We start from the raw sequence: 56,962 nt of genomic DNA, 5'->3' as shown, positions 1-56,962 counted from the left end.
AGCCTCTCCGGCAAGACGATCGCCTATCTCTGCGGCCGCGTGCGTTTTGCCACCTTCGAGGAGCGGCTTGAGGCGGCCGCGGTGCATGTCCGCGCCGTCGAGACTTACGACACCCTCGCACTGGACTATTCCGACGGCGATATCATCGACCGACTCGTCGGCCAACCGGTCGAGACGGTCCTGCTTTATTCGGCCAAGGCAGCGGTGGCGATGCAGACCATGATCGAGCGACCAAAGCTGCATGATCTTTTTGACAATACTCGGTTTCTTGCCCTCTCGGGGCGTATCGCCGCAGCGCTTGGGGGTATTTCCAGCGAAAGAATGCAGATTGCGAAAGAACCCAGTGAAGAGGCGCTGTTGGCGCTTTTGCAGGAGTGGCGCTGAGCCGCGTCATCACACCGCCCCTTTTCACCGCTTGGTGATGTGCTAGACCCATCCTGAACCATCCCGAAGCGGATTTTGCGGAGCCCAAGCATGGTCAAGACGCCGAAGATGCGACATTCGAAAAGCCGTCGCGAGCCGGTGACCATCGAACTCGAGCCTGGCTCCGTCTCGCGCATCGTCGAGGAGGATGCGGCCAAAGCTCTGGAGGATGCGGCGCAGACCGACGAGGCGAAGGTGGAGGAGGCGGCGAATGCGTCGCAACCGGAAATGCCCGAAGAGCCGGTGCATGCCGACCAGACCGATCTCGAGCCGTGGGAGCACACCGACGCGGCGCAGGCCGGGCAGGAGGCTGCCGGCACAAAGAGTTCCGCAGAAGCGGAGCTTCCTTATCCGGCTGGCTCGGACGCGCCACCGAACCGCGCCTTCGACTACGGTTTCGATGATGCGACCGGCAAAGCCAGTGAGGCCGGGGCCAGTGGAACAGGCGCCGGCAGCGCCGAAGACGCGCCGAAAACAACCCAGACGAGGAACGCGGACATGGCAGCGCAGCCGAAGCGTGGCGGCATCAACGGCATTGCCGCAGGCATCATCGGCGGCGTCATTGCGCTGGCCGGGGCGGGCGGACTGCAGTTTGCCGGCCTGCTCGGAGGAGCGGAATCCGGCACTGTATCGCTCGACGGCGTCAACGGCGAAATCGCTTCGCTGAGGAGCGAGATCGTAGGCTTGAAGGAAGCCGGCGACAACAGTGATGCATCGGCCAAGGTGGACGGGCTGGCGTCGGCGCTGGACCAGGTCAAGACGGATGTCGCGGCGCTCAAATCGACGGTCGGGCAGGGCGGCGCAGGCGACACTGCCGGGCTTGCGGCGCTCGGCGACAAGGTCAAGCAGATCGAGACGGCGGTCGCGGCACTTGGCCAGGCCGGCAATGCGGCGCCGGTCGACCTCGGCCCGCTGAACGAGAAGCTGGCCGGGCTCGATGCGGCGCTGAAATCCGCCGGCGAGGCGGCGACGGCGCAGGACAGCCGGCTTACCGCGCTGGAACAATCGGTGGCGCAGCTCTCCGGCAAGGTAGAGGCGCAGGCCTCGCAGCCGAAGATCGCGCTCGCCATCGCGGCGTCAGCGCTGAAGGCGGCGCTCGACCGTGGCGCGCCGTTCGCCGCCGAGCTCGAGACCTTCGCGGCGATCTCGCCGGATGCACCGGAGTTAGCCGCGCTGCGGCCCTACGCCGAAAAGGGCGTTGCAAAGCGCGCCGATATCGCGGCCGAAATGGAGGCAGCGGCCAATGCCATGGTCACTGCCGCGGCACCTGTCGACCAGAATGCCGGCTTCCTGCAGAACCTTTTGACCAGCGCCGAATCGCTGGTCAAGGTCAGGCCGATCGGTGCGGTCGAAGGCGCTGGCGCGCCGGAAACCGTGGCGCGCATGGAGGTGGCGGTCAACCAGGGTGACTACGCCAAGGCGCTCAGCGAATACGCTACGCTGCCCGAAGCCGTAAAGGCCGCCGGCGCTGACTTTGCCGGCAAACTGAAGGCGCGCATCGAGGTCGAGACGCAGATCGATTCGCTTATCGCCGGGGCGATGAAGGCGTGAGATGAGGAAAACAAGATGATCCGCATTCTCTTTTTCCTCGCCGTCGTCTTCGCGCTCGGGCTGGGCTTCGCCTGGCTGGCCGACCGGCCGGGCGAGATGGTCGTCACCTTCAGCGGCTATCAGTACCAAGTCAGCCTGATGGTGGCGGCGGTGGCGGTGGTGGCCGTGGTCGCCGCGGTCATGATCGCCTGGTGGCTGATCAAATCGCTGTGGAACAGCCCCTACACCATCTCGCGTTACTTCCGCGTGCGCCGCCGCGACCGTGGCTATCAGGCGCTGTCGACCGGCATGATCGCCGCCGGCGCCGGCGACGGGGCGCTGGCCCGCAAGAAGACCAAGGAAGCGGCAAAGCTGATCCGCTCCGACCAGGAGCCGCTGATCCATCTGCTCGAAGCGCAGGCCTCGCTGCTCGAGGGCGACCATGAGGGCGCGCGCGAGAAGTTCGAGACCATGCTCGACGATCCCGAAATGCGGCTGCTCGGCTTGCGCGGGCTTTATCTGGAGGCCGAACGCCTCGGCGACCGCAACGCGGCAAGGCACTATGCCGGGCGCGCCGCCGTCATGGCGCCGCAACTGGCCTGGGCGGCCGAATCGACGCTGGAGGACCTGACCGGTCGTGGCGACTGGGACGGCGCGCTGAAGCTGGTCGAGGCGCAGAAATCGACGCGCCAGATCGAGCGCGACGCCGCCAACCGCCGTCGCGCCGTGCTGCTCACCGCCAAGGCGCAGGCGCTGGCCGACAGCGATCCCGACGCCGCCAGGACGGCTGCGCTCGAGGCCAACCGGCTGCGGCCCGATTTCGCGCCGGCGGCGGTGGCCGCCGCCAAGGCGCTGTTTAGGCAGAACGACATGCGCAAGGGCTCGAAGATCCTCGAAGCGGCATGGAAGGCCGAGCCGCATCCCGAGATCGCCGAGCTCTACACGCACGCCCGGCCCGCCGACGCCGTGCTCGATCGGCTGAACCGGGCGAAGAAGCTGCAGGAGATGAAGAAGAACCATGCCGAATCCTCGCTGACGGTGGCGCGCGCCGCGCTCGACGCGCAGGATTACAAGACCGCCCGCCAGGAGGCGGAGGCGGCCATACGCATGGATCGCCGCGAAGGTGCCTACCTGCTGCTGGCCGATATCGAGGAAGCCGAGACTGGCGATCAGGGCAAGGTGCGCCAGCTTTTGTCCAAGGCGGTGCGCGCGCCGCGCGATCCGGCCTGGGTCGCTGATGGCGTCGTCTCCGAACGCTGGGCGCCGGTATCGCCGGTCACCGGCAAGCTCGACGCCTTCGAATGGCGCGCGCCGATGGAGCGGCTCGGCCAGTTGATCGACAGCGATGAGGACAGGCCGGAGGCGCCAAGCATTGCGGCGCCAGAGAAGCCGGCGAAGGAAAAGATGATCGAGCTGACGCCTGCTGTCGCTGCCGAAGAGCCAACCGTCGCCACCACGACGGCCTCGGAACGAAACGAGGATCAGGTCGCGCCGATCACGGCAGCGGCCTTTGCCGCCGTGCCGGAGGATGCCGAAGCTGTCGAGCCGGCCGAGGAACTGGCCCGGCTTCCTGACGATCCCGGTGTCGATCCGGACGACAAAGAAAAATCGCCACGCCGGTTCCGTTTGTTTTGATCTGGCCTGAAATTGATCATTCCGGCCTGTTGGGAATAGCCATATGTTCGAACGTGTTCTGTCATTTCTGAGGGATCTGCCGGCTGGCGGCGGCGCTCGCAGCAACGGTGATGACCCGCGCATTGCCGCGTCGGCCCTGCTCTTCCATGTGATGAGCGCCGACGGCGTCCGCCAGGACGTCGAATGGGAGCGGTTCAAGGCGGTGCTGGCGGAGGCCTATTCGATCAGCGGCGACGAACTCGAGGCGCTGGCCGCGGCCGGCGAGCGCGCCGACAATGAGGCGATCGACCTCTACGCCTTCACCAGCGTGCTGAAGCGTCATCTCGATGCGGACGCGCGCAAGGCCTTCATCGGCCTGATGTGGGAGATCGTCTATGCCGACGGCGAGCTGCATGAGCTCGAGGACAACACCGTCTGGCGCGTCGCCGAGCTGATCGGCGTCGATCGCCGCGACCGCGTCGAGGCGCGCCGCAAGGCGGCGGCGCAAGCGCCGGGCGCCACCGGAACGTCGAGCGACGAATAGACAGGACGAGCCCGAGCATGCCGCGAAGTCCAAGGCCAAAGATCCTGATCGTGCTGCATCAGGAGAATTCGAGCCCCGGACGCGTTGGCCATATGCTGATCGAGGAAGGTTTCGACCTCGACATGCGCCGCCCGCCGCTCGGCGATACCTTGCCGGAAACGCTGGACGGCCATGCCGGCGCGGTGGTGTTCGGCGGACCGATGAGCGCCAATGACGAGGACGAGTTCGTCCGCCGCGAGACCGACTGGCTGAACGTTCCGCTGAGGGAGAACCGGCCTTTCCTCGGCATCTGCCTCGGCGCCCAGATGCTGGTCAATCATCTCGGCGGCAAGGTCGAGGGCCATGGCGAGGGGCTGGTCGAGATCGGCTGGTATCCGCTGAAGGCGACCGAAGCGGGCCGCAAGCTGATGCACTGGCCCGAGATGGTCTACCAGTTCCATCGCGAGGGCTTTTCGCTGCCGAAGGATGCGACGCTGCTGGCAACGGCCGAGACCTATCCCAACCAGGCCTTCCGCTATGGCGACAATGCCTGGGGCATCCAGTTCCATGGCGAATTGACCAGGGCGATGATGCAGCGCTGGGTGGTGCGCGGCGCGCATCGTTTCGAACTGCCCGGCGCCCAGCCCGGCCGCGACCATCTCGGCGGCCGGCTGATCTGGGACATGCATCTCAAGCGCTGGCTCGGCGAATTCCTGCAGACGATCTTCGGCAAGCCGGCAGCGCGATAAGGAGGTCCGCGTCAGTTTCGCCCGTCGAGGTGGCGCACCTTGCGCAATTGCGGGAACAGCACCGCCCACAAGCCGGCGACGATCACGGCGCCGACACCGCCGATCACCACCGCCGGCACCGTGCCGATCAACGCCGCCATGGTGCCGGCGCGAAATTCGCCGACCTCGTTGGAGGCGCCGACAAAGACCTGGTTGACGGCGTTGACGCGGCCGCGCACCTCGTCCGGCGTCCACAACTGGATCAGCGTCTCCCTGATATAGACGCTGAACATGTCGGTGGCGCCGAGGAAGGCGAGTGCGACAATCGACAGCCAGGTGAGGGTCGAGAGGCCGAACAGCACGGTGAAGGCGCCGAACGCCGCGACGAAGCCGAGCATGATCACGCCCGCATGGTTGCGGATCGGGTGTCCGGCCAGCCAGACCGCGACGCAGATGGCGCCAATGCCCGGCGCCGAGCGCAGCAGTCCGAGGCCCCAAGGGCCGAGCTGGAGGATGTCTCGGGCATAGACCGGCAGCAGCGCCGAGGCGCCGGACAGTAGCACGGCGAAGAGGTCGAGCGAGATGGCGCCGAGCACGATCTTCTCGCCCCAGATGTAGCGGAAGCCGGCAAACAGCGTCTCCATCGTCGGCTTGTCGGTGGCGGTCTGCTGGGCCGGCTTCGGAATCGTGTAGATCAGCAGGGCGGCCACCGCCATCAGGACGGCGGCCGTGGCGTATGCGACTTCGGCCGAGAGGCCATAGAGCAGGCCGCCGGCGACCGGGCCGACAATGGTCGCCGTTTGCCAGGCGGATGAGTTCCAGGCAATGGCGTTGCCGAAATCCTGCGGCGGCACCAGATTGGCGAACAGCGAGGACGAGGCCGGTCCGTAAAAGGCGCGCGCCACGCCAAACAAAGCGAGCACCACGAAGATCGGCAGCGGACTGACGAGACCGCGCAGCGTCAAATACAGGAGGATGAGCGCGCAGGCGGCCTCGATCAGCGTCGACAGCGCCATGATCAGACGGCGGCCGAAGCGGTCGGCGACGACACCGGTGACCAGCACCAGAAGCAGCGACGGCAGGAACTGGACGATGCCGACAATGCCGAGATCGAAAGGATCGCGCGTCAGGTCATAGACCTGCCAGCCGACCGCGACGGAGACGATCATGGTCGCGAAAGTGGTGAGGAAGCGAGCCGCCCAATAGCTCAGGAAGGCTCTGTGCCGGAAGGCGGCATAGCGCTGGTCGGGTGAGGTTTGTTCGGCTGTCATGGAGTATGGGCCCCGTTGCGATGTCGGCGGGGCACTTCCACGATGGGCGCTGGTCCGACCAATGGAACTTGAGAAGTTCGCGGGGGATGTGCGCCAAAATCGACGCCGGATCAAGGATTTTCGGCTCGCCTGGCCGATCGCATGAGGAAATTACTGCCGCAGCGCGGCGGAAATGGCTTCGAGGCCGCCCCTTAATTCGGCCTCCTGCGGCCAACCGAAGCCAATGCGGAAGAAGCGCTTCGGCATGTCGAACCAGTGGCCGGGTCCGACATAGGTGCCATGGTTCTCCAGCAGGTTCACATAGAAGCGGTCGAGATCGAAACCGGCATCGACATTGAGGCGTGGGAAGCCGACAACGCCGCCTTGCGGCCGCACCCAGTCGACCAGCGGCTCGCGGTCGATCCAGGCCTGGACGATGTCGCGCCGCTTCGCCATCTGCGGCAGCAGCGCCGCCAGGAAATCGTCCCGGCGCTGGAGCATGTTGCGTGCGATGGCCTCATCGATGACGCTGCCGCAGATGCCGATCTGTTCCTTGGCGGCGAGGAATTTTTCCTGAAGCTCCGTGTCCCTGGTGACCAGCCAGCCGATGCGGATGCCGGGAATGCCGAAGGCCTTGGATAGCGACGAGACACTGATCGCCCGTGCGCTCAGCGACGCCGCCGAAGGCAGGCGCCGTCCATAGGAGAGGTCGCGATAGGTCTCGTCGACCAGCAGATGGCAGTTGCGGCTTTCAGCGAGGCCCACCAGCGCATCGAGGTCGGCCTGGCTCATCATCGTGCCGGTCGGGTTGTGCGGGCAGGTAACGCTGATCAGACGGGTATCTGGTCGCATCTGGGCCGCGACGCGTCCGACATCGATGGCGAAGCCCGCGTCGAAGTTCAGATCGACATAGGAGATGGCGCAGCCGATCGCCTTGGGCGTCTCGATGTTGGTGGCGTAATTGGGCCTGACGACGACGAGGTGATCGCGCTCGGACAAAAGTGCTGTCGAGATGATGAACAGCGCGCCCGCGGCACCGGCGGTGACCAGCACGTCGTCGGGCGAAAGTCCCTCGTCCTGCGCCGCTATCAGCGCCCGCAGATCCTTGTCGCCCCGGTGCTCGCCGTAGAAGAGCGTGAGGTCGGGCAGCGACAGGCCGATATCGGAAAGCTTCTGGTCGGCGATCGAGCTTTCGGAGAGATTGTAGCGGATACGGTCATAGCCGTATTCCTCCGGCGCCTCTTTCTCGATCACCATCCTGGTGTAGTTCATGGCCGCGCTCCCCCCGTCTGCCGGCGCGAGATCGTCGGCAGAACGACCAAATCCGCTCTCGCTGTGGTCAGGCCGTGGCCTTGGACTTCCTCGCCTTTTTCACGGGCGCCGGCGGCGGGGCGGCCTTGCGGCCAAGGCCGATCGCCTTCGCCAGCTGCGAGCGCGAGGCCGCATAGTTGGGGGCGACCATCGGATAGTCCGACGGCAAGCCCCATTTGGCGCGATAGGCGTCCGGCGTCAGCCCGAAATGAACACCAATATGGCGCTTCAGCGATTTGAACTTCTTGCCGTCTTCGAGACAGATGATGAAATCCGGCGTCACGGACTTCTTGGGATTGACCGCCGGCGTCAACGGTACCGGAGCCGGAACGGCGGGTTGTCCGAGCCCGCCTATGGAGGCGCTGACGCTGGCGATGAGATCGCCGAGGCCGGAAACGGGCAAGCGGTTCTTTTCGACGTAGGCGGACACGATGTGGGCGGTCAGTTCGAGAAGGTCAATGTCCTTGCGAGCGTCGTTGCTATCGTCGGTCAATCTATTTTCTCCATCCGTGGGGGTGGCAGAATTCCTAGTCGGCAAATCCGCGCAATGCAATGACGCCGCGCCACGTCACACATTATTTTGAATAACAATACTAACGGCAGGGCCAGATCAACAGCCTGGCCGCCAGCCATCACAATATCAGACGATCAGTGATTTGTCGCGCCACAGTCGAAATCCGCCTTCAAAGGCGCGCGTGTTGTCGCCGCGTCTGGAATCAACCGGCAATTCCTCAAGTTTGTCGACATTGCCGCCGCCGATGACCACGTAATCGGGCTGCATGGCGACGCGCAGCCGATCGGCCACGTCGAAAACGTGTTTGCGCCATTTCTTCTTGCCGCGCTTTTCCAGCCCGCGTTCGCCGACATAATCCTCGAAACTGCCGCCCTTCCTGTAAGGCAGATGCGCAAGCTCCATCGGCTGGGCGACATTGTCGACAATCATCGCCGCGCCCAGGCCGGTGCCCAGGCCAAGGAACAGCATGCGGCCGCCCTCATAGCTGCCGACGGCCTGCATCAGCGCGTCGTTGACGATTTTCACCGGCTTGCCGAACGCCGCCGCGAAATCAAAGCCGGCCCAGCCCTTGCCGAGATTGGCGGGGTCCATCAGCGGCCTGTTGTGGTTCACCGGACCGGGATAGCCCATCGAGATAACGTCAAACGGCAGGCCGTCGGCCAGCGTCATTACTGTCTGGATCATCTGTTGCGGCGTCAGCCCGGGTCCGGAATCGGCGCGGCGCTCCTCGCCGCCGGCGCTGGTCAGGATCTTGACGTGGGAACCGCCAATGTCGATCGACAGCACGATCTTTTCGCTGTTTGCCGCGGCGGGCTTCACCGTCCTGGCCATTTTTTACCTCCCGGCGATTATTTCGATGGGTTGATCCAGCCATTCGGTGGCCCGAAGCCGTTCATGGCGTCTTCCGGGCCCCAGGTCTTGGGCTCATAGACATGCGGCGGCGTCGCGTCGCCAAGCACCGGGCCGACGATGCGCCAGGCGAGCTCGCTGGCATCCTGGCGGGTGAACAACTGGCGATTGCCGTTCATGGCGTCGCCGATCAGCCGCTCATAGGGCGGCATGTCGCCTTTCGAGTCGTCGAGCGCCGTCAGTTCGACCTGTTCGCCGATCATGTCGTCGCCGGGCTGCTTGCGCTGGGCGCCGATCGAGATCGCCACCTGCGGGTTGATGCGGAAGCGCACGTGGTTGGCGTCTCCAGGCTTGATCGGGTCGAAGACGTCGAGCGGCGGCTGCTTCAGCCGTACGATCACTTCCGTGGCATGCACCGGCATGTTCTTGCCGGCGCGGATGAAGAAGGGCACATCCCGCCAGCGCCAAGTGTCGACGAAGAAGCGCACCGCCGCGAAGGTCTCGACCGGCGAATTCGGCGCGACACCGGGCTCGGCGAGATAGCCCTTGAATTGACCGCGCACGACATCGTCTTTCGTCAGCGTGCGGATGGCTCTCAGCACCTGCACCTTCTCGTCGATCAGGTCGTCGGCCGAGCGCCCGACCGGCGGCTCCATGGCGAGCAGCAGCAGGATGTTGAGGAGATGGTTCTCGATGACGTCCCTGATGCAGCCGACCTCGTCGTAGAAACGACCGCGACCCTCGACGCCGAAATCCTCGGCCATGGTGATCTGCACGCTCTCGACGTAGTTGCGGTTCCAGATCGGCTCGAGGAAGGAATTGGCGAAGCGGAAATAGAGCAGGTTCTGGATCGCCTCCTTGCCGAGATAATGGTCGATGCGGAAGATCGACTGCTCGTCGAACACCAGATGCAGCACCCGGTTCAACCAGCGCGCCGATTGCAGATCGTGGCCGAAGGGCTTTTCGATCATCAGCCGCGCGCCATGCGCCGTGCCGGATTGCTCCAGGCCCTGGACGACGGTCTCGAACATGGTCGGCGGCACCGCCATGTAGTGGAGTGGCCGCTGCGCCGATCCAAGCGCACTCTTCAGCTTGTCGAAGGTCGCCCCGTCGCGGTAGTCGCCGCTGACATAGCGCAACTGCGAGGCGAATTTGGCGAAGATCTTTTCGTCGATCTTGCCGATGGCGTTGACGATGCCGTCACGCGCACGCGCCTGCAGCTTGCCGAGATCCCAGGGGTCGAAGGCGACGCCGATTACCGGCTCGGTGAGGCTGCCCTTGGCGACCATCTGGTAGAGTGCGGGAAATATCTTCTTGTGGGCGAGATCGCCGGTTGCCCCGAAAAGCACCAGCGTGTCGGACCGTTCCTGGCTCATCGTGTCTTCTCCGCTCACACGCCGGTCTTCGGCTTCTCGACATGGCCGCCGAAGGCAAAGCGCATGGCGGACAACAGCTTGTCGGCGAATTCGGATTCGCCTTGCGAGGAAAAGCGATCGAACAGCGCCGAGGACAGCACCGGCGCCGGCACGCCGGTGTCGATGGCCGCTTTCAGTGTCCAGCGGCCTTCGCCGGAATCCGAAACCCGGCCGCCGAACTGGGTCAGCGCGGAATCGCTCTTCAGCGCGCCGGCCGTCAGGTCAAGCAACCACGAGCCGATGACGCTGCCGTGCCGCCAGACCTCGGCCACCTCGGCAAGGTCGATGTCGAACTGGTAGTATTGCGGGTTTTCCAGTGGGCTGGTCTCGGCGTCCGCCGTGCGCTTCCGCTTGCCCGCATTCGCCGACTTCAGGATGTTCATGCCCTCGGCATAGGCGGCCATGACACCGTATTCGATGCCGTTATGGACCATCTTGACGAAATGGCCGGCGCCGCTCGGCCCGCAATGGAGATAACCGAAGGGCGCTGTTCCGGCATCCTTGGCCGGAGTGGCGCCGGCGTCGGCGCCCGGCGCCAGCGTCGCAAAGATCGGATCGAGATGCTGGACCGCGCTATCGGGGCCGCCGATCATCAGGCAGTAGCCGCGCTCGAGGCCCCAGACGCCGCCGCTGGTGCCGACATCGACATAGTGCAGGCCCTTGGCCGCGAGCTCAGCGGCCTGGTCGACGGCGTCGTGGTAGTAGGAATTGCCGCCGTCGATGATGATGTCGCCGGGCTCCATCAGCGCCGCCACTTGATCGGCGATCTTGCCGGTGATCGCCGCCGGCAGCATCAGCCAGGCGCTGCGCGGCTTGGTCAGCTTGCCGACAAACTCCTCCATGGAGGCGGCGCCGATCGCGCCATCCTTGACCAGAGCCGCGACGCTGGCCGGGTTGATGTCGTAGACGACGCATTCGTGGCCGTCGCGCAGCAGGCGCCGCACCATGTTGGCGCCCATCCTGCCCAGTCCCATCATTCCTATCTGCATGGTCTTGTCCCGATCGTTTGAGGAATCGAAATCACTGGCTGTCGATGCCGACGGAAAAGTTGACATTCTCCCATCGGCCGGCATCGGACCAGAGAAAAGTGAAGACGATCGTCGTGCCCGGCGGAGCATCGGCAACCGGCAGATCGGTGAGATGGATGCCAAAGGCGTTCTCGGTGGTCCGGCTGTCCTGGGCGGTCGCCCAGTCGTCGCGGCTCCAATGGACGATCGCCGGCGCCAGCAGTTCCAGCCGCAGCACCTTGCCGGCGGGTATAGTGCGGACCTTGTGGTTGAAGCGCCATGTCCGCAACGGCGACACTGTCTTGTCCTTGATATAGCGCTTCACGCCCTGCGGCGGCATGTCGAAGACCGCGCCGTCGCGCAGCGAACGCAGCAATTTGATATGCTCCGAATGCGCCCAGACCAGCGGCATGGCACTGCCAGACGGCCCGCCGCGCCGCAATTCGCGTTCCGGCATGTCGGGGCCATCCCAGACCTGTTCCGGCAGCAGGCCGCCATGCCCGGCCGAGGCCTCAAGCGTCTGGAGCAGACTCGCCGCTCCGCCCTTGCGCCCCGCAGCCAGCTCGTAATGGGCGCGCTCGCCAGTCAACAGCGGCCAGGCGCGGCCCTGGCCGGTGCCGTCGAAGGGCGCGCCATCGGCATGCTCACCGTAGCCGTCGCCGGTGTAGCGGTACCAGACCGGTCCTTGCGGCAGGTCGCAGCGCAACGTGGCGTCGATAATCTTCAGCGTGTCGAGGATGCGCGGATCATCGGCGGCCCTGAGGCCGAAGCGGACCAGTGCCAGCGCATCCGGGCTGACGATTGCCTCGGCCGGCCGGTCGGTATTGCCAGGCGGCCGGTTCTTGATCGGCACATAGCCGTCCTTTGGGGACGCCGCACCGGCTGCGTCGCGCGGCGCAATGCGAACGTAGTAACCGTTGACGCCGACGTCCTGGCAAAGGGAAGTGCCGGTTACATACGTCCAGCGTTCGACCTGGTCGTTCCAGACATCGGCGGTTTCGCGCAGATAGTTTGCCGACTCATGTTCATCGCAAGCATCGAACATGTCGGCGGCGGCGAGCAGGGCGGATATCTCGACGGCCAGCGTGAACGGGCTATAGCCGGCGTCCTCTTCCCAGCGGTCCTCGCCGGTGACCGGGCCATTGCGCATGACATAGGAAGCAGCCCGCTCGATCATCGGCATAAAGGCCGTCAGTTTGGCGTGCGGCAGGTGGCCGGCGCGGCGCAGCGCATCGGCAAGCAGCAGCGGGAAGGCGCATTCGTCCATCTGGATGCCGGGCCAGTAGGGCGACCCGTCCAGCCAGCAATTCTGCGGCCAATGGCCGTCGGGCTGCTGGATGGAACGGAGATAGCCGAGAATCTCCAGCGCCTGTTCAGGGTCGCCGGCGGCCAGAAAGCCGCCGGCGGTTTCGACCAGGTCGCGCGGCCACACCAGATGATAGCCGCCGAGATCGTCGTCACCCTTGTTGAAACCCCAGGGGATGGACAGGCTGGCGACGGCAGCACCCGGCGTGGCAATCGACCGATGCGCCGCCAGAACCGCCGTGCTGACGCGGTAGCTGTTGATCCCGGACGCCGTGTGCCGGTCGAGCGGCAGCAATCCCGCCTGCCATTTGCGCCATTTCTCGACATAGCCCTTGGCGGCGGCATCGAAGCCTTGCTCCAAGCTGGCAAAGGCGACCTCCGCCGCCTCTTGCGGCGTCGCGCCAAAGCCCAGCGCCAACAAGACCTTCGCGTTCTCGGCCGAAAAGCCGATCTCCCCGGTCAGCGCTACATTGCCGTCCTCTGTCCTTTGGCAGGCCGGATCGAGCCGGCCAGCGTTCTGCAATTGCTGCCAGCCGTCGGAGAAGCCGACATAGCCGGCGGAGCACGTGCCCCACGGCAGCGAGGAAGCGAGCGCGAGGCAGACACCGCGCCCCGAGGCGAACAGGACAGTCTTTCCCTCGTGGTCGCCGACCCAGGCGGTGTTGCCCATGCCGGCGTTGACGAGATGCGGCGCCAGCAGCGCATAGACGCTGTGGTCAAAAGCGCCGCCTTTCAGCGGCGTGAAGGTGATTTCCTGCAGCAGAGCAGGGCGTTTCGGATCCGTAATGATCCGCTTTTCGATCCGGTAGGCGCCGTCGGCCGCTGTGTTCAGCAGCCTATAAGCGGGCACGCCGTCCTCGAACGGCTCGACACTGTGCTCGGCGTCGCGTTTCTCCTCGGAGAAATAGCCGCCGGGGCCGGTGACGATCAGTCCCATGTCGCGCGTGCAGGCGCTGTCGAGGTGGGGATAGTAGATCTCGTTGAGGATGCCGTGGCTGATCGTGAACCAGACGCGGCTGGCCAGGGAAAGCGCGGTGCCGACACCGCTCTTGGCGCTTGATGTCCAGCGCGCCGGAATTCCGGGCGCGCCCGGCGCAACTGTCGGCGTCACTGCCATCCGATTTTGGCCTCCGGTCCCTTCCCTAGCCCATGAGCCGAGGGCTTTTCAATCTTTGCACCGAGAGTTGATCGCCAATCCAGCTCGTATTGCGGTTGACAGCTTGCGAGCCATCTGCATTTGTCTGACAATAGATAAAAAACAGAGACGTGGATTTTTAACCGCCATCAGCAGTCACTTAAGACCAACACTCAGGGAGGAGTATGACATGAAGAAAATGCTTGTTTTGGGTGCATTCGCGGCGATGCTCGCGTCAGGCACCGCGTTTGCCGACACCAGCGGCAAGAAAATCGCTTTCTCCAACAACTATGCCGGCAATTCGTGGCGCCAGGCGATGCTCGACAGCTACGGCATCGTCACCAAGAAGGCGGTCGAGGACAAGGTGGTCGCCGCCGCCGACGTCTTCACCACGGCCGACAAGGAAGTGCCGACCCAGGCGGCGCAGGTGCAGAACCTGATCCTGCAGGGCTACGACGCCATCGTCATCAACGCCGCCTCGCCCGACGCGCTCAACGGCGCCATCAAACAGGCCTGCGATGCCGGCATCGTCGTCGTTTCATTCGACGGCATCGTCACCGAACCCTGCGCCTACCGCGTCGTCGTCGACTTCAAGGACATGGGCAAGCAGGAAGTCGAGCAGATGGCCAAGTTCCAGCCCAAGGGCGGCAATCTGCTGGAGATTCGCGGCCTTGCCGGCACCTCGATCGACGACGCCATCCATGCCGGTATCCTGGAGGGTGTCGCTGCCCATCCCGAGTTCAAGATCGTCGGCTCGGTCACCGGCGACTGGGACCAGACAACGGCACAGAAAGCCGTCGCGACGATCCTGCCGTCATTGCCCGACATCGTCGGCATTGTCGACCAGGGCGGCGACGGCTACGGCGCGGCACAGGCCTTCGCCGCCGCCGGCAAGCCGCGCCCGACCATCATCATGGGCAACCGCCAGGACGAGCTGAAGTGGTGGAAGGAGCAGAAGGACAAGGATGGCTACCAGACCTGGTCGGCTTCAATCGCGCCTGGCGTCTCGTCGCTTGCCTTCTGGGTGGCGCAGCAGGTGCTCGACGGTCGCACCGATATCCCGCACGATCTTCTGGTGCCGTATCTCGCCTTCACCCAGGACGATTTCGAGGCCGCGCTGCCGAAGATCAAGGAGGGTGGCGTCGCCACGCACGAATACAGCCAGGAAGACGCGATCGCGGCCATCAAAGCCAACATCAAGTAATGGCGGACATGTTGCCGCCGGCATCGCCGACCGGATATCGTTGAGCATGCTCAAGGCGAACACCGACATCATCAGACTGGACGGCGCCGAAAAACGTTTCGGCGCCGTCCGCGCACTCTCCGGCGTCGACTTTCATGTCCGCGCCGGCGAATGCGTCGGCCTCGTCGGCCACAATGGCGCCGGTAAATCGACGCTCATGCATATGGTGGCGGGCACGCTGATGCCCGACAGCGGACGGATCGCCGTGCGTGGCGGCATCGAGGACCACTATTCGGTGCCGCGCGCGCTTGAGCTCGGCATACGCTGCGTGTTCCAGGAACTGTCGCTCTGCCCCAATCTCAGTGTCGCTGAAAACACGCGTATCAACCATGCCTCGCTCAGCGGCTTCGGCTGGCGGCGCCAGGCGGCCGATCTCATCACCGCCAAGCTCGACGAGATCTTCCCTGGCCACAGCATCTCGGCCGCCGACATTGCCGGCGACCTTTCCATCGGCAGGCGGCAGATGGTGGAGGTGGCGCGCGCTTTCACGGTGACGCAGGATCCGCTCGATCTGGTCATCCTCGACGAGCCGACATCCTCGCTCGACGCGCATACGGCCGGCCAGTTGCTGGCCTTCGTCCGGCGCTTCGTCGCCAGCGGCAAGAGCTGCATCCTGATCTCGCATCTGCTGGGCGAGGTGCTCGGCAATGCCGACCGCATCGTGGTGATGCGCGACGGCAAGGTCGTCGCGTCCGATGCGGCGAAGGCCTTCGACCGCGACAGGCTGGTCACGGCCATGGGCGGCGCGGAAGCGCGCCAGAAGGCCGCAGCCGAGACCGCCAGCAGGCCGTCGGCCGGGCCTCTGCGGGTGCGGGCGCGCCCGGCCAGGCAGGAGGACGGCAAGGAGCTTGTGGCGCATGCCGGCGAGATCATCGGGCTGGCCGGACTTGCCGGCCATGGCCAGACCGACCTGCTGCTGGCGATCTTTGCCGCGGCGTCGCGCGCCAGGGCCGGCATCGAGGTCACCGCGCCGGTGGCGCTGGTGGCCGGCGACCGCCAGTCGGACGGGATCTTCCCGCAATGGTCGATTGCTGAGAATATCGGCATCCGCTCGCTGGCGCGGCTGCGCAGCGGCCTTCTGATCTCGCCGCGGCGCGAAGCCGAACTCGCCAGCTTCTGGCGCGAGAAAATCGGCATCCGCACACCCGACATGAACAACAACATCCTCTCGCTGTCCGGCGGCAACCAGCAGAAGGCACTGTTTGCCCGGGCGCTCGGTTCCGACGCCGGGATCGTGCTGATGGACGACCCGATGCGCGGCGTCGATATCGGCACCAAGCTCGAAGTCTACGATCTGGTGCGCGAAGAGGCTCGCAACGGCCGCACCTTCCTCTGGTACACAACCGAAACCGAAGAGCTCGACAATTGCGACCATATCTATGTTTTCAAGAACGGCCGGATTGTCGCCAATCTTCGCCGCGACGAGCTGACGGAGGAAAAGATCATCCAGTCCTCGTTCGGCGACGCGGCCTGAGATGACAGCGGCATCCGTCGAGAGTGGGCTCAGGGGGGCTGCCGAGCGCGACAAGCTGGCGCGGGCGCGCATGCTGCGCGGCCTGCTGCCGGCCCTGTCGCTGGTGCTGGTGCTGCTGGCGATCGCCTGGCTCAACCCGCGCGCCATCAGCTATTTCGGCTTCAGCCTGATGCTCAACCTGGCGATCCCGATCGCGCTGGCGACGATCGCGCAGATGTTCGTCATCGCCGGCAATGAGCTCGATCTCTCGATCGGCACCTTTGTCGGTTTCGTCGGCTGCGTCACGGCGACATGGCTGAAGGATGCGCCGCTCATCGGCGTCCTGATCCTGCTCGGATCGATCGGCGTCTACGCGCTGCTCGGCGCGCTGATCCATCTGCGCAATCTGCCCTCGATCGTGGTGACGCTGGGTATGAGCTTCGTCTGGCAGGGGCTGGCCATCCTCGTCCTGCCGAAGCCCGGCGGCAAGGCGCCGGACTGGCTGCTGTCGCTGATGGCCTTCAAGCCGCCTTTGATTCCGTTCCCGATCATCGCCGCATTGCTGATCGCAGCGGTCGTCCATTTCGGATTGATGCGCACCTCCTATGGCGTGATCCTGCGCGGTTCGGGCGGCAATGCCGCGGCGCTCGAACGCGCCGGCTGGTCGCTGCTTCGCACCAAGATCGTGCTGTTTGCGCTGGCCGGCCTGTTTGGCGTGCTGTCGGGCATGGCGCTGATCGGCATCACCACCTCGGCCGACGCCAATATCGGCAATGGCTATACGCTGCTGGCGATCGCCGGCGTCATCCTTGGCGGCGGTGAATTCGTCGGCGGCCGGGTGTCGCCGATCGGCGCTGTGCTCGGGGCGCTGACGCTGGCGCTCGCCGCCTCGCCATTATTGACCTTCATGCACATTCCGCCCGACTGGCAGGTGGCGGCCAACGGCGCCATCCTGATCATCGTGCTGGCGGCCCGGGTGCTGATCAGCCGCAGGGAGAGATGAGCCATGGCTTCGCTGCGATTGCTGCTCGCCAAACCCTGGATCTGGTCGTTCATCGGCGCCTTGCTGGTGTGGCTGGCGACAATCGCCTTCACCGGCGGCTATGGCGGCGGCGGCATGATCACGGCAGCCCTTTCGCTCGCCGTCTTCACCGTCATCGTCGGCGTCGGGCAGATGTTCGTCATCACGCTTGGGCCAGGCAATGTTGACCTGTCGCTGCCGGCCAATATCGGCCTTGCCAGCGCGGTCGCCATGAAGGTCATGGACGGCAATGACGCGATGATCGCCGTCGGCCTGCTGGCAGCACTCGCCTGCGGCATGGCGATCGGCGCCGCCAACTATCTCCTGATCTGGGCGCTGCGCATTCCGCCGATCATCGCCACCCTGTCGGCCAGCTTCATCATCCAGTCGATCGACATCAGCTATGGGCGCGGCCTGCAGATCAAGCCGCCGCCGGGCTTTGCCGATTTCACCAACTGGCAGATTTTGGGCATTCCGGTGCTGGCGATCCTGACGGTGGTGTTCACCATAGGTGCCGCGATCGCGCTGCAGCGCATGATCTACGGCCGCTCGGTGCTGGCGATCGGCCAGAACATCCGCGCCGCGTGGCTGGCCGGTGTCAATGTCGGCCGCATCCGCTTCCTCACCTACACGCTGTCCGGTGCGCTCGGTGGCCTCGACGGGGCGCTGCTCGCCGGCTATTTCCGCGGCGCCAATGTCGACATCGGCAATGAATATCTGCTGGCCTCGATCGCCGTGGTCGTCATCGGCGGCACGTCGGTGGCCGGCGGCAAAGCCAATGTGCCAGGCGTCTGGGGCGCGGCGCTGTTCCTGGTGCTGCTTTTGACCATGCTCAACACATTCGGTGTCAGCGCCGGCGTCCGGCTGTTGCTGACCGGGCTGATCATCGTCGGTGTGATTACGGCAGCGGGTGGGCAGAAGGCGCTGCGCTAGGGCGCCTGCTTCCATTGATCCAGCGCTGGCAGAATACCGAACTCGCCGGAAATCCGGTTCCAATCGGGACACTGGCCCTGTAAACACCCGCAGGCGCGATTTGCTATTGCGAGAGGTTTTGCTTGTCCAATTTCGTCAGCGTTACCAGAGATGGCGGCGTCGCGGTCGTCAGCATCGACAACCCACCGGTCAACGCGCTGAGCTTCCATGTCCGCGAGCCGCTGATGCAGGCGCTGGTTGCCTTGCGGGACGAGCCTTCGGTCGACGCCATCGTCATCGCTTGCGCCGGGCGGACCTTCGTCGCCGGCGCCGACATCACCGAGTTCGGCAAGCCGGTGCAGCAGCCGGACCTGCGCGCCATCATCGCCGTGCTGGAGACAATCGCCAAGCCGACGGTCGCCGCCATCCATGGCACGGCGCTCGGCGGCGGCCTGGAACTGGCGCTCGGCTGTCATTTCCGCGTCGCGGATGCGGGCGCCAGGCTCGGCTTGCCCGAGGTGAAGCTCGGTCTGTTGCCGGGCGGTGGCGGCACGGTGCGCTTGCCGCGCCTTGTTGGCGCGGTGAAAGCGCTCAGGATGATCGTGTCCGGTTCGCCGATCGGTGCGGATGAGGCGCACGCTGCCGGTCTCGTCGATGCCGTCTTCGAAGGCGATCTGATCACGCATGCCGTGAACTTCGCCAGGGAAATCGCCCGCAAGGGTGGTCCCTTCACGCCAGTACGCGATCGCAACGACGGGCTTGGGGAAACCGACCTGGTGGGCTTCGACGCCGAGGCCGCGGAGCTTGCCAAGAAGGCACGGGGCCTCGAAGCACCGATCGCCTGCGCGCAGGCGGTGCGCAATGCCATCACGCTGCCCTTCGACGAAGCGCTGGCGGCGGAGCGTGCGCTGTTCCTGAAACTGGTGGGTGGCGACCAGTCGCGCGCCCAGCGGTATCTGTTTTTCGCCGAACGTGAGGCGGCAAAGATTCCCGGCAAGGATATCGCCAGGCGCAAGATCGCTCGTATTGGCGTCATCGGCGCCGGTACGATGGGCGGCGGCATTGCCATGGCCTTCGCCAATGGCGGCTACCCCGTCACCTTGCTGGAAACCAGCGGCGAGGCGCTGGAGCGCGGCTTGGCGACGATCGACAAGAACTATGCCGTTTCCGTCGCGCGCGGCTCGTTGAGCGAAGAGGCCAAGCGCCAGCGGCTCGGCCTGTTCAAGGGCACGACGGATTATGGCGATCTCGCCGATTGCGACCTGATCGTCGAGGCGGTGTTCGAGGAGATGGCGGTCAAGAAGGATGTGTTCGGCAGGCTCGACGCAGTGGCCAGACCGGGCGCGATCCTGGCCACCAACACCTCCTATCTCGACGTCAATGAAATCGCCGCCTCGACCTCGCGGCCGCAGGATGTGCTCGGCCTGCATTTCTTTTCGCCGGCAAACGTCATGAAGCTGCTGGAGATCGTGCGCGCCGAGAAGACCGCGCCGGACGCGCTGGCGACGGTTGTCGAGCTGGCGCGGCGCATCGGCAAGGTGCCGGTCGTCGTCGGCGTCTGCCATGGTTTCGTCGGCAACCGGATGCTCGCCGCGCGTGGTGCCGAGTCCGAGGCGCTGCTGCTCGAAGGCGCGACCCCCAGCCAGATCGACCGGGCGTTCATCGATTTCGGCTGGCCGATGGGGCCGTTCCAGATGGGCGATCTTGCCGGTCTCGACATAGGCTGGCGCAATCGCAAGGCGCGCGGCCAGACGGCGGTGATTGCCGATACGCTCTGCGAACAAGGGCACTTCGGCCAGAAGACCGGCAGCGGCTTTTACCTATACGAGAATGGGTCTCGTATACCGGTAGCCAATCCGAGTGTCGAAGCGCTGATCCGCGCCAAGGCGGCGGAGAAGGGCATCGCACCGCGCACGATTGGTGCCGACGAGATCATCGAGCGCACGCTCTATCCCCTGGTCAACGAGGGCGCCAAAATCCTGGAGGAGAAGATCGCCGCCCGCGCCTCCGACATCGATGTCGTCTGGGTCAATGGCTACGGCTTTCCGGTCGGCAAGGGCGGGCCGATGTTCTGGGCCGGCCTCGAAGGGGTGGACAAGATCGTCGCGCGGCTCGACCATTGGCACGAGCGGACTGGCAAGGATATCTTTCGGGTGACGCCCCTGCTCCGGCAGATGGCAGTGTCCGGCTCATGGGAGGGCGTCGCCAGCTAACAGCTCGAGCGAGGCCATTGCGAAATTATGGACTACTGAATCCGCGCGTCGATGATCTCGACAAAGCGCGCGAAGAGACCGGCCTGCGACTTGATATTCAGCTTGCGGTAAATATTGCGGCGGTGGACCTTCACCGTTCCCGGCACGATCCGCATGGCTCTGGCGATCGATTCCGTGGAATGGCCCTGCAGCACCAGGTCGACGACCTGCTTTTCGCGCGGCGTCAGTGAAAGGCTCTTCCAGATGTGGGCGCGGTCGAACTCATGGGCCGGAGCGATCGCTTCGTATTGTTTCGTCCTCGCCGGTTCGTCATTCGGAAGAGCCGGCCAACGCAGTCTGACGAAACCGATCACTGCCGGCGCCATATCGCGCAGCAGCCTGGCTTCGGCGGTTCCGAATGGTCCTGAAGTGCGCAACCGCATCAGCGACAGCACCAGTGCATCCTTGCCCGGCAGCGGCACGAAGAAGCCGACCTCCTCGGCCAGTTTGGTCTGGCTGTAGTAGGAGCGATGGTATTCGCTTGCATAGAAGCGGTCCGGCGCGAGTTCGCGCATGCGCCAAAAACCCTCCTTGCGTTCCACCGCCGCGTGATGGAATGGATCGAGCAGATAAGGCCCTTCCTGGTAAAGCGCCACGAAGACGTGGCTTTCGGCCGGCGAGAATGTCTCGAACAGCAGCGGCGGGCGCGAGGCGCCGCGATAGCCGAAGATCACGCAGTGATCGAAGCGGACATGCTGCCGGAGCCAGGCGACCATCGCCTTGCCGAAAAGCTCGCCGCTCGTTTCCCGTGTCGCAGCGATGAGTGTAGCGAGCTGGCCGTATTCGTCGCTGCGGGACACGTTCAATTTATACCCCTTTGAACGAGAAAATTGATCAAATATACCACCCATGAGGTATATACTAGCCGCCATTGGCTCTGATAGCGTTTCGATATTAGCTGGAGCCCTGAGCCTTGACCGCAGTGCCCGACATCGAGTTTCGCGGCGTCACCAAGCGCTACGGCAGCGTGACCGCCGTCAGCGGCATCGATCTCGCCATCCCGCCTTCCGCTTTTGTCGCGTTGCTTGGACCATCAGGCTGCGGCAAGACGACTTGCCTGCGCATGATCGGCGGCTTCGAACAACCAAGCGAAGGCGCGGTCTACATCCGTGGCCGTGACATGGCCGGCACGCCGCCCTATCGGCGGCCGGTGAACATGGTGTTCCAGCAATACGCGTTGTTTCCGCATCTGGATGTCGAGGACAACATCGCCTACGGGCTGCGTCAGGCAAGGCCGCGGCTGTCGTCGCGGGAGATCAGCCTGAGAGCAGGCGAGGCGCTGGCCATGGTGCGGCTTGCCGGCTACGGCCGCCGCAAGATCCACGAACTGTCCGGCGGCCAGCAGCAGCGGGTCGCGCTCGCCCGCGCGCTGGTCAACAAGCCGGCCGTGCTTTTGCTCGACGAGCCACTGGCCGCACTCGACAAGAAGCTGCGCACCGATATGCAGATCGAGCTGCAGAACCTGCAGCGCGAGATCGGCATCACCTTCGTGCTCGTCACCCACGACCAGGAGGAAGCGCTGTCGATGAGCGATTTCGTCTGCGTCATGAATGGCGGCCGCATCGTCCAGCTCGGACAGCCGAGCGAGATTTATGACGAGCCCGCCGATCTCTTCGTCGCGGACTTCGTCGGCAAGACCAATCTTCTAAGCGGCAAGGTCACCGGGCACTCGGGTGAACTCGTCGACGTGGTGCTTGCCGACGGCAACGTCATTGCCGCACGAAAACGGGTTCCGCTCAGCCAGGGGGACACCGTGTCGGTCAGCCTGCGTCCGGAATCCCTCAGCCTCGGGCCGCCCGGAGCCGGCAGCCTAAGGGGCATCGTTCGCAACCGTATCTTCCTGGGGTCCACCGCCGAATATGCGATCGAGGTCCAGGGCATTGGATCACTGCTCGCCAAGGCCGATCACCATATCGGCCAGGGCAACCTGTTCAAGCCGGGCGAACCCGTCGCCATCGGCTTTGCCGCCGGAACGCCGCTGGCGTTTCCTGATACCAAGAACAACGGGACCAACCAGAGGGAAAACCAACATGTCGAAATCATATCGTGACGGACTGCCGACAAGCCCGGAGAAATTCGTCGATCAACTAATGCGTCTCAAGCGCGGCTCGATCGGCCGGCGCGAGTTCCTCGGCCTCACCGGCCTGGGCGTTGCAACCGCGGTGATGGCGCGCGAACTCGGCATTATGCCGACGCCCGCATACGCCGCGGAAAACCTTGGCGACCGCATGTCGATCGCCACCTGGCCCAACTACCACGACCCGGCAACGTTCGAGAATTTCAAGAAGGATACGGGCGTTGCCGTGGAGGTGAACGTGTTCGGCTCCAATGAAGAGATGCTGGCCAAGCTGCAGGCCGGCGCTTCGGGCTGGAGCCTGTTCGTGCCGACCAACTACACGATTTCCACCTACAAGAAGCTCGCCATCATCGAAGCGCTCGATATGGCCAAGCTGCCGAATTTCGACGGTTCGCAGGAGGATCCGCGCTTCACCTCGGAAGGCACGATCGACGCCGTGACCTACGCGGTGCCGAAGAACTGGGGCACCACCGGCTTTGCCGTCAACACCAAGAAGCTGACCACGCCGATGACGAGCTGGAAGGAGTTCTGGGATACCGCGATGGCCGAAGGCGACGGCCGTGCCATGGTGCATGACTACCAGCTCACCACGATCGGCAACGCGCTGAAATATCACGGCTTCTCGTTCAACTCGCTGAAGCCGGACGAACTCGCCAAGGCGGAGGAACTTCTGCTGAAGGTCAAGCCGCATTTGTTTGCGGTCTCATCCGACTATCAGCCGTCGATGCGCGCTGGCGACGCCTGGATGACCATGTGCTGGACCAATGATGGGGCGCAACTCCACCGCGACATCCCTGAGATCGCCTACGTGCTCGGCAAGGAAGGTGGTGAGATCTGGACCGACTTCTACGCCATTCCGAAGGATGCGCCGAACAAGCCCGCCGGCTATGCTCTCCTTAATTATCTGATGAACCCGCAAGTCGCGGTCAAGGAACACCTGGCCAATGGCGCACCCTCGACCGATGCGCGGGTCAACAAGCTGCTGCCCAAGGAGGTGCTGGACAATCCGATCCTCTATCCGGCGGCAGACCTTTTGACGCCGCTGGAATTCGGCGCGGCCGCGACGCTGACCGATCCGGGCCGGGCCGAGCTGATGGCGCGCTTCAAGTCCGCTTGAACCGGACAGGTTACGAACCGATCCAGACACCTCCGCCGGCGGGCCAATATCCGCCGGCGCCGAAACGGCTTTTTCAATGCGCGACAATTTCCTTCGCAAGAACCTCGTGACAGCGCTGCTGCTTGCGCCGGCGACCCTGTGGCTGGTGGTATTCCTGGTGCTGCCGTTCATCGCCATCGCCGTCTTCAGCGTTGGCGAGCGCGCGCCCGAAGGCGGCTATCAGGCCGCCTTCACCCTGGCGCAATATGCCAACCTGCCGGCGCGCGCGACCGCCTTCTGGAACACTATGGTGCTGGCGCCGGCCGGAGCGCTTGCCTGTCTGCTCGTCGCCTATCCTGTTGCCTATTATCTCGCCTTGCGCGCGCCGGAGCGGTGGCGGCTGATCCTGCTCGCGCTCGTCGTCATCCCGTTCTGGACCAGTCTGCTGATGCGCACCTATGCCTGGATGTATGTGCTCGGCGGACGCGGCATACCGGCGCTTCTGGCTTATGTCGGGATAGAGGATATCAGGCTGATCAACACGCCCGGCGCGGTGCTGCTCGGCATCGTCTATGGCTATCTGCCGCTGATGATCCTGCCGATCTATGTCAGCCTCGAGCGGCTCGACCGCCGGCTGCTGGAAGCCTCCGCCGATCTCGGCGCGACACCCGTCTCGACCTTCCTCGGCGTGACGCTGCGGCTGTCGCTGCCCGGCGTGATGACCGGTTTTTCGCTGGTGATGATCCTGCTGCTCGGCGAATACCTGATCCCGACGCTGCTCGGCGGCGGCAAGGTGTTCTTTATCGGCAACGCGTTGGTCGATCTGTTCCTGCAGTCGCGCAACTGGCCGTTCGGATCAGCCATCGCCATCACGCTGGTTCTGGTCTCGGTGGTGGTGCTGATCGCCGCCAACCGCATCTCGACCCGGCTCTCGGGCGCTCGCCGGGTGGATCTGATGTAATGCGCGCCTTCGTCTTTGCGGTTTTCGCCTTCCTCTACCTGCCGATCGCGCTGGTCGTGCTGTTCTCGTTCAACGCCGGCCATCATGCCAGCGAGTTCACCGGCTTCTCGGTGCAATGGTACGGCAAGGCATTGTCGAACCCATTCCTGGTCGAGGCGTTGAAGAACAGCCTGTTCATCGCCACCACCAGCGCCTTGCTCGCGGCACTCTGCGGCACGGCGGCGGCGCTTGGCTTGCAGCGCGTCGGCGCGCGGACCCGGGCTGTCTTCGACGCGCTGCTCGGTGCGGCTATCGTCGTTCCGGGCGTCGTCATCGGCATCTCCACGCTCGTGGCACTCGTCCAGCTGTTCGGGGTCGTCAATCCGTTCCTCGCCTCGCTGTGGCCAAACGATCAGCCGCCACGCCTGGCGCTCGGCTATGGCTCGATCATCGCAGCGCACGGCCTGTTTTCGATGGCGCTGGTGGCGATGATCGTCGGCACGCGTCTGGGCAGCCTCGACCGCAATCTGGTCGAAGCGTCGAGCGATCTCTACGCCACCCCGCTGACGACATTCCGCTCGATCGTACTGCCGCAGATCATGCCGGCGGTGATCGCTGGCTTCCTGCTCGCCTTCACCTTTTCCTTCGACGATTTCATCGTCGCCTTCTTCGTAGCGGGTGCGCAGACGACATTGCCGATCTATGTCTTCGCCTCGATCCGGCGCGGGGTGACCCCGGAAATCAACGCCATCGCGACGATCGTGCTTGTCGCCTCGGTTCTGCTTGTGGTGCTTGCCCAATGGCAATTGCGCCAACGAAAACCATCGCGCTGAGAGACGGATCATGATTCTGAAAGATCGCATCGCCGTGGTGACAGGCGCAGGGTCCGGCATCGGCCGCGCCGGCGCCATGATCATGGCCCGGGAAGGGGCGGTGGTGGTGATCGCTGACAGGGACAAGGTAGCCGGCGAAGCAACAGCCTGCGACATCCACGCTGTCGGTGGTCGCGCCGAAGCGGTCACGACCGATGTCGGCGATGACGCGGCGGTCGAGCAGCTCATTGTCGGAACGCTGGACAAGCACGGTCGGATCGACATCCTGCACAACCATGCCGGCATCCAGGTCGGCGGTACGCTGACCGAGGTCGGCACCGACGGCATGGACGCCTCCTGGCGGATCAATGTGCGAGCACAGTTCCTCGGGGCAAGAACCGTCATGCCGTCGATGGTCGCACAGGGCGGCGGCGTCATTCTGAACACGGCTTCGAATTCCGGCGTGTTCTACGACCGCGAGATGATTGCCTATGCGACGTCGAAGCATGCCGTGGTGGCGATGACCAGGCAGATGTCGCTCGACTATGCCCAGCACAATGTCCGCGTCAACGCGCTCTGCCCGGGCTGGGTCGACACGCCGTTCAATGGGCCGTTCATCGCCCAGATGGGGGGGCGCGACGCAATCGAAAATTATGTCCGCACCAAGATTCCGATGGGGCGCTGGGCCAGTGCAGAAGAAATCGCCGAAGCGATCCTGTTCCTTGTCTCCGACCGTTCATCCTTCATGACCGGTCAGGCGCTGGTGATCGACGGCGGCGAAAGCATCGCTTGAGGCCTGTGCTTTTCGTCATCGACTTCTCTTATTTCAACGCCTTTCCAGCACAACCTCAACCCGTGCTATGGCCGACCGTAGGACTATGGTCTGGCGGACATAGGACTTCAGTGCCACGGCGGTTTAAGGGCGTCGATTTGTGTTTGATATCAAATGGTTATGGTGCCACCTGGTTGCAAGGCCGCGTATTGGGCCCGCATTTGTCTAAAGTTCGCTCTATACAATTAGCGATTTCTCATACGATGGTTCCCTAGCGGTTGTGGCGAAGGGTGGCGATTCCCCGAGGAGGTTACCATGACAAATCGAAAAACGCTGTTCGCGGGGCTTGCCGCATTGGCGCTTCTGGCGTCTCCCGCGCTCGCCGGTGCCGGCGGGCACGGTGGTGGCGGCGGGCACGGCGGCGGCCATGCCGGCGGCAGCAGTGGCGGCAGCGGCCATGGCCATGGCAAGAGCGGCGCTTCGCACGGCAAGTCGTCGGCCCGGGGGCAGGCAGCCAAGGCGAAAACCACGGTCGATGCGACCACGCAGGTCTCGTCCGTGCAGAAGGAGAAGAACATCCACGCCAAACTCGGCCGGCTGAACTCGCTGCAGCGCAACATCAATGCCTATATGAACTCGAAGAGCAAGAAGTTCGCTGCCATTCAGGCTTTCGTGATGCAATCCGCGAAAGCCAAGGTCGCCCAGGCCGCGGCTGACACGGCCCAGGCTCAGCTCGATGCGCTGAATTCGCAGTTGAGCGCGCTGACGTCGCTGACGCCCGATCAGATTGCCGCCATGTCGCCCGAAGACCAGGCGGCCCTGCCTGGGAAGATATCGGCTCTGCAGGCCGAGGTCACTGCCCAGGAGGCAGCAGTCACCGCCGCCAATGACGCGGCGGAGGCGGTATCCGCCGGCACCGATGATGCATCGCTCGACGCGGCGCTGACGGACATGGCAAACAAACCCGTCGACGCCGAGGTCACGGCCTGGGCCCAGGGCGTCCTTGCCGACAAGATCGACCAGACAGCCGCCGCGATGCAACCGACGCCGTAGCGAATCGCCGCCGAAACGGCAGTAGCCAGTCAAGGAAGATGCCGCCGGGTTTCTCCCGGCGGAATTGCTGTTTTACACCTCACACATGCTTGCGACCGCCGGCCTCGCGGAACCAGCTGTCGGGATAGGGATACCACCAGCCCTGGATCTCGGGCTTATGGTCGATGATCACCATCTTGGAGCGGCGGAAGGTGTCGAGCCCCTGGCGGCCGAGTTCGCGGCCGAGGCCCGAGGCCTTCCAGCCGCCGAAGGGCAGGGCGTCATTGTCGATCAGCGGGTTGTTGACCCAGACCATGCCGGCCTCGAGCCGTTCGGCTGCCTCATGCGCCTCGGCAAGATCGGTGGTGAACACCGAGGCGCCGAGTCCGAACGGGCTGTCATTGGCGAGCCTGATCGCCTCGTCGAAATCTTTCACCCGGCAGATGGCGGCGACCGGCCCGAAACATTCCTCTCGCACGATCGCCATGTCGGGCGTGATGCCGGTCAGGATCGTCGGCTCGTAGAACCAGCCGGTGTTGTGGGCTGGGGGAATGCGTCCGCCGGTGACCGCCTTGGCGCCATGGGAGATCGCATCGTCGACCAGCCGCATGACCTTGGCCCGCGCCGCCTCGCTGACCAGCGGCCCAATCTCGCTCTTGTCCAAGCCGTTGCCGATGCGCAGCGCGCGCGTCTTTTCGGCGAACAGCTCGACGAAGCGATCGTGCACGGCGTCGACGACAAAGAAGCGTTCGGCCGAGGTGCAGACCTGGCCGGTGAGGTGGAAAGCGGCGGTGACGGAGCCGGCTGCCGCCACCTCGAGCGGCGCGTGTTCGCTGATGATCAGCGGATCGCTGCCGCCGGCCTCGATGACGCAAGGCTTCATGCGTTCGGCGCAAGCAACCGCGACGGCCTTGCCGGCGGCGACCGAGCCAGTGAAGGCGACCGCATGGGTGCGCTCCGAAGCGATCAGCGCCTGAGCGGTGGCAGCGCCGCCGGGCAGGCAGGAGATCAGGCCCTCCGGCAGCGAGCGGAACACCTTGATATAGTCGAGCGTCGACAGCGTCGTCGCCTCGGCCGGCTTGATGACGCAGGCATTGCCGGCGGCAAGCGAGGCGGCGACCGTCCAGCACATCAGCAGGATCGGGAAGTTGTAGGGCATGATGTGCACCGACGTGCCATAGGGCTCGTAGCGTGCATATTGGAACGAACCGGCCTGCGTCGTGCCCGCGACCTTGCCGGCCTCGTCGCGCGCCATCTCGGCATAGTAGCGGAAGATCGGTGCGCAATTGGCGATCTCGCCGATCGCTTCCGGATAGGGCTTGCCCATCTCGCGCACCATCAGCTCGGCGCAGCGGGTGAAGTCGGCGGCCTCGATGGCGTTGGCAACGGCGTGCAGATGTTTGGCGCGGCTCTTGGCGTCGAGTTTTTTCCAGGCGACTTGCGCCTTGGTCGCCGCTGTGAGCGCGGTGTCGATCTCGCCGTCGCTGGCGGCGCCAATTTCGCCCACGGTCTCCAGCGTCGCCGGGTCGATCACCGGTTTTGCCGTGCCGGTCATCGGCCGATAATCCGGATTGACGAAGAAAGCCGGCCGGTCAGCGGAGAAATCCATGGTCGTCCTTTCAGGCCCGCTCAGCGGATCATGTAGACTTTCTTGATCGTCTCATGGACGGTGCAGACGCCTTTCCAGTCCTGCGGGAAGAACGCCGCCGTGTCGGGCTCGATCTCGATCACCTCGCCGGATTCATGCACATAGGTGCAGCGGCCCTCGAGGAAGTGGCAGAACTCGTCACGGGTGACATGGCAGTGCCATTTGCCCGGGGTGCAGACCCACAGTCCGCATTCGGAGCGGCCTTCCGGCCCTTTGTGCAGCAGTCTGCCCGAGGTGCGGGATTCGCCCTCGATCATGGTCGGGATGACGCCCCAGTCGACCAGGTCGGTGATGGCCAGCGGGGATTGCATGATTGGCGTGGTCATTTCAGGAACTCCGGTGGCCGGCTTCAAGCCAGCATGTAGATGTTGCGGATGGTGTCGTGCACGGTGCATTCCCCGGTCCAACCGGCCGGGAACATGACCACCGTGGCGGCGGCGACTTCCAGCACCTCGCCGTCATCCGATCTGTAGGTGGCGCGGCCGGCGACGAAGTGACACAGTTCGTCGCGCGGAATGGCCAGCCGCCAGCGGCCGGGTGTGCAGACCCAGATGCCGGATTCCGGCTGGTTATTCGGTCCCTTGTGCACCAGCCTGCCGGTGGAATGCGAAGCGCCTTCGAGTGCGTCGGGCTGGGCGCCCCAGTCGACGAGATCGGTGCGGGTCGAGGCCTGGTGGAGGTGCGGGGCGGAGGAGGTCATGCGGGGACTCCGCCATGCTTGGCCCTGTTAGACCTCCGCTCTACGGCGCCCCCCTCTGTCCTGCCGGACATCTCCCCCTCAAGGGGGGAGATTGGCAGCTTCGGGTACCACGCCCTTTCAGCAGCCGGGGAGATTGGCGAAAGCCGAGGGGGCATCCAATCTCCCCCCTTGAGGGGGAGATGGCCGGCAGGCCAGAGGGGGGTGCCTTGGCTCGGCATGTCAACCATCGCACTCACAGCAGCTTCTCCAGCAAACCCGCCGCCTTCTCCGGGCCGTTCTGGGATTGCATCTGCGCCGAGGTCTTCGCCAGCTTGGCCTTCATCGCCGGGTCGGTCAGGCAGGCTTCGATCCTGGCGACCAGCTCGGCGTCGCTCCAGTCGTAGCGCGGCATGCCGAAGCCGTGGCCGGTTTCCTCGACCCTTGTGGCGTTGTCGTGGCCGTCCCAGACATACGGCATGATAATGGCCGGCTTGCCGAAATAGAGGCATTCGGTGAAGGAGTTGTTGCCGCCATGGTGGATCACCGCATCGACCTGCGGAATGACCGAGGGTTGCGGGAACCAGCTCTCGACGATGACGTTGCCTGGCACGTCAGTATACTGGTCCTTGTAGCCGCCGACATTGACCAGCGCCCGGTAGCGCGTCTTGCCCAGCGTCGCGATGATGCGCTTCAACAAATCGACATCGCCGGCCCCGAGGCTGCCGAAGGACACGTAGAGCAGCGGCCCGTCATTGTTCTTCGCGAAGGTCGGCACGGCGTAGGGTTTCTCCTGCCGCACGCAGCCTTCGAGATACTGGAACTTCGCCGGGTCGAGCGGATGGCGACGCTTGAACTTCGCCGCCTCGGGGTAGAGCAGCAAATTGAGATAGGGCGAAGCCTCGAAGAACTGGCCGATCGGATAGGGGGCTTCGTTGTTGGCGGTCAGGAACGCGTTGAAGTCGTCATGGATCGGCTTGATCACCGCGTTGAAATGGTCGCGGTAGCGCTGGTGCTCGGCATGGTCGTCCTCGCCGCAGCCGGAGAGATGCGGCGGGATGTCCTCGTCCTCGATCTCGTTTTCGGAGCAGGAAATGACGCGCACCCATGGCTTGCCATACTGCTTGATCGCCGGAAACAGGATGACGTTGTCGACGCAGATGACATCGGGCTTGATGGCATCGAGAACGCGCGGCAGATCCTTCTGTGCCCACTTCGCGCTGTCGACGATCGCCGTCCAGCAATCCTTCACATAGTTGTCGACCTGGTCGTAGGGCGATTTGCGGAAGTTGGGGATGTGGCCGTTGATGAAGTCCTCCCAGAACTTGGCCATCTGTTCCGGCGGCATCGGCTCGGAGAGGTTCACCGGATGCGCTTCGAAACCATAGCCCTTGTAGACGTCGACGAAGCCGGGATCCGACAGGAACACCGTCTTGTGGCCACGCGCCTCGACCGCCTGGGCGATGCCGACGGAATTGAGCGCCGGGCCAAAGGCGGCTTCCGGGAAAAACGCGATCGTCTTCTGCGCCATCAGGCTTCTCCATCAATCCTTGAAAATTCTGACATCGGCGGCGTCCCAGCCGAGTTCGATCGTATCGCCCGCCGACACCGGCCGGCGGTCGGCGGCATCGGCGGTAACGCGCACCAGGAACGGTTTTGGCGACAAGGGCGTGCGGACATGCAGCTGCAGGTCGAGGCCCTGATAGGCGAGCGCTTCGACGGTGCCGGAAATGCGGTTGGCGGTCTGAGCCTTGGGGAATAGCCGGATGCGCTCAGGCCGCACTGAAGCGACGGCTGTCGCACCGGGCGAGAGCGTTGCAGGAAGCTTGCCCGCAATCCGCGCGCCATTGGCCGCCAGCACGCCGTCGGCCGTGGCCTTGCCCGGCACGAAATTCATGACGCCGATGAAGTCGGCGACGAAGCGGTCGGCTGGATACTCGTATACCGCGTGCGGCGTGTCGCATTGCAGCAGCTTGCCGTCCTTCAGCACCGCCATGCGGTCGGCCATGACCAGCGATTCCTCCTGGTCGTGGGTGACGATGACGAAAGTGATGCCGACTTCATGCTGCAGGCGCTTCAGTTCAAGCTGCATGGCGCCGCGCAGTTTCTTGTCGAGCGCGCCAAGCGGCTCGTCGAGCAGCAGCAGCCGGGGCCGCTTGACCAGTGCCCGGGCAAGCGCAACGCGCTGCTTCTGGCCGCCCGACAATTGCTCCGGCTTGCGGTCGGCGAAAGGCACCAACTCGGTTGTCGCAAGGATAGCATCGACGCGCTCGCGGATTTCAGCAGCCGGCAAACGTTCCATTTCCAGGCCGTAGGACACATTGGCCCTGACGCTCATATGCGGGAACAATGCGTAGGACTGGAACATCAGGTTGACCGGCCGCTTGTTGGGCGGGGTTCGGGCGATGTCGCGGCCGTCAAGCAGGATGCGACCGTCATTTGGCGTCTCGAAGCCCGCCAGCATGCGCAGCAGCGTGGTCTTGCCGCAGCCCGAAGGTCCGAGCAGAGCAAAGAACTCGTTCTCGCGGATGTCGAGCGAGATGCCGTCGACCGCCGTTACCCGGCCGAAATTCTTCGAAACATGATCGATTTGAAGCAGCGTGCGGGGCTCACTCATTGGCCGATGATCCCGCGATTGAACCGTTGCGACAGGGTCAGCGCGGTGATCGAGACCGCCATGACTATGGTCGCCAGGGCGTTGATCTCCGGCGTGATGCCGAAGCGGATCATCGCATAGATCTGCATCGGCAAAGTGGTCGAGGCGCGCCCGGCGCCGGCGGTGAAGAAGGCGATGATGAACTCGTCGACCGACAGCGTGAAGGCGAGCAGCGCGCCGGCGATCACCGCCGGCAGGATCACTGGCAGCGTCACCCGCCGGAAGGTGGTGAGTGCCGAAGCGCCAAGGTCGGCGGAAGCTTCGACGATCGACCAGTCGAAACTCTTCAGCCGCGCGCGCACCACGGAGCAGACGAAAGCGAGGTTGAAGACGACATGGGCGAGGATGATGGTGTGCAGGCCCATGGTGAGGTTGAGCATGGAGAAGAACGAGAGCAGCGCGATGGCCAGCACGATGTCGGGAATGATCATCGGCGCGAAGATCAGCGCTTCCAACCCCTTGCCGTACTGGCGGCGCATCTCGATGCCGATCGCCAGCAGGGTGCCGAGAAGCGTGGCGATCGCGGTCGAGATCAGCGCCACGATCAGCGTGTTGAGCGCGGCCGAAAGGATCTCGGAATTGCCGGTGAGCGAGACGTACCATTTCAGCGAAAAACCGGACCATGCTGTCGGCAGCCCGCCTTCGTTGAAGGACAAAGCCACCAGCACCGCAATCGGGATGTAGAGGAAGGCGAAGACCAGCGAAAGCACGAGCCAGAGCGCGCGTCGCGTGGCGGGGGAGCGCTCAGCCATCGACGTTGCTTCTCGCTTCGGCAGCATGGCCCGACGCTCGATCGGTGGCGATAGCCTGCGCCATCAATACCAGCAGCATGATGGCGATCAGCGCCATGGCGAGCGCTGCTCCGAACGGCCAGTCATTGGCGGTCAGGAACTGGTCGTAGACGAGATTGCCGATCATCTGGAAGCGGCCGCCGCCAAGCAGCGCCGGCGTGACGAAATTGCCGATCGACAGCACGAAGACGAAGACGGCCCCGGCGGCGATGCCGGGCACGGTCAAGGGCAGGATGACCCGTCGAAACGTGGTCACGACCGAGGCGCCGAGGTCGCGCGAGGCTTCGGCGAGTTCCGGGTTGAGGCGCGACAGCGGTGCGTAGCAGGCAAGGATGACGAAGGGCAGATAGTTGTAGACCAGGCCGGCGATAACGGCGCCTTCGGTGTAGAGCATCGATGGCGGCTCGCCGGTGTAGCCGAACCAGCGCAGCAGCTGGGTGACGAGACCTTCGCGGTTGAGCAGCACGATCCAGGCATAGGTGCGGATCAGATAGTTGGACCAGAAGGGCAGCACGGCAAAGAACAGCAACACCGGCTGCAGCCGGCGTGGTGCGGCCGCGATGGCATAGGCGGCGGCGTAGCCGATGATGACGGCGATCAGGGTCGCGGTGCCGGCGATGCGCGCTGAATTGAGGAAGATGCCGGCATAGAGCGGGTCGAAGACCAGCCCGAAATTTTCCAGCGTGAATGTGTATTCGATGCCGCCATAGGTGCCGCGCCGGAAGAAGGCGAGCGCCAGCACCAGCGCACATGGCACCACCATCAGGGCGGTCAGCCAGGCCAGCGCCGGCGCCATCAGCAGGGAGGAGCGAAGTCTGATTTGGGACACGATTGCGGTACCGCATTCAACGATCGACGGCGGAAGCCCGCCGTCGATCGTGATCTCTGACTTTGAGGCCGCCTATTGCGCGGCCTTGATCTCGCTGACGATCTTGGAATAGTCGCGCTGGGCGTCGCCGACATCGCGCAACTGCTCGAACTTGACGAGGTCGGCCACCGGCATCGCCATGTTGGGGAATTTGGCCAGGAAGTCGGCCGGCAGGCTCTCCATCGCCGGCTTGTTCGGCACCTTGTAGTCGATGTTCTGCGCCGCCCAGGCGTGGTTCTTGGCGTCGAGCATGAAGTTGATGAACTGGAAGGCGGCGTCCTTGTTGGCCGAGGCCTTCATCACCACCATCGTATCGACCCACAGGTCCGAGCCTTCCTTGGGGATGACATATTTGATCTCGGGCTTTTCGGCGATGCCGTAATTGCACCAGCCGTCCCAGGCCTGCACCAGCAGCGCCTCGCCGGAGACCAGCTTCGAATAGAAGGTGGTGTCGTCATAGGCGAGCAAGGTCTTCTTGGCCGAGATCAGCAGGTCCTTGACCTCGGCCATCTTGGCCGGATCGGTCTCGTTGACCGAATAGCCCTTGTCGAGCTGTCCGGCGGCCAGCAGCCAGCGGTCAGTCGCCAGCATGGTGGTCTTCCCCTTGAGATCGTCGGACGGGGCAAGCAGATCGCTCCAGCTGGTCGGCGCCACCTTCACCAGATCCGAGCGGTAGCAGAGGCCTGTCGTGCCCCAGGTGTAGGGTACGGAAAAGGCGTTGCCGACATCGTGCGGCAGCTTGGTCGCCTCGGGATAGAGGTTGGCGAGATTGGCGACCTTGGCGTGGTCGATCGGCTCGGTCAGGCCGAGCTTGTTCAGCACCTCGGCGAAAGGCGAGGAAACGAAAACGACGTCATAGCCCTTGCCGCCGGAGGCGACGAGCTTGCCCATGATCTCCTCGTTGGTGGCGTGGACCACGACCTCGCCGGAAACGCCGGTCGCGGTCTTGAAGGCGGCCATGGCATCGGGCGCCATATAGCCGTCCCAGTTGGAAATAACGAGGTCGGCGGCAGAAGCCGGCGCCGACAGCGCCAGGGCAAAGCCAAGCGCGATCGAGGACATTTTCAGCGAACGGTGCCGCGGTGTGGTGGCTGTCATGACAGACTCCCATTCTGGTGGATCGTCGAATTTCATTCGTCGGACCAGCGCTTGCGACCGTGCCGCCGCTTCGATCCTGTTCCCCGGTCTTTTTATTGCCGATTGATCTGACAGTACTATTGCAGAAAAAAGTACGTCAATCCATAATTTGTCGGACGCTGAAGGAATCTGGCCGATTGCCTTCGCAGGGATGATCGGCCAAACCGTACCGGAGACGTCCGTTCACGGGAATTGCCATGCAAGCCGCCGCCAGACGACCGCGCACCAACCATCTCGATCTCGCGCAGCGCATCCTCGATGTCGCCCGGCAGCGCGGCTTCGAAGCCGGCGCTCATCTGCCGGAACAGCAGATCGCGTCGCTTTGCAATGTATCGCGGACCCCGGTGCGGGCCGCGCTGCGCCTGCTTACCGAAAAAGGCGTGGTGCGCTGGGAAGCCGCCTCGGGCTATCGCCTGGCCATCGACCTGGCGGCGCAGGCGACCATGACCGCCGACCTGCCTGTTACCGAGGAGGACGAACTCGCCGAAAAGATCCTGCGCGACCGGTCGGCGCGCCGGCTGGATCAGACGGTCACCGTCGGAGCGCTGATGCGGCGGTACGACGCCGAGCGCAAGACGGTACTAAAATCCTTAAAGAAACTGACCGAGGAAAATCTGCTGGACCGCGCGCCGGGACAGTCCTGGCTTTTCCGGCGAACACCGGACGATCCGGAGGCACAAGGCGAAAGCTACGAGTTCCGCCTGATGCTGGAACCCGCCGCCATTCTGACACCGGGCTTCCGGCTCGACGGGACACGGGCCGCGGCCTTGCGCCAGGGCATGGAAGCGTTGCTGGCGCTACCCGATGCGGCCTTCGATAGCAGGGAGTTCCAGCGGCTGGACATCGAGTTCCACTCGATGATCGCCGACGGTTGCGCCAACCGCTTCGTCACCGATGCGCTGTCCGATCACCTCAGGCTGCGCCGGCTGCCGGGCGTTTATGCCGGTGTCAACGTCTTCCGGCTGAAGCAATCGCTGCGCGAGCATCTCACCATACTCGACCATCTGGAGGGCCGGCAGTTCGAGGTTGCGGCCGACCTGCTTCGCGTGCATCTGCGCCTGTCGCGCAACCAGCGGCCGCAGGCGGCCAGTCGCGGGGCGCCTGCATTGTTCGGCATGATCAGCCGGCCGGATTGAAGAGGCCCATTTTGACGCGCAAAGCCAGCCCGACCATCGCGCTGTTTCCGGAAGCGAGCTTCGGCGCGGCGCTCAATTGCGTCGGCATCGCGCAGGCGCTCCGCGCTCGCGGCGCCCGGCCGGTGTTCATCTGCCATGCCGGATTTTCCGGTGTCTTTGCCGACTACGGTTTTCAGGAATACCAGCTGCCGACCGACGATCCGCTGAGCGACAGCGAACGCCAGAGCTACTGGCAGGCTTTCGTGCGCCGCCATCTGCCGCATTTCAAGCTGAGCCCGGTCGACCAGCTCGAAACCTATGTCGCTCCGACCTGGCAGGCGATCGTCGACACCGCGGCCAATGCCGAGGCGCCGCTGCGTCAATTGCTGGCGAGGCTGAAGCCCGACGCGGTGGTACTCGACAATGTCATCATGTTTCCAGCACTGGCTGCCGCCGGCTGCCCATGGGTGCGCGTTGTCTCCTGCGCCGAGACCGAGCTTCCCGATCCTGAGGTGCCGCCCTATTTGTCCGGCCTTGCCGCCGACGATCCGTGCCGCGCGAGTTTCGAGGCGCGCTACCTCGCGGCGGTTGCGCCGGCGCACGACCGGTTCAACCGGCTTCGTACCGAGGCCGGCCTCGCTCCGCTGCCCAAGGGGCTATTCCTGGAGGCCTCGCCCGACCTCAACCTGCTTTTGACCCCGTCGATCGTGCGCCGGGAACGCGCCGAGCCGCTCGACCCCTCGCGCTTTGCCTATCTCGAAGGCTGCGTGCGCTCGGAAGGGCCATTCGAGGTGCCGGTCTTTCCGCGCAATGGCGGGCCGCTGGTCTATGTCAGCTTCGGCAGCCTTGGCGCCATGGACGTCGGGCTGATCGAGCGCATGCTGGCTGTGTTCGACAGGTTGCCGGCGCGCTTCATCGTCAATGTCGGCGGCTTGCGTGACAGCTACCGGGCAGTGCCGGACAATGTCTATCTCGATGCCTGGTTTCCGCAGCCTTCGGTGGTGGCGAAGTCGGACCTGTTCATCCATCATGGCGGCAACAACAGCTTTTGCGAGGCGCTGCGTTTCGGGGTGCCGTCGCTGATCATGCCCTATTGCTGGGACGGGCACGACAATGCGCAACGCGCCGAGGAAACCGGCGTCGGCAATCATATCGGCCGTGACGGCTGGACCGAAGGAGTATTGGAGAAAGCCATTCTCGGCCTGCTGGCCGATAATGAAATGCGCGCCCGCCTCAGGGAAAATGCAGCTGATATGGCGCTGAAACCCGGAACGGATGTGGCCGCCGAAGCGATACTCTCCCTGATACGGACATGAATCAATGCCTGACAATCACACAACCACTGCGTCGTCTCTAAGCGGCACCAACGATCCAAAAAGCTGGCTGGCCGCGCATGCGATCAGCGAAGTCGAGTGCCTGGTGCCCGACTTGAACGGCGTGCTGCGCGGCAAGGCCTTGCCGATGGCGAAATTCCTCAAGGCGCTGGAGGACCGCGCGCTCTATCTGCCGAGCAGCGCCTTCTTGGTCAGCATCGACGGCCGCTATTCCGGCTCGATCGACGAGGGTTTTGCTTATTCGGACCCCGACATGCGCATGGTGCCGGATGTTTCAACGCTCTGCCTGGCGCCCGGTGCCGGTGCGGGGAAAGCCTATGTGTTCGCCGATGCGTTCCACATGGACGACCGCCCGTGGATGGCCTCGCCGCGTCATGTCTTGAGGGCCGTGCTCGATCTCTACCGCCAGCGCGGCTGGCGTGCGGTGGTGGCGCCGGAGCTCGAGTTCTATCTGACCGCGCCCAATCCCGATCCCGACCGTCCGTTGACCGCGCCGGTCGGCGGCAATGGCCGCGCCGAGACCGTGCAGCATCCCTACGACATGGCGGCACTGGAGGAGTTCGAACCGGTGATCCGGCGCATCTATGATTACGCGGCCGCCGCCGGCCTGCCGCTCGACACACTGATCCATGAATCAGGGCCGGGCCAACTGGAGATCAATTTCCTGCATGGCGACCCGCTGGCGCTGGCCGACAAGGTGCTGCTGTTCAAGCGGCTGACCAGGCAGGCGGCACAGGCGAGCGGTATGCACGCCACCTTCATGGCCAAGCCAATCGCGGCGCAGGCCGGCAGTTCGATGCACCTGCACATGTCCGTGGTCGACGAGGCCGGCAATACACTGTTTGCCGGCTCGGATGATGCCGACACACCAATGTTCGGGCATTTCATCGGCGGCTTGCAAAAATACGTCCCCGAGATCATGCCGCTGTTTGCGCCGAACGTGAATTCGTTCCGCCGCATCCGGCCGAACCACAGTGCGCCGGCCAATATCGAGTGGTCGCATGACAACCGCTCCTGCGGCCTGCGCGTGCCTGCCGGCGGGCGGGCGGCGCGGCGGGTGGAGAACCGGCTGCCCGGCGCCGATGCCAATCCCTACCTGGCGATGGCAGGCTCGCTTATCGCAGGTTATCTCGGCGTCGAGGAGAAGATCGCCCGTTCGGCCGAGGCGTCGGGCAATGCCTACAAGATCAAGAGCACGCTGCCGAAAACCATGGAGGAAGCGCTCGACCGGTTCACCGCTTGCGGTCCGGTGCGGGCGCTGCTCGGCGAGGATTTCTTCCAGTCCTATCTGCGCGTCAAGAGCGTCGAGCTCGACCTGTTCCAGAGCGTGGTGACGTCCTGGGAACGCGATCATCTGCTGCTCAAGGTGTAATGATGGGGTTCAATTCCGAGGGTTTCAATTCCGGTTTGGATATCGGCAAATCCTATTATGTCGCCACCGTTAATCCGTCCCCCAGCTATCCCGCCCTGCAAGGCGAGGTCGACGCCGACCTGGTGGTCGTCGGTGGCGGCTGCACCGGGCTTTCCGCAGCGCTTCATGCCGCTGAACGTGGGCTGAAAGTGGTGCTGCTCGAAGGCGGCAAGATCGGCTGGGGCGCGTCGGGGCGTAATGGCGGCCAGATGATCCCCGGCCTGCGCAAGGGCGCCAAGGGGCTGGTCAAGGCCTTTGGCTCGGAGCGGGCGAAGGCGCTGTTCGATCTCGCCTTCGAGGCGCGTGGGCTGGTGCTGGATATCATCGAGCGCCATGCCATCGACTGCGACCTCAGGCTGACCGGCCATCTGGTCGGCGCGGTCAATGGCTCCGACCTGCGTGATCTCGAAGAAGAGGCCGAGTGCCTGGCCACGGTGATGAAGTTCCCGCATGCCGAAATCCTGTCAGCGGCGGAAGCGCGCGCCAAGGTGGACACGCCCTATCACGGCGCGATGTACGAGGCGCTTGGCGGCCACATGCATCCGCTGAACTACACGTTGGGTCTTGCCCGCGCGGCTGTCGCGGCAGGTGTCGTCATCCATGAGAATTCGGTGGCCGTGCGTCTGGAGCGCGAGCCGTCCATCCGGGTCTCGACGGCCAAGGGCTCAGTCCGGGCAAAACATGTCGTGCTGGCCGGCGATGCGCTGCTTCACGGGCTGGAGCTGCGCGTCAACAGCCGCATCATGCCGGTCGGCAATTACATCGTCGCCACCGAACCGCTGGAGGGCAAACGCAATGTCATCCCGGCCAATGTCGCGGTGTCCGACACGCGCTTCGTCGTCAATTACTACCGCATGTCGGCGGACGGCCGGCTGCTGTTTGGCGGCGGCGAGCGCTACACGCCGGCGCCGCCGGCCGACATTGCCGGCTTCGTGCGGCCGCATATGGAAAAGACCTTTCCACAACTGAGCGGCTGCCGCATCGATCATGCCTGGGGCGGACTGGTCTCGGTGACGACATCGCGGCTGCCGCATGTCGGACACTATGGCGAGGTCTATTTCGCGCATGGCTATTCCGGCAAGGGCGTGATCCTGTCGACGCTGTCGGGCAAGCTGCTGGCCGAGGCGATCACCGGCGACGCCTCGCGGCTCGACCTGTTTTCGACGCTCTCGCCCATGCCGTTCCCTGGCGGCACGGCGCTACGCGGGCCGCTCTATGTGCTCGGCATGCTGTGGTATGCGATGCGCGACCGTATCAAGCATTGAGTGCAGGCGGGCGTAGCGACGAAACCTGTTAGACGACGAAGAAATCCTCGATGCGCTGCTTGGCCGCGAGCAGCGCCGGGAGGATCTCCCGTTCCATCTCGGCGACGGAAAAACGGGCCGACTGGGTCGAGACATTGATCGCCGCCACGGTCCGTCCGGTGCGGTCGTTGATCGGCACGGCGATGGAGCGCAGGCCGAGTTCAAGCTCCTCGTCGATGATGGCAAAGCCGGTCGCCTTCGCCTTGCCGATGGCCTCTGTAAGCGCTGTTCTCGCAGTGATCGTCTTTGGCGTGCGTCTCTCGATGGTCACCTGACCGAGGAAGGTCTCCAGTTCACCGGGCGCGAGGCCGGAGAGCAGGACCCGTCCCATCGAGGTGCAATAGGCGGGCAGCCTGGTGCCGACATCGAGCGAGACGCTGAGGATGCGCCGGCCGGGAACACGGGCGACATAAACGATGTCCTCACCCGACAGGATGGCGGCCGAACAGGATTCGTTCAACTGCGCCGCGATCTCGCGCATGATTGGGGCGGCATAAGTCCACAGCGAGGCGCCGCCGAGCCAGGTGCGGGCGACAGTCAGCAGGCGCGGCGACAGCGAAAACTGCCGGCCGGCCTGCGTCGCGTAACCGGCGGCGGCCAGCGTCAGCAAAAAGCGGCGCGCGCCGGCGCGGGTCAGTCCCGCTTCCTCCGCCATCTCGGTCAGCGTCATGCCGGCGGGGTGCCGGGCCAGTATCTCCATGACCGCAAGCCCGCGTTCGAGCGAGCCGATATGGTCGCGGGAAGCGGCCTCGTCGTTCATGTGGCCTCCTGAAAATGGCGGCGCTGCCAGATTGACTTTACGCCAAAACTCGACGTAAAAGTATCCCATATAAAACATAAGTTCGCAATACGAACTTTTCGAGCTTTGGAGCGTGGACGATGGTCAAATTCCTGCCGCTAAGCGAGGCCGTGGCGGGGAATCTGAACGATGGCGACACGGTCGCCTTCGAGGGCTTCACCCATCTGATCCCGACGGCGGCGGCGCATGAAGCAATCCGCCAGGGGTTTGAAGAGCTGACGCTGATCCGCATGACACCGGACCTCGTCTACGACCAGATGATCGGCATGGGCATGGCGAGGAAGATCGTCTTCTCCTATCTCGGCAATCCCGGTGTCGGTCTGTTGCGGCGCGCCCGCGACGCCATCGAGAACGGCTTTCCCCGGCCGATCGAGGTCGAGGAACACAGCCATGCCGGCATGGCCAATGCCTATGAAGCGGGCGCGGCCGGTCTGCCTTGCGCCGTGTTCCGTGGCTACCGCGGCGCCGGCCTGGCTGCGGTCAATCCGAACATCAAAACGGTCACTTGCCCGTTCACCGGCGAGGTGCTTGCCGCGGTTCCCGCCATCCGCCCCGATGTCACCTTCATCCATGCGCAGAAGGCAGACCGGAAGGGCAATGTGCTGGTCGAGGGCATCATCGGCATCCAGAAGGAAGCGGTTCTGGCGGCAAAGCGCGCCGTGGTGACGGTCGAGGAAGTGGTCGACAGTTTCGACGAATTGCATCCCAATCTGACCGTGCTGCCGAGCTGGACGATTTCGGCCATTTCAGTCGTGCCGGGTGGGTCGCACCCGTCCTATACGCATGGCTACTATATCAGGGACAATGCCGCCTATCTCGAATGGGACGAGATCGCGGCGGACCGTGAGAAATTCCAGGGGTGGATGCAGGCGAACGTCATCGAAAGGACCGCCGCCGATTTCGCTGGCCGCGTCGAGCATCTGAGGATTGCGGCATGAGCGACAGCGAGTCGGGTTTCACGCCCAATGAAATGATGACGATCGCCGCCAGCCGGGCGCTGAAGAACGACGATGTCTGTTTCGTCGGCATCGGCGCGCCGTCGGCCGCCTGCAATGTCGCGCGGCTGACGCATGCGCCCGACATCACGCTGATCTATGAGAGCGGCACCATCGGCACCGCACCGCAAGTCTTGCCGCTGTCGATCGGGGACGGCGAATTGTGCGACACCGCCGTCACCACCGTTTCGGTGCCGGAGATGTTCCGCTACTGGCTGCAGGGCGGCCGCATCTCGATCGGCTTCCTCGGTGCTGCCCAGCTCGACAAATTCGGCAACATCAACACCACGGTCATCGGCGGCTATCCTCACCCGAAGACCCGGCTCCCCGGCGGCGGCGGTGCGCCGGAGATCGCCACCTCGTCGAAGGAGATCTACATCACCATGGCGCAGTCGAAGCGCGGCATGGTCGAGACCATCGATTTCTTCACCTCCTTCGGCCATGGCGAGGGCGGCGATCACCGAAAGCGGCTCGGCATCGAGACAGCAGGGCCGACGCTGCTGATCACCGATCTCGCCATCTGGAAGCCTGACCCGGTAACCAAGGAATTCACGGTAGTGTCGCTGCATCCCGGTGTCTCGCGCGCCGAGGTGCAGGCGACCTGCGGCTGGACGGTGAAATTCACCGATGCGCTCGAAGAGACGCCAGCGCCGACCGCGCTCGAACTGAAGACGTTGCGCGACCTGCAGGCCCGCACCAAGGCGGCGCATGCGGGGACTGGAAAAGGGAAGGCTGCATAGATGGCCGAGGCCTATATTTGCGATTACATCCGCACGCCGATAGGGCGCTTCGGCGGGGCGTTGGCTTTAGTCCGCGCGGACGATCTCGGCGCCGTGCCGCTGAAGGCATTGGTCGAGCGCAATCCAGGCATCGACTGGCAGGCGGTCGACGATGTCGTCTATGGCTGCGCCAACCAGGCAGGGGAGGACAATCGCAATGTGGCGCGGATGTCCCTGCTGCTCGCCGGCCTGCCCAGGGAGATTTCCGGCTCGACCGTCAACCGGCTGTGCGGTTCGGGCATGGATGCCGTCACCATCGCCGCGCGCGCCATCAAGGCTGGCGAGGCGGATCTCGTGATTGCCGGTGGCGTCGAGTCGATGTCGCGTGCGCCGTTCGTCATGCCCAAGGCCGAGACCGCCTTTTCGCGCAATGCCGAGATCCACGACACCACCATCGGCTGGCGCTTCGTCAATCCGCTGATGAAGCAGCAGTATGGTGTCGATTCGATGCCGGAGACCGGCGAGAACGTGGCGGAAGAGTTTGCCGTCTCCCGCGCCGACCAGGATGCGTTTGCGGTGCGCAGCCAGGACAAGGCGGTCGCAGCACAAGCCAGTGGCCGGCTGGCGAAAGAGATCACAGCGGTGACCATCCCGCAGCGCAAGGGCGACCCGGTTATCGTCTCGAAGGATGAACATCCGCGCGCGGGCACGACGATCGAGGCGCTGGCGAAATTGCCGACGCCGTTCCGGCAAGGCGGCACGGTCACCGCCGGCAACGCGTCGGGCGTCAATGATGGCGCGGCGGCGCTCATCGTCGCCTCGGAAGCGGCCGTGAAGAAATATCGCCTGACACCGATCGCCCGCATCCTCGGCGGTGCGACCGCTGGCGTTGCGCCGCGCATCATGGGCATCGGCCCGGCGCCGGCCACGCAGAAGCTTTGCGCGCGGCTCGGCCTGACGCCGCAGCAGTTCGACGTGGTTGAACTCAACGAAGCCTTTGCCTCGCAAGGCATTGCCGTATTGCGCCAACTCGGCATTGCCGAGGACGCCGGGCACGTCAACCCGAATGGCGGCGCCATCGCGCTCGGTCATCCGCTCGGCATGTCGGGTGCGCGGATAGCGGGCACGGCAGCGCTGGAACTGCGCGAACGTGGCGGCGCCTATGCGCTTGCCACCATGTGCATCGGTGTTGGCCAGGGTATTGCGATCGTGCTCGAACGGGTTTGATCCCTGGTCTTTCGGCCGCGGTGGCGGCTGAATCCTGGCGCCTTCAAATTTGACCATGTGGACAAAAGTCCGACGCCGTTCCATAGTTCCCCGTCTTCGAAAATCTACCGAACAGCCGGCTCGACATGGCTGTCGAACAGAGGGGTATGAGAATGGAAAACGGGAAGAGCAGATTCCAATTGAAACGCGAAGGGTTCTCGCGCCGCAATGTGCTGGAGCTGGGCGCACTCGGCCTGGCGGCGGCCATGCTGCCGGGCAAGGCCTGGTCGCAGGACAAGAAGCTGAAGGTGGCGGCGATCTTCGCCACGCCGATCGAGGAGCCGTGGGACAATCAGATCCATGTCGCCCTGCAGAGGGCCGAGAAGGAACTCGGTATCGAATACAAATGGTCGGAAAAGGTGCAGACGGCGGATTTCAGCCGCGTCATGCGTGAATATGCGCAAGGCGGCTATGAGCTGGTGCTGGGCGACGCCTTCGCGGCCGAGCGCGAATCGCGCAGGACCGCCAAGCAGTTCCCGAAGGTCGCGTGGCTGTTCGGCTCCGGCGCCGGACCGGCGGAGCCGAATTTCGGCGTCTTCGACAACTGGATCCACGAACCGGCCTATCTCTCCGGGCTGATCGCCGGCAAGATGTCGAAGAGCGGTACGGTCGGCGCGGTGGCGGCGATGGGCATTCCCGAGGTCAACCGGCTGGTCAACGCCTTCTTTGCCGGCGCCAAGGAGGTCAATCCCAACATCAAGAAGAAGGTCGCCTTCATCGGCTCCTTCTTCGACCCGCCAAAGGCCAAGGAAGCCGCGATCGCGCAGATCGATGCCGGCGTCGACGTGATCTATGCCGAGCGCTTCGGCGTCATCGAGGCGGCGGTGGAGAAGAAGATCCTCGCCATCTCCAACATGTCCGACCAGTCGAGTCTCGGCCCAGACACGGTGATAACCGGGCCGGTCTGGAACATGTATCCGACCGTCGAACAGGCGATCAAGCTGGTCAAGGCCGGCGTGTTCACGGCGCAGGATTACGGCGATTTCTCGCGCATGGCCAAGGGTGGTTCCTCTCTGGCGCCCTACCACAAATTCGACAAGACGCTGCCGGCGGACGTCAAGGAGCTGGTCGAGAAGAAGAAGGCCGAAATCCTCGACGGCAATTTCCGTGTCGACGTGGATGAGAATACGCCGGTCTCGGATTGAGTTCTGGTCTTTAGGGGTCGGTGCTAGGCGCCCCCCTCTGTCCTGCCGGACATCTCCCCCTCAAGGGGGGAGATTGGCCGCTTCACCGCCATGCGCCGGGCACGCCCTCACAGTTCAGGAGCACCCTTGTCCGCCCCCCTCATCGAAATGCGTGGCATCACCAAGAGCTTCGGCGCCGTCAAGGCGAACGAGGCCGTCGATCTCAGCGTGGCGCCGGGCGAAATTCTTGGGCTGCTTGGCGAGAACGGCGCCGGCAAGACGACGCTGATGAACGTGCTGTTCGGCGCCTATGCGCCGGATGCCGGCGAGATCCTGGTCGAGGGCCGGCCGGTGACGATCAACAGTTCGGCCGATGCGCTTGCCGCCGGCATCGGTATGGTGCACCAGCATTTTCACCTGGCGCCACGGCTCTCGGTTCTGGAAAACCTGCTGATAGGCATTCCCGGCAAGTCGGGTCGCATCGATCGCGCCGGTGGACTGGCGCGGCTGGCCGAGATCGGCCGGCAGCACGGGCTGACGCTCGATCCCGATCTTCCGGTTGCGGCGCTGTCGGTCGGCGAACAACAGCGGCTGGAAATCGTCAAGGCGCTGTTTCGCGGGGCCAGGCTCCTGATCCTGGACGAGCCGACGGCGGTGCTGGCGCCGACCGAGGTCGACGGGCTGTTTGCGGCGTTGCGGTCCATGGCCGCCCAGGGCCTCGGCATCATCTTCATCTCGCATAAGCTCAACGAAGTCCGGGCGCTGACGCATCGCTGCGTCGTGCTCAGGCACGGGCGCGTCGCGGGACGTGTTGATGATCCGGCCAACACGACGTCCTCGGAGATGGCGCGGTTGATGTGCGGCCACGAGATCGTTCCGCCGGCCAGGGGACCGTCGACGCCAGGTGCAGCTGTACTGACGCTGGATGGCATTTCCACGTCGCGTCATTCGGGGATGGCGCTGCGGGACGTCTCGCTCTTCGTCCGTGCCGGCGAGATCCTCGGCATTGCCGGTGTCTCGGGCAACGGCCAGCGGGCGCTTGCCGAGGTGATTTCCGGCGTGGCCGCGCCCGATGCCGGACGGATGACGATAGCCGGCAAGAAAGTCGAGCAATTCTCGCCACGCGCGGTGCAGGCGCTCGGCCTCGGCCGCATCCCGGAAGACCGCATGACGACGGGTCTCGTCACCAACCTGCCACTTGCCGACTCCATGGTGCTGCCGCGCATCGGCACGGAGGCGTTCAGCCGCAAGGGGTTGCTCAAGCCCGATGCGATCCGCGCCTTCGCCGAGGCGCAGATCAAGGCCTATGACATACGCTGCCCCGGGCCGATGACGCGCGCCGGTGCCTTGTCCGGCGGCAATCTGCAGAAGGCGCTGCTGGCGCGGGAGCTTGCCTTCGACCCACAAGTGCTGATCGTGTCGCAGCCGACGCGCGGCCTCGACATCGGCGCCGCCCGTTTCATCCATGAGAAATTCCTCGACATGCGCGCCAAGGGCTGCGGCATCATCGTCATCGGCGAGGATCTCGAAGAGCTGCTGATGCTCTGCGACCGCATTGCGGTGATGTATGAGGGGCGCATCGCCGGCACGCTGGACAGCGCCGACGCCACGATCGCACGACTCGGCCTGCTGATGACCGGAGCCGGGCAGACCGAGGAGGCAGCGTGATGTTCCGCCTCGAAGCCCGCACCTCGACGCCCGCCTGGTTCAATCTGGCGCTGCCGCTGCTGGCGATCGCGGCGACGCTTATCCTGTGCAGCGGTCTCATCGCGCTGGCCGGCGCCCGTGTGGTCGAGGCCTATGGCGTGATGTTCTCAGCCTCACTTGGTGACAGCTACGCCATCACCGAAACGCTGGTGCGGGCAACACCGATGATCTTCACCGGGCTAGCTGTCGCCGTCGCCTTCCGCGCCAAATTCTGGAACATCGGCGCCGAGGGGCAATTGCTTGCCGGCGCGGTGGCGAGCTGCGCGGTCGGCGCCATTCCGATGCCGGGGCCGCTCGCCATGCTTCTGATGGCGGTGGCGGGTGCGGCCGCCGGCGCCGCCGTTGCCCTGGTGCCGGCGACGCTGCGGGTGAAGTTCAAGGTGGACGACGTGGTCAGCTCGCTGCTGCTCAACTCGGTCATCTTCTATGCGCTGATGGCGCTGATTGAAGGGCCGTGGAAGGATACATTCAGCGGCTATCCGATCTCGCCGCCGATCGAGGATTCAGCGAACTTCCCGGTGCTGATGGAAGGCACCAGGCTGCATGTCGGGGTGCTGGCGGCTCTGGTCGCGGCACCCCTGATCTGGTTCCTGATCGCGCGCACGACGCTCGGCTTCAGGATCAGGGTGACCGGCGAAAACCCGGAAGCGGCGCGCTATGGCGGCATCAATGTCGAACGCGTGCTGCTTTCGACCGCGCTGCTCTCCGGAGGGCTTGCCGGGCTGGCCGGCGTCGGCGAGGTCGGCGGCGTGCATTTCCAGGTGATGAGCGATATCTCGCCGGGCTACGGCTATTCCGGCATCGTCGTCGCCATGCTGGCCAGGCTCAATCCGCTCGGCGTGGTGCCGGCGGCGATCTTCCTTGCCGCCGTGATGACCGGCGCCGAGGCGATGTCGCGGGCAACCGGCGTTCCGGCCTTCCTCAGCGACGTCATCCAGGGAACCGCATTGCTCGCCATGCTGGTGGCGCTGCTGTTCACGGCCTATCGCATCCGCCGCGTCGGGGTGGCCCGGTGAGCGTGGTGCTGGAACAGATTTTTCAGGTCGGCTTCCTCGCCGCCATCATCCGCATCGCCACGCCGCTGGCTTTTGCGACGCTCGGCGAAATGTTCTCCGAGCGGGCCGGCGTGCTCAATCTCGGCATCGAGGGCATCATGCTGTTGTCGGCGATGACCGGTTTTACGGCGACCAGCCTCAGCGGCAGCCTGTGGCTCGGCGTGCTTGCGGCGGTGCTGACCGGTATGCTGATGGGCGCGCTGCATGCGCTGTTTACGGTGGCGTTGGGCTTGAGCCAGCATGTCTGCGGCATCGGCGTGACGTTGTTCTCATCGGGTCTCGCCTATTTCCTCTACCGGCTGATCTTCGGCCAGCAATCGGTGCCGCCGAACATCAAGGGTTTCGCCACGCTGCCGATCCCTGTCCTCTCCGACATCCCGGTGCTCGGGCCGGCGGTGTTCAACCAGTTTGCGCTGGTCTACATGGCGATGTTGGCCATTCCGCTCGCCGCCTTCGTGCTCTACCGCACGCCATGGGGCCTGTCGGTGCGCATGGTCGGCGAGAATCCCCGCGCCGCCGACTCGGCCGGGGTCAGCGTGATTGCGACGCGCTTCCAGGCGGTCATTCTCGGCGGCGCGCTGATGGGGCTGGCCGGCGCCTTCCTGTCGATGGCGCAGTTCAACGCCTTCACCTTCGGCGTCGTGTCGGGTCGCGGCTGGGTGGCGATCGCGCTCGTCGTGTTCGGCCGCTGGGATCCGTGGCGCTCTGCGGGGGCGGCATTGCTGTTCGCCTTTGTCGATGCCTTGCAGTTGCGCATGCAGGCGAGCGGGCTTGGCCACATCCCCTACGAGGCGTTCCTGATGCTGCCCTTCATCTTCACCATCGTTGCGATGGCGGTGATGTCGCGCAATGCTGTCGCGCCTTCGGCACTGCTCAAGCCGTTTCGCCGGGAAGAACGTTGACAGCCCAGCGAAATGCCGACGGACAGTTACCTCTCGACCGGCTTAGTCAATTTAGCATGGAGAAGACGACATGTTAGCCGGAAGCGGAAGATTTGTCCGATCCCGCCATACCGCCGGGTTGCCGGCCCGAAGGGAATTCTCAGCCGCCGCTGAGCGCCCGCATCACATTCGGCAGCGCCGGCAGCGTCAGCAAAACCGTACCGGCAAGCCAGATAGACGAGACGACGATGCTACTGGGCTGCGCCGACCAGCGCTCATAGAGGGCCGCCGGCACGCCGGCGAGCATGATGGTCACCGTCGACAGGATCAGCGCACTTGCCATGTAAACGATCTGACTTAAGGGAGGCGCCCAGCCCGGATACCAGACCGGATAGAACAGGAACACCATCAGCACCCACGGCGAAAAGATACCGTTGACGATGGCGACCGCCATGACTGGCACAAGAGCGCTCCTGTCCATTGCCTCAACCCCCTTGTGAAGCCATCGGCGCGATGCCGAAATTGATCAGCAAGACGAGATAGCCCACGCGCAAGGCCATAAGCCAGAGCACGCTGAAGACGATCACCACCGGCTGGGTCAGGATCGACGGCGTGATGGTTCGCACCATCCGCAGGATCGGGTCCGTGACGCTCTTGAAGAAGCGCCAGATGTAGTTGTCCCAGCTTTCGGGCACGAAGAGGCCGAGCAGAAGACGCCCCATCAGCGTGTACATCGCGGCGGCAAGGATGAAATTCGGTATGTGGAAATACCAGTAGGACCAGAAATCGTTCATGTGGAATTTTCCAAGGAGCGGCGCCGCCGCGTTATGACAGCGGCGCCCCCGAAATGAAAGCGGGGTCCGTCGCCGGACCCCGCCTCGAGCACCGATCGCTATACGAGATCAGGCAATCTTTTCTTCCATCATCTGCTTGCCGCGCGGCACACGGATTTCCTCGATGAAATCCTGCATATCCCGGGACGGCGCCTTGGTGAGAAGGCTCACGATGATCATCACGGCGAAGCCCACCGGCAGACCAAAGGCCGCCGACGAAATGTTCTTCACCCCCCACCACAGTTCCATATTGGGCGTCGCCTTGTCGAAGTCGGCGCCGTACTGCGTCATGACGAGGTAGAAGATAGTGATGCCGAAGCCCGCGATCATGCCGGCGACCGCGCCAGCCGAATTGGCCCGCTTCCACCAGACGCCGAGCACCAGGGCTGGGAAGAGCCCGCCGGCCGCGAGAGAGAACGCCCACGACACCATCGACAGGATGTCCGACGGCTTGGTCGACGCGACGTAAGCGGCCAGTACCGCAACCATAACCAGCAAGATGCGCGACACGATCAGACGCCGCGACGTCGGCGCGTTCTGGTCGATCATCTTGTAGTAGATGTCGTGGCTGAGCGCGTTGGCGATGGCCAGCAGCAGGCCATCCGCCGTGGAGAGCGCGGCGGCAAGGCCGCCGGCGGCGACGAGGCCCGAGATGACGTAAGGCATGCCGGCCATTTCGGGCGTGGCCAGCACGATCATGTCTGCGTTGAGGTTGATGTCGGCGAAGGAAAGTGCCGTCACGCCCTTTTCGGCGCAGGCCGCGACGATCGCCGCGGTGTCTGTCGCCGCTTTGCCGCAGATCTGCACGAGCGTATTGTCGGCAGCGGCCCAGCGCATCATCCATCCGGCTTTCTCGGCGATGTTTTCAGGCGTCAGGCCCGACGCCACCAGGTCGAGCATCGTCCATTTGGCGAACGCCGCGTAGGCGGGCGCCGTGAAGTAGAGGATGAAAATGAACAGCAGCGACCAGGCGACCGAGACGCGCGCCTCACGTACCGACGGGGTGGTGAAGTATCGCATCAGGACGTGTGGCAGGGACGCCGTTCCGACCATCAGGCAGAGGATCAGCAGGAAGTAGTTCTTGGCATCATAACCGCCATGCGCGAATGGCGTGATGTGATGAAGCGTGATGCCTTGCGCCGTCTCAAGCGCGGTGATGTTCGCCAGCGCCTGGCCCTGCATCAGTTGCGGGATCGGCACGCCGGTTTTCACCGTCGACATCCAGATGACAGGGATGAGATAGGCGATGATCAGCACAATGTACTGCGCGACCTGCGTCCAGGTGACGGCGCGCATGCCGCCGAGCATCGAGCAGACGAGAATGCCGGCCAGGCCGACATAGACTGCGACGTTGAAGTCGATGCCCAGGAAGCGGGCCGAGATCAGCCCGGTGCCGAAAATCTGCGCGACCACATAGGTGAACGAGCAGGAGAACAGAACGATCACGCCGATCAGACGGGCAAGATTGCCGCCATAGCGGGCCGACAGGAAGTCGGGAACCGTGTAGGCGCCGAACTTGCGCAGATATGGCGCAACGAGGATGGCCACGAGCACATAGCCGCCGGTCCAGCCGAGCACGAAGCCGAGGCCGTCATAGCCGAGCAGGTATAGCGAACCCGCCATGCCGATGAAGGAAGCCGCCGACATCCAGTCGGCGCCCGTCGCCATGCCGTTGTAGAGCGCCGGTACGCGACGCCCCGCGACGTAATATTCGCCGACCTGCATCGTGCGGCTCAAAACGCCGATCACCGCGTAGATGACGATGGTGAAGCCCATGAACAGGTAGCCGATTATAACATTCTCGACGCCCATGGCGCTCAGGATAGCCATCAGGATGATGAAGGCGATGAAGCCGCCAGTGTAGATGCCGTAGATGCGGCCGAGATTGGAGGTGAAATCGCCTCCGCCTGCGGTAGTCGCTGTCGTGTTAGCCATTGAAGTTCCCCCGATCATTCTTCATTGACATGATGCTCTTCGTCGATCGCGTTCTGGCGTCGTGCGAACCAGAACAGCATGACGACGAAGGCGATGAGCGAGCCCTGAGCGGCCATGTAGAAGCCGAGCGGAAAGCCAAAAATAACGATGGTGTTGAGTTGCTCCACGAACATGTGGATGATGTAGCCGAAGAACACCCACAGGCCCAACATGACGAACATGAGGCTCTTGGTCTTGTTCCAATAACTTACGCGGTCTGGCGTCGCCATGGCGTTGAACCCTCCCTTGGTTGGGCAGCTTGCGAACCGTCTCGACCGCAAGGCGCCGTTTTAAAGCTTGCCTCTTCCGCTAACGCGGAAGTCCTCCGGCAAATGTTGCGGCCAGGTATAGAATCAGCCGACCGTAACTTTATAGAGGTAACACTTCTTGTTGCTGCTGTTCATACGACTTTAGAATCGGTGAGAGTTGACTGGCGGCGCGGTGTCGCGAAGGCTAAACGGTCAATATCGATCGGAAATAAAAAAGAAGGGAGAGCGCCGTGAGCCTGCTGAACAAGCTGTTGCCCGAGTTCCTGCGCAAGCCACAGCCGATCGGCAGCGCTGCCGAACTGGCTGACTTCATGGATTCGCGCGCCGCCTTCCTGGCGCAGAAAAGCATCGTCGAGTTCTGCCGCGTCAGGGCAGGGGTCTACTGGCAGAAGCTGTTCAGCGAGAAGGAGTTCCAGGCGGCGCTGAACCATTCGCGCTGGCGCGCCTATCCCGCGTGCTACGCCATCGTGGCGGAGATGGTAGAGGGTGCGCTGCGTGAACCTGCCGGCTTGCGCCAGCGAGGCCTGCCAGCGGCGCTGGAAAAAGTGGCCTTGGCAAGCTTCTCCAGATATGCCGTTCCGGAGGGCTCGCCCCCCACTTTCTGGGAGGACGCCGCCGAGCTCACACGCCGGCGCCTCGCCGCCACACAGATCGGTCCGCCGCGGCCGGTGCGTGAAATCCCCGAGCCGCTGGCGCGGACCGTTTTCGAGATGGTCCCGATCCATCCCAATCTACTGACCAACGACTACGACTACATTTTCAACTTCCTGAGAATGAATTTGCTGCGCACGCATGAGGATTTCCTTGAGCAGGCTGACCGCAGCGCCCTGGTCGACGAACTGCTTGGCGCCGCGCGCATCTGAATTTGTTCCTGCCCTCCGAAATCCAAGGTTCCCTTCGACCTTGCACCGTTCGAACGTCGCCGGCTATGCGAACATCAGGTCCCGCATCAGGTCGGGTACTGATTGAAGGCGCTTGATGAGGCTCTTGAGTTCTGCCTGCTGCTCGCGCGTAAGGTCATCGATCGCGATGCGGTTGGAGGCAGGAATGCCGGCGTAGATGTCATGCGTCTGCTGACCGAGCAGCAACCCGATCAGCATGGCGTGGCCAGCCAGCATTGCCTTGATGTCGCGCTCGCCGCCAATGTCCAGCGCGATCAGTTTCTCGAACCGGGCACGTGTGCTCCGTTCGCGGATGCCGTGGCGGATTGCAAGAGTGCGAGCGGTCGCAACGATCGGAAAAAGGCCATGCTTCTTGATGTCCAGCCGGCCATTTTCAAGCTGAAAGCCGCCAAAAAGAGTGAAGGGATTGCCGGCTGCTATCTGCTCGCCGAGAAGCTTCGCGAAGACCGGCTCGGCGTGGCCGCGGTCATATGCATGGTCGATGAACCGCGCGGCCAGCGTCATGTCGCCGTGAACCGGCCTCTGGTCGTAAACGATATCGACGTTGAGCAGGTCCTCCGGCCGTAGGCGGCGTACCCAATCCTCGACGCGCCCCTTCCAGGTGTCGAGGCTTCCGCGGAATGCCGCGTTCGCGGCCATTACCCCGCCTCTGCAATACGGCACGCCGGAGATGTCGAGCATGTCGGCGAGCTTGGCGCCGAGATTTTTGAACCAGCCGTCTTCCGGCCCGTCCGGCTCGCCATGTGCGAAGACGATGGCGTTGTCCTGATCGGCTGCCATCAGGCTTTCGCCACGGCCGCCTGAGCCGAGCACGAGCACGGCGTAGGCACAGGGCGGCGGGCCGTGGCCTTCGATCAGCATCTGTTGTTCCGCAAGCGCGGCGGCGCGGCGCGTAAGGGAGCAAAGTTCCTCGCTGATGATTTCCGCCACCACGCGCGGGTCGATCTCCTCGCCGATGAGCGACCGCGTGACGCCCGGCAGCATCGACCAGGCGGCCGCCAATTCGGCGACGTCCTTGGCATGCTCGATGGTGTCGTCGAGATTGATGGCCGCGGTGGCGCGCAGCCTCAGCAGGTCGCGCGCCGAAAGCACGCCGACCAGCATGCCCACCTCGTCGCGGACGGCGAGGTGGCGAACTTTCAGCCGATCCATGCGCCCGATCGCTCGATAGGCGAATGCAGCGGCGCGGATGCTTATCAGCGGTCGCGTTGCGATGCTTCCGATCGGCAGGTCAAAAACGCGCTCGGCGTCGGATGATATGCGGCGCAGCAGATCGCGCTCGGTAACGATGCCGTACTCCACGACCGGTTGGTCCGGCGCTCCTCGGTCGGACACGAGGACCGAGCTGATCTTGCGCCTGACCATAAGGTCGATGACCTGCTTGGTCGGTTCGGCCGATTTCACCACGACTGGCGGGTCGCTCATAAGACTGCCGACGCGATGGCGATAGGCATACGGATCGACCGGCTGAAACGCGGGAATCTGGGGTCGCGACACCGGCTCAACCCAGCCGGCACGATGGCCGGCTTCGAGAGTGTGCGAAAGGGCAAGGCAGGCGACCTCGGCTTCTCCGAGCGTTCGGATGTTGCGCTTGCGCAATTCCGGAATCAACGCGGCAAAGATGTCTCCCGCCGCGATCGCATCGCCCAGTGCCGTATGGCGGCCAGCTATCTCCAGGCGAAGCCAGGCGGCGATCATGTCCAGCGAATGGTCCGCCAGATCGGGATTTGCTATGGTTGCCAGAAGCCGGACGCACAGCGACCGAGGCTTTTTCCATGGCAAACGGGCGCGTTGGCATTCGCGTTTCAATACCGCCAGGTCGAAGCCGATCGAGTGGCCGACGAGGATGCGGTCTCCAACGAACTCCTGGAATGGCGCCCACGCATCCAGGAAGCTCCCGGCTCCGTCAACATCGGCATCCGTGATGCCGTGGACGCGCGAGGCCTCAGGCGGGATTGCTTCACCAGGATCGATGAGGAGATTGAACCGAGGTTCCTGGACGATTTTGCCATGCGCGATGCCGATTGCGCCAATCTGGACCACGCGTGCCTTTGTGGCGTCGAGCCCGGTTGTTTCGGTGTCGACGGCCGCAGCCGCTATGGCAATCAGTGGTGTCGCGCCGGTCGCCCGTTTCATTCCCATCCCCTTCGACATGGCCGAAAAGCCTTCTCCTGCCGGATGTCCCGCAGCATAAGGCCCGCCGGCAGGCCGCGTCGACGGCTGAATTTCGGGCTATGGCGTTCGCAACGATGCGCCGGGTCAGCCGGAGCTGCGCCGGCATGTCCATTCGCCTTAAAGTGACTTGATATGGTCGAAGGGCTCGCACATTCTTGGCCAGTTTGTTGCCGAGGCAGCCGATGGACGAGATCAGGCGGGTCGCTGTGGAGTGCATCGGGCGCGCCGTGATGTTCGGATCGCTTGCCATCGGCTGTGTCATGATCGGATTCTCCTTCAATCCGGTATCCGCCTTTCGCTCCGGCGCGTTCCTTACGCTGGCAATGGCACTGGCACTGATGTGGAAAGCCATGACCGCAGGCATCAAGAATCCCAAACACACCGAAGTGTGGCTTTATCTCGACGAGAAATCGCGCCCGGCCGATGGCTCGGCACGACGGGTGTTCGGCACCGTCTTGAGCGACGTCTACAAACTCTACGCCCGGATTGCGCTCGGTGTGGCGGTCGGTTTCTTCCTGGTGTCGCTCGTCCTGATGCTGTTCGGCATGGAAGGCTACGTGCCGCCCAGCGACAGGAGACTGCTTGTCCCGTAACATCGCTGCCCGCTTGCGCGGCGATGCTATGCCCCATGCCAAGCGAAATGCCGGACACGGCGAACTCTCCGCCGGCGACCGGCCAGCCAGGGTCACGAAACGGGCAAACTAATTTATTGCGTATTTTGAGTACATTATTCCAATATTCGCCCGAAAATAGCACTCGACAAAGTCTACTAATTTTATAGATTAATGGCGAGACGGAGGTTCGACATGTCCTATATCCAGAACGCTCAGACTGATCGTGGCGGCCAAAAGCTGGACTATGCGCAGAGCTTTCGTCCGGCCTATGCAGGCGCTTTTGCCTATCTCGTCTTTGCCCTTGCGTTCGTGTTCACCGGGGCAGTCGTTCTGGGGCTGATTCCCTGATCCTTGGGGGTCTGATCCCGTCGGTCAGCGGCTGACCGTTTCAGAAATAGCCGCTTTCAGAAATGCCGGAGTTGAATGAGCCGAATGCCGGAGCGCTTTCGTGCGCCCGTTACTCAACGTGATGCCCATGTTTCCAACGTGATGGAGGAGATGGCAATGCCGATCGAGTTCACGCATGTCCCCGGTAAATCACGCCCTGCCCACGCCAGCTTTTTCTACGATTTCGTCGAGACCGCGACAAAGCTGTCGCTGATCGAGGATGCCGGATTCCGCAAGATCGTCGTCGACGATCCGGCAGGGCTGTTGACCAATATGGATCTTGCCGCTCAGGCGCTGGGTCGCACCTCGTCGCTGGAGGTGGTTCTTTCCCATTGGGCTGGCGTGATCGAGCCGACCGTGGCGGCGCGGCAACTGGCGGCCCTCGACGCTAAAAGCGGCGGGCGGCTGTCGCTCAGGATGCTGAGCGAGCCGCTGAGCGACGACGATGCCGAGATGCGCCCGGTCGGTCACACCGTCGTCTGGCAGCGCACCGACGAGTATATGGTGCTTTTGAAGCGGCTGTGGTCGAACGACCGGCCCTTCGACCATGAAGGCGCCTTCTATAGCATCAAGGCCGGCTATGTGCCACGCAAGGGACCGCACGGCGCCGACGTGACCATCCGCATGGGCGGTCAGTCCGGAACCGCGCTCAAGGTCGCGGGGCGGCATGCCGATGTCTTCGAGCTGACGCCAGGCTCGCTCGACGAGATCCGGCAGCTGATCGACCGGGTGCGCAGCGCCGCCGCCGAACATGGCCGGGCCGGCAAATTGCGCTTTGCGCTTCCCGTCCGGTTTGGTTCGCATGGCAATACCGTCGCCTGCCAAAAGGCGGTCGAGATCGCCGGGCCGCCGGCGCAGGTGGCGCTGGCACTGCTGCCTTACGCGGCTTTGGGTATCCAGGAGTTCATGATTGTCGGCGTCGACAGGCCGCGCGAGATCGCGTTCGCCGCCCGTGAAACGATCGCGCTCCTGCGCAATTCGCTGGCGCGTCGCGAGGCCGATGTGCCGCAGCCTGGGGCGTTTGCCTCGCGCGTGACAGGAGAAGCACGCGCTCCTTCCTGACGCGGGCTCTCGCGTCATTTCAGGACGCGCTCGACAATCGCGCCGA

Annotated in this window: 54 protein-coding genes (2 of these 54 cut by a window edge); 31 read left to right on the top strand and 23 right to left on the bottom strand. The window is 64.1% G+C overall.

The genetic code is table 11. From position 1 onward, the window contains the following. The 5 genes from C9427_RS23700 to C9427_RS23680 form a co-directional block, all read left to right on the top strand. A protein-coding gene (locus tag C9427_RS23700; RefSeq protein ID WP_107651508.1) for a uroporphyrinogen-III synthase crosses the window boundary here: on the top strand, positions 1-384 show its 3' portion. 327 nt of this gene lie to the left of the window's left edge; only the last 384 of its 711 coding nucleotides appear in the window; the start codon falls outside the window, past its left edge; its stop codon occupies positions 382-384. A 90-nt stretch (positions 385-474) separates the two neighbouring features. Next, entirely contained in the window at positions 475-1,974 is a 1,500-nt protein-coding gene (locus C9427_RS23695) for a COG4223 family protein (RefSeq protein ID WP_107651507.1), read from the top strand. Positions 1,975-1,989: 15 nt separating this feature from the next. Further along, entirely contained in the window at positions 1,990-3,588 is a 1,599-nt protein-coding gene (locus C9427_RS23690; protein WP_107651506.1) for a heme biosynthesis protein HemY, read from the top strand. A gap of 43 nt (positions 3,589-3,631) precedes the next feature. After that, positions 3,632-4,111 carry a tellurite resistance TerB family protein gene (locus C9427_RS23685; protein WP_107651505.1) on the top strand — a complete coding sequence of 160 codons (480 nt, stop codon included), beginning with the start codon at positions 3,632-3,634 and terminating at the stop codon, positions 4,109-4,111. A 17-nt stretch (positions 4,112-4,128) separates the two neighbouring features. Further along, positions 4,129-4,839 (top strand): glutamine amidotransferase, encoded by a 711-nt coding sequence (locus C9427_RS23680; protein WP_107651504.1) that lies wholly within the window; start codon positions 4,129-4,131, stop codon positions 4,837-4,839. 11 nt (positions 4,840-4,850) lie between these two features. Here C9427_RS23680 and C9427_RS23675 read toward each other — a convergent pair whose 3' ends face one another. The 7 genes from C9427_RS23675 to C9427_RS23645 all read right to left on the bottom strand — a co-directional run bounded on the left by C9427_RS23675 (position 4,851) and on the right by C9427_RS23645 (position 13,586). Beyond that, on the bottom strand, positions 4,851-6,089 hold the full coding sequence (locus tag C9427_RS23675; protein ID WP_107651503.1) for an MFS transporter: 1,239 nt from the start codon (positions 6,087-6,089) through the stop codon (positions 4,851-4,853). 150 nt (positions 6,090-6,239) lie between these two features. Beyond that, entirely contained in the window at positions 6,240-7,340 is a 1,101-nt protein-coding gene (locus C9427_RS23670) for an aminotransferase class I/II-fold pyridoxal phosphate-dependent enzyme (protein ID WP_107651502.1), read from the bottom strand. A 67-nt stretch (positions 7,341-7,407) separates the two neighbouring features. Next, on the bottom strand, positions 7,408-7,872 hold the full coding sequence (locus C9427_RS23665; RefSeq protein WP_107651501.1) for a Ros/MucR family transcriptional regulator: 465 nt from the start codon (positions 7,870-7,872) through the stop codon (positions 7,408-7,410). Between the two features lie 147 nt (positions 7,873-8,019). Beyond that, on the bottom strand, positions 8,020-8,724 hold the full coding sequence (locus C9427_RS23660) for an ROK family protein (protein ID WP_107651500.1): 705 nt from the start codon (positions 8,722-8,724) through the stop codon (positions 8,020-8,022). A gap of 17 nt (positions 8,725-8,741) precedes the next feature. After that, positions 8,742-10,118 carry a glucose-6-phosphate dehydrogenase gene (gene zwf, locus C9427_RS23655; protein ID WP_107651499.1) on the bottom strand — a complete coding sequence of 459 codons (1,377 nt, stop codon included), beginning with the start codon at positions 10,116-10,118 and terminating at the stop codon, positions 8,742-8,744. 14 nt (positions 10,119-10,132) lie between these two features. After that, on the bottom strand, positions 10,133-11,146 hold the full coding sequence (gnd, locus tag C9427_RS23650; protein ID WP_107651498.1) for a phosphogluconate dehydrogenase (NAD(+)-dependent, decarboxylating): 1,014 nt from the start codon (positions 11,144-11,146) through the stop codon (positions 10,133-10,135). Between the two features lie 31 nt (positions 11,147-11,177). Next, on the bottom strand, positions 11,178-13,586 hold the full coding sequence (locus C9427_RS23645; protein ID WP_107651497.1) for a glucan 1,4-alpha-glucosidase: 2,409 nt from the start codon (positions 13,584-13,586) through the stop codon (positions 11,178-11,180). A 208-nt stretch (positions 13,587-13,794) separates the two neighbouring features. Here C9427_RS23645 and C9427_RS23640 point away from each other — a divergent pair, with 208 nt between their 5' ends. The 5 genes from C9427_RS23640 to C9427_RS23620 all read left to right on the top strand — a co-directional run bounded on the left by C9427_RS23640 (position 13,795) and on the right by C9427_RS23620 (position 20,446). Next, positions 13,795-14,808, top strand: a complete 1,014-nt coding sequence (locus C9427_RS23640; RefSeq protein WP_107651496.1) for an ABC transporter substrate-binding protein — start codon at positions 13,795-13,797, stop codon at positions 14,806-14,808. 46 nt (positions 14,809-14,854) lie between these two features. Continuing rightward, entirely contained in the window at positions 14,855-16,321 is a 1,467-nt protein-coding gene (locus tag C9427_RS23635; RefSeq protein WP_107651495.1) for a sugar ABC transporter ATP-binding protein, read from the top strand. 1 nt (position 16,322) lies between these two features. Beyond that, the gene (locus C9427_RS23630) at positions 16,323-17,303 is read left to right on the top strand and encodes an ABC transporter permease (RefSeq protein ID WP_107651494.1); all 981 of its coding nucleotides are present in this window, start codon (positions 16,323-16,325) and stop codon (positions 17,301-17,303) included. 3 nt (positions 17,304-17,306) lie between these two features. Further along, positions 17,307-18,254: an ABC transporter permease gene (locus tag C9427_RS23625; protein WP_107651493.1), complete on the top strand. Its 948-nt coding sequence runs from the start codon at positions 17,307-17,309 to the stop codon at positions 18,252-18,254. Positions 18,255-18,376: 122 nt separating this feature from the next. Then, positions 18,377-20,446 (top strand): 3-hydroxyacyl-CoA dehydrogenase NAD-binding domain-containing protein, encoded by a 2,070-nt coding sequence (locus C9427_RS23620; RefSeq protein ID WP_107651492.1) that lies wholly within the window; start codon positions 18,377-18,379, stop codon positions 20,444-20,446. Positions 20,447-20,478: 32 nt separating this feature from the next. On the opposite strand, the gene C9427_RS23615 is transcribed toward C9427_RS23620, so the two are convergent. Then, positions 20,479-21,285 (bottom strand): helix-turn-helix domain-containing protein, encoded by an 807-nt coding sequence (locus C9427_RS23615; protein WP_107651559.1) that lies wholly within the window; start codon positions 21,283-21,285, stop codon positions 20,479-20,481. A gap of 113 nt (positions 21,286-21,398) precedes the next feature. Between C9427_RS23615 and C9427_RS23610 the strand changes: the two genes are divergently transcribed. From C9427_RS23610 to C9427_RS23585, 6 genes are all read left to right on the top strand, one after another. Beyond that, positions 21,399-22,535, top strand: coding sequence for an ABC transporter ATP-binding protein (locus C9427_RS23610; protein WP_107651491.1), 1,137 nt, complete (start codon positions 21,399-21,401; stop codon positions 22,533-22,535). Beyond that, positions 22,516-23,679: an ABC transporter substrate-binding protein gene (locus tag C9427_RS23605; protein WP_107651490.1), complete on the top strand. Its 1,164-nt coding sequence runs from the start codon at positions 22,516-22,518 to the stop codon at positions 23,677-23,679. The genes C9427_RS23610 and C9427_RS23605 overlap by 20 nt, the downstream gene beginning before the upstream one ends. A gap of 76 nt (positions 23,680-23,755) precedes the next feature. Continuing rightward, positions 23,756-24,619: an ABC transporter permease gene (locus C9427_RS23600; RefSeq protein WP_107651489.1), complete on the top strand. Its 864-nt coding sequence runs from the start codon at positions 23,756-23,758 to the stop codon at positions 24,617-24,619. Continuing rightward, positions 24,619-25,431 (top strand): ABC transporter permease, encoded by an 813-nt coding sequence (locus C9427_RS23595; RefSeq protein WP_107651488.1) that lies wholly within the window; start codon positions 24,619-24,621, stop codon positions 25,429-25,431. The genes C9427_RS23600 and C9427_RS23595 overlap by 1 nt, the downstream gene beginning before the upstream one ends. 10 nt (positions 25,432-25,441) lie before the next feature. Further along, the gene (locus C9427_RS23590; RefSeq protein ID WP_107651487.1) at positions 25,442-26,203 is read left to right on the top strand and encodes an SDR family NAD(P)-dependent oxidoreductase; all 762 of its coding nucleotides are present in this window, start codon (positions 25,442-25,444) and stop codon (positions 26,201-26,203) included. 294 nt (positions 26,204-26,497) lie between these two features. Then, positions 26,498-27,235, top strand: a complete 738-nt coding sequence (locus C9427_RS23585) for a hypothetical protein (RefSeq protein ID WP_107651486.1) — start codon at positions 26,498-26,500, stop codon at positions 27,233-27,235. 79 nt (positions 27,236-27,314) lie between these two features. Here C9427_RS23585 and C9427_RS23580 read toward each other — a convergent pair whose 3' ends face one another. From C9427_RS23580 to C9427_RS23540, 8 genes are all read right to left on the bottom strand, one after another. Further along, a complete protein-coding gene (locus C9427_RS23580) occupies positions 27,315-28,823 on the bottom strand; it encodes an aldehyde dehydrogenase family protein (RefSeq protein WP_107651485.1) in 1,509 nt (502 codons plus the stop codon). 20 nt (positions 28,824-28,843) lie between these two features. Next, positions 28,844-29,188 (bottom strand): cupin domain-containing protein, encoded by a 345-nt coding sequence (locus tag C9427_RS23575; protein ID WP_107651484.1) that lies wholly within the window; start codon positions 29,186-29,188, stop codon positions 28,844-28,846. Between the two features lie 23 nt (positions 29,189-29,211). Further along, a complete protein-coding gene (locus C9427_RS23570; protein ID WP_107651483.1) occupies positions 29,212-29,562 on the bottom strand; it encodes a cupin domain-containing protein in 351 nt (116 codons plus the stop codon). A gap of 232 nt (positions 29,563-29,794) precedes the next feature. Continuing rightward, on the bottom strand, positions 29,795-31,069 hold the full coding sequence (locus C9427_RS23560; RefSeq protein WP_107651482.1) for a glycosyltransferase: 1,275 nt from the start codon (positions 31,067-31,069) through the stop codon (positions 29,795-29,797). A gap of 12 nt (positions 31,070-31,081) precedes the next feature. Continuing rightward, positions 31,082-32,155, bottom strand: a complete 1,074-nt coding sequence (locus C9427_RS23555; RefSeq protein ID WP_107651481.1) for an ABC transporter ATP-binding protein — start codon at positions 32,153-32,155, stop codon at positions 31,082-31,084. Next, positions 32,152-32,946, bottom strand: a complete 795-nt coding sequence (locus C9427_RS23550) for an ABC transporter permease (RefSeq protein ID WP_107651480.1) — start codon at positions 32,944-32,946, stop codon at positions 32,152-32,154. The genes C9427_RS23555 and C9427_RS23550 overlap by 4 nt, the downstream gene beginning before the upstream one ends. After that, a complete protein-coding gene (locus tag C9427_RS23545; RefSeq protein ID WP_107651479.1) occupies positions 32,939-33,781 on the bottom strand; it encodes an ABC transporter permease in 843 nt (280 codons plus the stop codon). Before C9427_RS23545 ends, C9427_RS23550 begins: the two co-directional genes overlap by 8 nt. Before the next feature lie 105 nt (positions 33,782-33,886). Next, positions 33,887-34,951 (bottom strand): polyamine ABC transporter substrate-binding protein, encoded by a 1,065-nt coding sequence (locus C9427_RS23540; protein ID WP_107651478.1) that lies wholly within the window; start codon positions 34,949-34,951, stop codon positions 33,887-33,889. Positions 34,952-35,187: 236 nt separating this feature from the next. Between C9427_RS23540 and C9427_RS23535 the strand changes: the two genes are divergently transcribed. The 4 genes from C9427_RS23535 to C9427_RS23520 are packed head-to-tail and all read left to right on the top strand — an operon-like array spanning position 35,188 to position 40,115. Beyond that, positions 35,188-36,126 carry a GntR family transcriptional regulator gene (locus C9427_RS23535; RefSeq protein WP_107651477.1) on the top strand — a complete coding sequence of 313 codons (939 nt, stop codon included), beginning with the start codon at positions 35,188-35,190 and terminating at the stop codon, positions 36,124-36,126. 11 nt (positions 36,127-36,137) lie between these two features. Continuing rightward, positions 36,138-37,421, top strand: a complete 1,284-nt coding sequence (locus C9427_RS23530; RefSeq protein ID WP_107651558.1) for a glycosyltransferase — start codon at positions 36,138-36,140, stop codon at positions 37,419-37,421. Between the two features lie 4 nt (positions 37,422-37,425). After that, complete coding sequence (locus C9427_RS23525; RefSeq protein ID WP_107651476.1) at positions 37,426-38,811, top strand: glutamine synthetase family protein; 1,386 nt, start codon at positions 37,426-37,428, stop codon at positions 38,809-38,811. Next, positions 38,811-40,115, top strand: coding sequence for an NAD(P)/FAD-dependent oxidoreductase (locus tag C9427_RS23520; RefSeq protein ID WP_167434459.1), 1,305 nt, complete (start codon positions 38,811-38,813; stop codon positions 40,113-40,115). Before C9427_RS23525 ends, C9427_RS23520 begins: the two co-directional genes overlap by 1 nt. Before the next feature lie 28 nt (positions 40,116-40,143). Here the strand turns inward: C9427_RS23520 and C9427_RS23515 are convergent, their stop codons facing one another. After that, positions 40,144-40,914, bottom strand: a complete 771-nt coding sequence (locus C9427_RS23515) for an IclR family transcriptional regulator domain-containing protein (RefSeq protein ID WP_107651474.1) — start codon at positions 40,912-40,914, stop codon at positions 40,144-40,146. Between the two features lie 119 nt (positions 40,915-41,033). On the opposite strand from C9427_RS23515, the gene C9427_RS23510 reads away from it, so the two are divergent. From C9427_RS23510 to C9427_RS23480, 7 genes are all read left to right on the top strand, one after another. Further along, the gene (locus C9427_RS23510; RefSeq protein WP_107651473.1) at positions 41,034-41,891 is read left to right on the top strand and encodes a CoA transferase subunit A; all 858 of its coding nucleotides are present in this window, start codon (positions 41,034-41,036) and stop codon (positions 41,889-41,891) included. Continuing rightward, positions 41,888-42,688 carry a CoA-transferase subunit beta gene (locus C9427_RS23505; protein ID WP_107651472.1) on the top strand — a complete coding sequence of 267 codons (801 nt, stop codon included), beginning with the start codon at positions 41,888-41,890 and terminating at the stop codon, positions 42,686-42,688. Before C9427_RS23510 ends, C9427_RS23505 begins: the two co-directional genes overlap by 4 nt. Further along, the gene (pcaF, locus tag C9427_RS23500; protein ID WP_107651471.1) at positions 42,689-43,894 is read left to right on the top strand and encodes a 3-oxoadipyl-CoA thiolase; all 1,206 of its coding nucleotides are present in this window, start codon (positions 42,689-42,691) and stop codon (positions 43,892-43,894) included. Between the two features lie 179 nt (positions 43,895-44,073). Next, positions 44,074-45,078, top strand: coding sequence for a BMP family protein (locus tag C9427_RS23495; protein WP_425351675.1), 1,005 nt, complete (start codon positions 44,074-44,076; stop codon positions 45,076-45,078). A 126-nt stretch (positions 45,079-45,204) separates the two neighbouring features. Next, on the top strand, positions 45,205-46,725 hold the full coding sequence (locus C9427_RS23490; protein WP_107651469.1) for an ABC transporter ATP-binding protein: 1,521 nt from the start codon (positions 45,205-45,207) through the stop codon (positions 46,723-46,725). Next, complete coding sequence (locus tag C9427_RS23485; protein ID WP_107651468.1) at positions 46,725-47,780, top strand: ABC transporter permease; 1,056 nt, start codon at positions 46,725-46,727, stop codon at positions 47,778-47,780. Before C9427_RS23490 ends, C9427_RS23485 begins: the two co-directional genes overlap by 1 nt. Further along, the gene (locus C9427_RS23480) at positions 47,777-48,721 is read left to right on the top strand and encodes an ABC transporter permease (RefSeq protein WP_107651467.1); all 945 of its coding nucleotides are present in this window, start codon (positions 47,777-47,779) and stop codon (positions 48,719-48,721) included. Before C9427_RS23485 ends, C9427_RS23480 begins: the two co-directional genes overlap by 4 nt. Positions 48,722-48,860: 139 nt before the next feature. On the opposite strand, the gene C9427_RS23475 is transcribed toward C9427_RS23480, so the two are convergent. From C9427_RS23475 to C9427_RS23460, 4 genes are all read right to left on the bottom strand, one after another. Beyond that, on the bottom strand, positions 48,861-49,181 hold the full coding sequence (locus tag C9427_RS23475; RefSeq protein WP_146172582.1) for a hypothetical protein: 321 nt from the start codon (positions 49,179-49,181) through the stop codon (positions 48,861-48,863). 4 nt (positions 49,182-49,185) lie between these two features. Further along, positions 49,186-49,494, bottom strand: a complete 309-nt coding sequence (locus tag C9427_RS23470) for a YggT family protein (protein WP_107651465.1) — start codon at positions 49,492-49,494, stop codon at positions 49,186-49,188. A 108-nt stretch (positions 49,495-49,602) separates the two neighbouring features. Beyond that, positions 49,603-51,468, bottom strand: coding sequence for a sodium:solute symporter family protein (locus C9427_RS23465; RefSeq protein ID WP_107651464.1), 1,866 nt, complete (start codon positions 51,466-51,468; stop codon positions 49,603-49,605). 14 nt (positions 51,469-51,482) lie between these two features. Continuing rightward, positions 51,483-51,737 (bottom strand): DUF4212 domain-containing protein, encoded by a 255-nt coding sequence (locus C9427_RS23460; protein ID WP_107651463.1) that lies wholly within the window; start codon positions 51,735-51,737, stop codon positions 51,483-51,485. A gap of 269 nt (positions 51,738-52,006) precedes the next feature. On the opposite strand from C9427_RS23460, the gene C9427_RS23455 reads away from it, so the two are divergent. After that, positions 52,007-52,639 (top strand): hypothetical protein, encoded by a 633-nt coding sequence (locus C9427_RS23455; protein WP_107651462.1) that lies wholly within the window; start codon positions 52,007-52,009, stop codon positions 52,637-52,639. 63 nt (positions 52,640-52,702) lie between these two features. Here the strand turns inward: C9427_RS23455 and C9427_RS23450 are convergent, their stop codons facing one another. Further along, positions 52,703-54,814 carry a DUF294 nucleotidyltransferase-like domain-containing protein gene (locus C9427_RS23450; protein WP_107651461.1) on the bottom strand — a complete coding sequence of 704 codons (2,112 nt, stop codon included), beginning with the start codon at positions 54,812-54,814 and terminating at the stop codon, positions 52,703-52,705. 221 nt (positions 54,815-55,035) lie between these two features. Here C9427_RS23450 and C9427_RS23445 point away from each other — a divergent pair, with 221 nt between their 5' ends. The 3 genes from C9427_RS23445 to C9427_RS23435 all read left to right on the top strand — a co-directional run bounded on the left by C9427_RS23445 (position 55,036) and on the right by C9427_RS23435 (position 56,916). Further along, on the top strand, positions 55,036-55,446 hold the full coding sequence (locus C9427_RS23445; protein WP_107651460.1) for a hypothetical protein: 411 nt from the start codon (positions 55,036-55,038) through the stop codon (positions 55,444-55,446). A gap of 213 nt (positions 55,447-55,659) precedes the next feature. Further along, positions 55,660-55,815, top strand: coding sequence for a hypothetical protein (locus C9427_RS23440; RefSeq protein ID WP_107651459.1), 156 nt, complete (start codon positions 55,660-55,662; stop codon positions 55,813-55,815). Between the two features lie 156 nt (positions 55,816-55,971). Further along, positions 55,972-56,916 carry an LLM class flavin-dependent oxidoreductase gene (locus C9427_RS23435; RefSeq protein WP_107651557.1) on the top strand — a complete coding sequence of 315 codons (945 nt, stop codon included), beginning with the start codon at positions 55,972-55,974 and terminating at the stop codon, positions 56,914-56,916. A gap of 14 nt (positions 56,917-56,930) precedes the next feature. Here the strand turns inward: C9427_RS23435 and C9427_RS23430 are convergent, their stop codons facing one another. After that, positions 56,931-56,962, bottom strand: partial view of a GYD domain-containing protein gene (locus tag C9427_RS23430; RefSeq protein ID WP_107651458.1) — the end only. Its footprint extends 301 nt past the window's final position; 32 of the gene's 333 nt are visible here — the last part of the coding sequence; the start codon falls outside the window, past its right edge — the gene reads right to left on this strand; it ends in the stop codon at positions 56,931-56,933.

Source organism: Mesorhizobium helmanticense (assembly GCF_003034915.1).
Lineage (GTDB): Bacteria > Pseudomonadota > Alphaproteobacteria > Rhizobiales > Rhizobiaceae > Mesorhizobium > Mesorhizobium helmanticense.
Note: the sequence above shows the minus strand (reverse complement) of the source record. Positions and strands in the feature narration are given on the sequence as shown.

Coding starts and splice junctions, on each gene's coding strand:
- C9427_RS23695 (WP_107651507.1), top strand. CDS start 475: ATGGTCAAGACGCCGAAGATGCGACATTCGAAAAGCCGTCGCGAGCCG.
- C9427_RS23690 (WP_107651506.1), top strand. CDS start 1,990: ATGATCCGCATTCTCTTTTTCCTCGCCGTCGTCTTCGCGCTCGGGCTG.
- C9427_RS23685 (WP_107651505.1), top strand. CDS start 3,632: ATGTTCGAACGTGTTCTGTCATTTCTGAGGGATCTGCCGGCTGGCGGC.
- C9427_RS23680 (WP_107651504.1), top strand. CDS start 4,129: ATGCCGCGAAGTCCAAGGCCAAAGATCCTGATCGTGCTGCATCAGGAG.
- C9427_RS23675 (WP_107651503.1), bottom strand. CDS start 6,089: ATGACAGCCGAACAAACCTCACCCGACCAGCGCTATGCCGCCTTCCGG.
- C9427_RS23670 (WP_107651502.1), bottom strand. CDS start 7,340: ATGAACTACACCAGGATGGTGATCGAGAAAGAGGCGCCGGAGGAATAC.
- C9427_RS23660 (WP_107651500.1), bottom strand. CDS start 8,724: ATGGCCAGGACGGTGAAGCCCGCCGCGGCAAACAGCGAAAAGATCGTG.
- zwf (WP_107651499.1), bottom strand. CDS start 10,118: ATGAGCCAGGAACGGTCCGACACGCTGGTGCTTTTCGGGGCAACCGGC.
- gnd (WP_107651498.1), bottom strand. CDS start 11,146: ATGCAGATAGGAATGATGGGACTGGGCAGGATGGGCGCCAACATGGTG.
- C9427_RS23645 (WP_107651497.1), bottom strand. CDS start 13,586: ATGGCAGTGACGCCGACAGTTGCGCCGGGCGCGCCCGGAATTCCGGCG.
- C9427_RS23640 (WP_107651496.1), top strand. CDS start 13,795: ATGAAGAAAATGCTTGTTTTGGGTGCATTCGCGGCGATGCTCGCGTCA.
- C9427_RS23635 (WP_107651495.1), top strand. CDS start 14,855: ATGCTCAAGGCGAACACCGACATCATCAGACTGGACGGCGCCGAAAAA.
- C9427_RS23630 (WP_107651494.1), top strand. CDS start 16,323: ATGACAGCGGCATCCGTCGAGAGTGGGCTCAGGGGGGCTGCCGAGCGC.
- C9427_RS23625 (WP_107651493.1), top strand. CDS start 17,307: ATGGCTTCGCTGCGATTGCTGCTCGCCAAACCCTGGATCTGGTCGTTC.
- C9427_RS23605 (WP_107651490.1), top strand. CDS start 22,516: ATGTCGAAATCATATCGTGACGGACTGCCGACAAGCCCGGAGAAATTC.
- C9427_RS23600 (WP_107651489.1), top strand. CDS start 23,756: ATGCGCGACAATTTCCTTCGCAAGAACCTCGTGACAGCGCTGCTGCTT.
- C9427_RS23595 (WP_107651488.1), top strand. CDS start 24,619: ATGCGCGCCTTCGTCTTTGCGGTTTTCGCCTTCCTCTACCTGCCGATC.
- C9427_RS23590 (WP_107651487.1), top strand. CDS start 25,442: ATGATTCTGAAAGATCGCATCGCCGTGGTGACAGGCGCAGGGTCCGGC.
- C9427_RS23585 (WP_107651486.1), top strand. CDS start 26,498: ATGACAAATCGAAAAACGCTGTTCGCGGGGCTTGCCGCATTGGCGCTT.
- C9427_RS23580 (WP_107651485.1), bottom strand. CDS start 28,823: ATGGATTTCTCCGCTGACCGGCCGGCTTTCTTCGTCAATCCGGATTAT.
- C9427_RS23575 (WP_107651484.1), bottom strand. CDS start 29,188: ATGACCACGCCAATCATGCAATCCCCGCTGGCCATCACCGACCTGGTC.
- C9427_RS23570 (WP_107651483.1), bottom strand. CDS start 29,562: ATGACCTCCTCCGCCCCGCACCTCCACCAGGCCTCGACCCGCACCGAT.
- C9427_RS23560 (WP_107651482.1), bottom strand. CDS start 31,069: ATGGCGCAGAAGACGATCGCGTTTTTCCCGGAAGCCGCCTTTGGCCCG.
- C9427_RS23555 (WP_107651481.1), bottom strand. CDS start 32,155: ATGAGTGAGCCCCGCACGCTGCTTCAAATCGATCATGTTTCGAAGAAT.
- C9427_RS23550 (WP_107651480.1), bottom strand. CDS start 32,946: ATGGCTGAGCGCTCCCCCGCCACGCGACGCGCGCTCTGGCTCGTGCTT.
- C9427_RS23545 (WP_107651479.1), bottom strand. CDS start 33,781: ATGGCGCCGGCGCTGGCCTGGCTGACCGCCCTGATGGTGGTGCCATGT.
- C9427_RS23540 (WP_107651478.1), bottom strand. CDS start 34,951: ATGACAGCCACCACACCGCGGCACCGTTCGCTGAAAATGTCCTCGATC.
- C9427_RS23535 (WP_107651477.1), top strand. CDS start 35,188: ATGCAAGCCGCCGCCAGACGACCGCGCACCAACCATCTCGATCTCGCG.
- C9427_RS23525 (WP_107651476.1), top strand. CDS start 37,426: ATGCCTGACAATCACACAACCACTGCGTCGTCTCTAAGCGGCACCAAC.
- C9427_RS23520 (WP_167434459.1), top strand. CDS start 38,811: ATGATGGGGTTCAATTCCGAGGGTTTCAATTCCGGTTTGGATATCGGC.
- C9427_RS23515 (WP_107651474.1), bottom strand. CDS start 40,914: ATGAACGACGAGGCCGCTTCCCGCGACCATATCGGCTCGCTCGAACGC.
- C9427_RS23510 (WP_107651473.1), top strand. CDS start 41,034: ATGGTCAAATTCCTGCCGCTAAGCGAGGCCGTGGCGGGGAATCTGAAC.
- C9427_RS23505 (WP_107651472.1), top strand. CDS start 41,888: ATGAGCGACAGCGAGTCGGGTTTCACGCCCAATGAAATGATGACGATC.
- pcaF (WP_107651471.1), top strand. CDS start 42,689: ATGGCCGAGGCCTATATTTGCGATTACATCCGCACGCCGATAGGGCGC.
- C9427_RS23485 (WP_107651468.1), top strand. CDS start 46,725: ATGTTCCGCCTCGAAGCCCGCACCTCGACGCCCGCCTGGTTCAATCTG.
- C9427_RS23475 (WP_146172582.1), bottom strand. CDS start 49,181: ATGGACAGGAGCGCTCTTGTGCCAGTCATGGCGGTCGCCATCGTCAAC.
- C9427_RS23470 (WP_107651465.1), bottom strand. CDS start 49,494: ATGAACGATTTCTGGTCCTACTGGTATTTCCACATACCGAATTTCATC.
- C9427_RS23465 (WP_107651464.1), bottom strand. CDS start 51,468: ATGGCTAACACGACAGCGACTACCGCAGGCGGAGGCGATTTCACCTCC.
- C9427_RS23460 (WP_107651463.1), bottom strand. CDS start 51,737: ATGGCGACGCCAGACCGCGTAAGTTATTGGAACAAGACCAAGAGCCTC.
- C9427_RS23450 (WP_107651461.1), bottom strand. CDS start 54,814: ATGAAACGGGCGACCGGCGCGACACCACTGATTGCCATAGCGGCTGCG.
- C9427_RS23445 (WP_107651460.1), top strand. CDS start 55,036: ATGGACGAGATCAGGCGGGTCGCTGTGGAGTGCATCGGGCGCGCCGTG.
- C9427_RS23440 (WP_107651459.1), top strand. CDS start 55,660: ATGTCCTATATCCAGAACGCTCAGACTGATCGTGGCGGCCAAAAGCTG.
- C9427_RS23435 (WP_107651557.1), top strand. CDS start 55,972: ATGCCGATCGAGTTCACGCATGTCCCCGGTAAATCACGCCCTGCCCAC.